This is a genomic window from Pseudomonas carassii, from assembly GCF_036324045.1.
Lineage (GTDB): Bacteria > Pseudomonadota > Gammaproteobacteria > Pseudomonadales > Pseudomonadaceae > Aquipseudomonas > Aquipseudomonas peradeniyensis.
The window spans coordinates 115,344-169,121 of record NZ_JAZDCT010000008.1; the positions used below are offsets into that span (position 1 = coordinate 115,344).

General features: G+C 65.7%; 47 protein-coding genes and 1 pseudogene (1 of these 48 cut by a window edge). 31 read left to right on the forward strand and 17 right to left on the reverse strand.

Going from position 1 to position 53,778, the window contains the following annotated elements:
- The 6 genes and pseudogenes from V0R62_RS08555 to V0R62_RS08580 all read left to right on the forward strand — a co-directional run.
- Positions 1-1,283, forward strand: the 3' portion of a protein-coding gene (locus V0R62_RS08555; RefSeq protein WP_330103414.1) for a M16 family metallopeptidase. It extends 73 nt beyond the left edge of the window; the window shows 1,283 of its 1,356 coding nt (coding positions 74-1,356); its start codon lies off the left edge, out of view; the stop codon is at positions 1,281-1,283.
- Entirely contained in the window at positions 1,276-2,769 is a 1,494-nt protein-coding gene (locus V0R62_RS08560) for a M16 family metallopeptidase (protein WP_330103415.1), read from the forward strand. The genes V0R62_RS08555 and V0R62_RS08560 overlap by 8 nt, the downstream gene beginning before the upstream one ends.
- Positions 2,769-3,371 (forward strand): 16S rRNA (guanine(966)-N(2))-methyltransferase RsmD, encoded by a 603-nt coding sequence (rsmD, locus tag V0R62_RS08565; protein WP_330103416.1) that lies wholly within the window; start codon positions 2,769-2,771, stop codon positions 3,369-3,371. The genes V0R62_RS08560 and rsmD overlap by 1 nt, the downstream gene beginning before the upstream one ends.
- Positions 3,372-3,455: 84 nt before the next feature.
- On the forward strand, positions 3,456-4,793 hold the full coding sequence (locus tag V0R62_RS08570; protein ID WP_330103417.1) for a M16 family metallopeptidase: 1,338 nt from the start codon (positions 3,456-3,458) through the stop codon (positions 4,791-4,793).
- Between the two features lie 71 nt (positions 4,794-4,864).
- A pseudogene (locus V0R62_RS08575) lies at positions 4,865-6,197 on the forward strand (M16 family metallopeptidase).
- A 60-nt stretch (positions 6,198-6,257) separates the two neighbouring features.
- On the forward strand, positions 6,258-7,250 hold the full coding sequence (locus V0R62_RS08580) for a hydrolase (protein WP_330103418.1): 993 nt from the start codon (positions 6,258-6,260) through the stop codon (positions 7,248-7,250).
- A gap of 49 nt (positions 7,251-7,299) precedes the next feature.
- Here V0R62_RS08580 and V0R62_RS08585 read toward each other — a convergent pair whose 3' ends face one another.
- Entirely contained in the window at positions 7,300-8,154 is an 855-nt protein-coding gene (locus tag V0R62_RS08585) for a sulfurtransferase (RefSeq protein WP_330103419.1), read from the reverse strand.
- 35 nt (positions 8,155-8,189) lie between these two features.
- Positions 8,190-8,855, reverse strand: a complete 666-nt coding sequence (locus V0R62_RS08590) for a TetR/AcrR family transcriptional regulator (RefSeq protein ID WP_050707373.1) — start codon at positions 8,853-8,855, stop codon at positions 8,190-8,192.
- A gap of 145 nt (positions 8,856-9,000) precedes the next feature.
- On the opposite strand from V0R62_RS08590, the gene V0R62_RS08595 reads away from it, so the two are divergent.
- The 6 genes from V0R62_RS08595 to ggt all read left to right on the forward strand — a co-directional run bounded on the left by V0R62_RS08595 (position 9,001) and on the right by ggt (position 15,200).
- Positions 9,001-10,431, forward strand: coding sequence for a coniferyl aldehyde dehydrogenase (locus V0R62_RS08595; RefSeq protein WP_330103420.1), 1,431 nt, complete (start codon positions 9,001-9,003; stop codon positions 10,429-10,431).
- Positions 10,432-10,443: 12 nt separating this feature from the next.
- Positions 10,444-10,929 (forward strand): twin-arginine translocation pathway signal protein, encoded by a 486-nt coding sequence (locus tag V0R62_RS08600; protein ID WP_330103421.1) that lies wholly within the window; start codon positions 10,444-10,446, stop codon positions 10,927-10,929.
- A gap of 23 nt (positions 10,930-10,952) precedes the next feature.
- Entirely contained in the window at positions 10,953-12,551 is a 1,599-nt protein-coding gene (locus V0R62_RS08605; protein WP_330103422.1) for a GMC family oxidoreductase, read from the forward strand.
- A 111-nt stretch (positions 12,552-12,662) separates the two neighbouring features.
- Positions 12,663-13,142 (forward strand): pantetheine-phosphate adenylyltransferase, encoded by a 480-nt coding sequence (gene coaD / locus V0R62_RS08610; RefSeq protein ID WP_262974140.1) that lies wholly within the window; start codon positions 12,663-12,665, stop codon positions 13,140-13,142.
- A 109-nt stretch (positions 13,143-13,251) separates the two neighbouring features.
- Positions 13,252-13,503 (forward strand): YfhL family 4Fe-4S dicluster ferredoxin, encoded by a 252-nt coding sequence (locus tag V0R62_RS08615; protein WP_011531711.1) that lies wholly within the window; start codon positions 13,252-13,254, stop codon positions 13,501-13,503.
- Entirely contained in the window at positions 13,503-15,200 is a 1,698-nt protein-coding gene (gene ggt / locus V0R62_RS08620; protein ID WP_330103423.1) for a gamma-glutamyltransferase, read from the forward strand. Before V0R62_RS08615 ends, ggt begins: the two co-directional genes overlap by 1 nt.
- A gap of 123 nt (positions 15,201-15,323) precedes the next feature.
- Here the strand turns inward: ggt and mutM are convergent, their stop codons facing one another.
- Both mutM and V0R62_RS08630 read right to left on the reverse strand, forming a co-directional pair.
- On the reverse strand, positions 15,324-16,136 hold the full coding sequence (gene mutM / locus V0R62_RS08625; protein ID WP_330103424.1) for a bifunctional DNA-formamidopyrimidine glycosylase/DNA-(apurinic or apyrimidinic site) lyase: 813 nt from the start codon (positions 16,134-16,136) through the stop codon (positions 15,324-15,326).
- 3 nt (positions 16,137-16,139) lie between these two features.
- On the reverse strand, positions 16,140-16,958 hold the full coding sequence (locus V0R62_RS08630) for an HDOD domain-containing protein (RefSeq protein WP_186712322.1): 819 nt from the start codon (positions 16,956-16,958) through the stop codon (positions 16,140-16,142).
- A gap of 252 nt (positions 16,959-17,210) precedes the next feature.
- Between V0R62_RS08630 and V0R62_RS08635 the strand changes: the two genes are divergently transcribed.
- Entirely contained in the window at positions 17,211-18,407 is a 1,197-nt protein-coding gene (locus V0R62_RS08635; protein ID WP_330103425.1) for a class I SAM-dependent rRNA methyltransferase, read from the forward strand.
- A gap of 172 nt (positions 18,408-18,579) precedes the next feature.
- On the opposite strand, the gene V0R62_RS08640 is transcribed toward V0R62_RS08635, so the two are convergent.
- Positions 18,580-20,256, reverse strand: coding sequence for a DUF4153 domain-containing protein (locus V0R62_RS08640; RefSeq protein WP_330103426.1), 1,677 nt, complete (start codon positions 20,254-20,256; stop codon positions 18,580-18,582).
- Positions 20,257-20,572: 316 nt separating this feature from the next.
- Here V0R62_RS08640 and ilvD point away from each other — a divergent pair, with 316 nt between their 5' ends.
- Entirely contained in the window at positions 20,573-22,414 is a 1,842-nt protein-coding gene (gene ilvD, locus V0R62_RS08645) for a dihydroxy-acid dehydratase (protein ID WP_330103427.1), read from the forward strand.
- 81 nt (positions 22,415-22,495) lie between these two features.
- Here ilvD and V0R62_RS08650 read toward each other — a convergent pair whose 3' ends face one another.
- The 4 genes from V0R62_RS08650 to serA form a co-directional block, all read right to left on the reverse strand.
- On the reverse strand, positions 22,496-23,518 hold the full coding sequence (locus V0R62_RS08650) for a putative 2-aminoethylphosphonate ABC transporter substrate-binding protein (RefSeq protein ID WP_330103428.1): 1,023 nt from the start codon (positions 23,516-23,518) through the stop codon (positions 22,496-22,498).
- Between the two features lie 30 nt (positions 23,519-23,548).
- On the reverse strand, positions 23,549-25,273 hold the full coding sequence (locus V0R62_RS08655) for a putative 2-aminoethylphosphonate ABC transporter permease subunit (RefSeq protein ID WP_330103429.1): 1,725 nt from the start codon (positions 25,271-25,273) through the stop codon (positions 23,549-23,551).
- 1 nt (position 25,274) lies between these two features.
- Complete coding sequence (locus V0R62_RS08660) at positions 25,275-26,333, reverse strand: putative 2-aminoethylphosphonate ABC transporter ATP-binding protein (protein ID WP_186732428.1); 1,059 nt, start codon at positions 26,331-26,333, stop codon at positions 25,275-25,277.
- 183 nt (positions 26,334-26,516) lie between these two features.
- Positions 26,517-27,746 (reverse strand): phosphoglycerate dehydrogenase, encoded by a 1,230-nt coding sequence (gene serA, locus V0R62_RS08665; protein ID WP_203648588.1) that lies wholly within the window; start codon positions 27,744-27,746, stop codon positions 26,517-26,519.
- A gap of 170 nt (positions 27,747-27,916) precedes the next feature.
- Here serA and V0R62_RS08670 point away from each other — a divergent pair, with 170 nt between their 5' ends.
- The 4 genes from V0R62_RS08670 (at position 27,917) to V0R62_RS08685 (ending at position 32,069) form a co-directional block, all read left to right on the forward strand.
- Positions 27,917-29,314 carry an FAD-binding oxidoreductase gene (locus tag V0R62_RS08670; protein WP_330103430.1) on the forward strand — a complete coding sequence of 466 codons (1,398 nt, stop codon included), beginning with the start codon at positions 27,917-27,919 and terminating at the stop codon, positions 29,312-29,314.
- Positions 29,315-29,339: 25 nt separating this feature from the next.
- Positions 29,340-30,005 (forward strand): fumarylacetoacetate hydrolase family protein, encoded by a 666-nt coding sequence (locus tag V0R62_RS08675; protein ID WP_330103431.1) that lies wholly within the window; start codon positions 29,340-29,342, stop codon positions 30,003-30,005.
- A gap of 151 nt (positions 30,006-30,156) precedes the next feature.
- Positions 30,157-31,077, forward strand: a complete 921-nt coding sequence (locus V0R62_RS08680) for an SdiA-regulated domain-containing protein (RefSeq protein ID WP_330103432.1) — start codon at positions 30,157-30,159, stop codon at positions 31,075-31,077.
- An 86-nt stretch (positions 31,078-31,163) separates the two neighbouring features.
- Positions 31,164-32,069, forward strand: coding sequence for an SdiA-regulated domain-containing protein (locus V0R62_RS08685; protein ID WP_330103433.1), 906 nt, complete (start codon positions 31,164-31,166; stop codon positions 32,067-32,069).
- Between the two features lie 199 nt (positions 32,070-32,268).
- On the opposite strand, the gene rpiA is transcribed toward V0R62_RS08685, so the two are convergent.
- Positions 32,269-32,943 carry a ribose-5-phosphate isomerase RpiA gene (rpiA, locus tag V0R62_RS08690; protein WP_011536226.1) on the reverse strand — a complete coding sequence of 225 codons (675 nt, stop codon included), beginning with the start codon at positions 32,941-32,943 and terminating at the stop codon, positions 32,269-32,271.
- Positions 32,944-33,070: 127 nt separating this feature from the next.
- Between rpiA and ilvA the strand changes: the two genes are divergently transcribed.
- Both ilvA and V0R62_RS08700 read left to right on the forward strand, forming a co-directional pair.
- A complete protein-coding gene (gene ilvA / locus V0R62_RS08695) occupies positions 33,071-34,585 on the forward strand; it encodes a threonine ammonia-lyase, biosynthetic (RefSeq protein ID WP_330103434.1) in 1,515 nt (504 codons plus the stop codon).
- Positions 34,586-34,657: 72 nt separating this feature from the next.
- Positions 34,658-35,083, forward strand: coding sequence for a DUF2269 family protein (locus V0R62_RS08700; RefSeq protein ID WP_330103435.1), 426 nt, complete (start codon positions 34,658-34,660; stop codon positions 35,081-35,083).
- A 129-nt stretch (positions 35,084-35,212) separates the two neighbouring features.
- On the opposite strand, the gene V0R62_RS08705 is transcribed toward V0R62_RS08700, so the two are convergent.
- Positions 35,213-35,869, reverse strand: coding sequence for a histidinol-phosphatase (locus V0R62_RS08705; RefSeq protein ID WP_330103436.1), 657 nt, complete (start codon positions 35,867-35,869; stop codon positions 35,213-35,215).
- A gap of 141 nt (positions 35,870-36,010) precedes the next feature.
- Between V0R62_RS08705 and V0R62_RS08710 the strand changes: the two genes are divergently transcribed.
- On the forward strand, positions 36,011-36,490 hold the full coding sequence (locus tag V0R62_RS08710; protein ID WP_330103437.1) for an RNA pyrophosphohydrolase: 480 nt from the start codon (positions 36,011-36,013) through the stop codon (positions 36,488-36,490).
- Between the two features lie 22 nt (positions 36,491-36,512).
- Positions 36,513-38,786: a phosphoenolpyruvate--protein phosphotransferase gene (gene ptsP, locus V0R62_RS08715; protein WP_330103438.1), complete on the forward strand. Its 2,274-nt coding sequence runs from the start codon at positions 36,513-36,515 to the stop codon at positions 38,784-38,786.
- Positions 38,787-38,901: 115 nt separating this feature from the next.
- On the opposite strand, the gene V0R62_RS08720 is transcribed toward ptsP, so the two are convergent.
- Positions 38,902-39,648, reverse strand: a complete 747-nt coding sequence (locus tag V0R62_RS08720; protein ID WP_330103439.1) for an NRDE family protein — start codon at positions 39,646-39,648, stop codon at positions 38,902-38,904.
- A gap of 131 nt (positions 39,649-39,779) precedes the next feature.
- Here V0R62_RS08720 and V0R62_RS08725 point away from each other — a divergent pair, with 131 nt between their 5' ends.
- Genes V0R62_RS08725 through V0R62_RS08735 form a run of 3 tightly spaced genes read left to right on the forward strand, consistent with a single transcriptional unit; the run spans position 39,780 to position 42,408 of the window.
- Complete coding sequence (locus tag V0R62_RS08725) at positions 39,780-40,562, forward strand: sulfite exporter TauE/SafE family protein (protein WP_050707397.1); 783 nt, start codon at positions 39,780-39,782, stop codon at positions 40,560-40,562.
- 16 nt (positions 40,563-40,578) lie between these two features.
- Entirely contained in the window at positions 40,579-41,388 is an 810-nt protein-coding gene (gene lgt / locus V0R62_RS08730) for a prolipoprotein diacylglyceryl transferase (RefSeq protein WP_186732418.1), read from the forward strand.
- Between the two features lie 48 nt (positions 41,389-41,436).
- Entirely contained in the window at positions 41,437-42,408 is a 972-nt protein-coding gene (locus tag V0R62_RS08735; protein ID WP_330103440.1) for a thymidylate synthase, read from the forward strand.
- 102 nt (positions 42,409-42,510) lie between these two features.
- On the opposite strand, the gene cadR is transcribed toward V0R62_RS08735, so the two are convergent.
- Positions 42,511-42,954: a cadmium resistance transcriptional regulator CadR gene (cadR, locus tag V0R62_RS08740; RefSeq protein ID WP_186712594.1), complete on the reverse strand. Its 444-nt coding sequence runs from the start codon at positions 42,952-42,954 to the stop codon at positions 42,511-42,513.
- 111 nt (positions 42,955-43,065) lie between these two features.
- On the opposite strand from cadR, the gene V0R62_RS08745 reads away from it, so the two are divergent.
- Positions 43,066-45,297: a heavy metal translocating P-type ATPase gene (locus V0R62_RS08745; RefSeq protein WP_330103441.1), complete on the forward strand. Its 2,232-nt coding sequence runs from the start codon at positions 43,066-43,068 to the stop codon at positions 45,295-45,297.
- Positions 45,298-45,329: 32 nt separating this feature from the next.
- Complete coding sequence (locus V0R62_RS08750) at positions 45,330-46,199, forward strand: LysR family transcriptional regulator (RefSeq protein WP_330103442.1); 870 nt, start codon at positions 45,330-45,332, stop codon at positions 46,197-46,199.
- A gap of 66 nt (positions 46,200-46,265) precedes the next feature.
- Here the strand turns inward: V0R62_RS08750 and V0R62_RS08755 are convergent, their stop codons facing one another.
- Complete coding sequence (locus tag V0R62_RS08755; protein ID WP_330103443.1) at positions 46,266-46,742, reverse strand: DUF4399 domain-containing protein; 477 nt, start codon at positions 46,740-46,742, stop codon at positions 46,266-46,268.
- Positions 46,743-46,971: 229 nt separating this feature from the next.
- Between V0R62_RS08755 and V0R62_RS08760 the strand changes: the two genes are divergently transcribed.
- Positions 46,972-47,454, forward strand: coding sequence for a transporter substrate-binding domain-containing protein (locus V0R62_RS08760; RefSeq protein WP_330103444.1), 483 nt, complete (start codon positions 46,972-46,974; stop codon positions 47,452-47,454).
- A 176-nt stretch (positions 47,455-47,630) separates the two neighbouring features.
- Here the strand turns inward: V0R62_RS08760 and V0R62_RS08765 are convergent, their stop codons facing one another.
- Together V0R62_RS08765 and V0R62_RS08770 are read right to left on the reverse strand one after the other, a co-directional pair.
- Positions 47,631-48,134 carry a DUF523 domain-containing protein gene (locus tag V0R62_RS08765; RefSeq protein ID WP_330103445.1) on the reverse strand — a complete coding sequence of 168 codons (504 nt, stop codon included), beginning with the start codon at positions 48,132-48,134 and terminating at the stop codon, positions 47,631-47,633.
- On the reverse strand, positions 48,121-48,744 hold the full coding sequence (locus V0R62_RS08770) for a 2OG-Fe(II) oxygenase (RefSeq protein ID WP_050707408.1): 624 nt from the start codon (positions 48,742-48,744) through the stop codon (positions 48,121-48,123). Before V0R62_RS08770 ends, V0R62_RS08765 begins: the two co-directional genes overlap by 14 nt.
- Positions 48,745-48,865: 121 nt before the next feature.
- On the opposite strand from V0R62_RS08770, the gene V0R62_RS08775 reads away from it, so the two are divergent.
- Complete coding sequence (locus tag V0R62_RS08775; RefSeq protein ID WP_186712587.1) at positions 48,866-49,618, forward strand: DUF2059 domain-containing protein; 753 nt, start codon at positions 48,866-48,868, stop codon at positions 49,616-49,618.
- Here the strand turns inward: V0R62_RS08775 and V0R62_RS08780 are convergent, their stop codons facing one another.
- Positions 49,619-50,545: a phospholipase BipL gene (locus tag V0R62_RS08780; protein ID WP_330103446.1), complete on the reverse strand. Its 927-nt coding sequence runs from the start codon at positions 50,543-50,545 to the stop codon at positions 49,619-49,621. It abuts the gene before it with no gap.
- 191 nt (positions 50,546-50,736) lie between these two features.
- Here V0R62_RS08780 and V0R62_RS08785 point away from each other — a divergent pair, with 191 nt between their 5' ends.
- Together V0R62_RS08785 and V0R62_RS08790 are read left to right on the forward strand one after the other, a co-directional pair.
- Positions 50,737-51,294: a DUF6436 domain-containing protein gene (locus V0R62_RS08785; protein WP_330103447.1), complete on the forward strand. Its 558-nt coding sequence runs from the start codon at positions 50,737-50,739 to the stop codon at positions 51,292-51,294.
- A 118-nt stretch (positions 51,295-51,412) separates the two neighbouring features.
- Positions 51,413-53,778, forward strand: a 2,366-nt coding sequence (locus V0R62_RS08790; protein ID WP_330103448.1) for a penicillin acylase family protein, incomplete at its 3' end; no start/stop codon positions are given.

The following is a 53,778-nucleotide window of genomic DNA, read 5'->3' on the forward strand; positions in this document are numbered from 1 at the left end:
CCGATGTGCAACCCACCCACGAATTCATCCTCGACAACGGCCTGAAGGTGGTCGTGCGCGAGGACCACCGGGCGCCGGTGGTGGTTTCGCAGATCTGGTACAAGGTCGGTTCCAGCTACGAGACGCCGGGCCAGACCGGCCTGTCCCACGCCCTGGAGCACATGATGTTCAAGGGCAGCGCCAAGCTCGGCCCCGGCGAAGCCTCGCGCATCCTGCGCGATCTCGGCGCCGAGGAGAACGCCTTCACCAGCGACGACTACACCGCCTATTACCAGGTGCTGGCCCGTGACCGCCTGCCGGTGGCCTTCGAGCTGGAAGCCGACCGCCTGGCCAGCCTGCGCCTGCCGGCCGACGAATTCAGCCGCGAAATCGAGGTAATCAAGGAAGAGCGCCGCCTGCGCACCGACGACCAGCCCAACGCCAAGGCCTTCGAGCTGTTCCGCGCCATGGCCTACCCGGCCAGCGGCTACCACACCCCGACCATCGGCTGGATGGCCGACCTCGAACGCATGAAGGTCGAGGAACTGCGCCACTGGTACGAATCCTGGTACGCGCCGAACAACGCTACCCTGGTGGTGGTCGGCGACGTCAAGCCCGACGAGGTGAAGGCCCTCGCGCAGAAGTACTTCGGCCCGATTCCCAAGCGCGCCGTGCCGCCGAGCAAGCTGCCGCTGGAGCTGGCCGAGCCGGGCCTGCGCCAGCTCACCCTGCACCTGCGCACGCAACTGCCCAGCCTGGTCTACGGCTTCAACGTGCCCGCCCTGGCCACGGCCAAGGACCCGCGCGGCGTCAACGCCCTGCGCCTGATCTCGGCCCTGCTCGACGGCGGCTACAGCGCCCGCATGCCGGCGCGCCTGGAGCGCGCCCAGGAACTGGTGGCCGGCGCCTCGTCCAGCTACAACGCCTTCACCCGCGGCGACAGCCTGTTCATGATCTCGGCCACGCCCAACGTGCAGAAGCACAAGACCCTGGCCGAAGTGGAAAAAGGCATCTGGCAGTTGCTCGACGAGCTCAAGACCACGCCGCCGACCGCCGAGGAACTCGAACGCGTGCGCGCCCAGGTGATTGCCGGCCTGGTCTACGACCGTGACTCCATCAGCAGCCAGGCCACCACCATCGGCCAGCTGGAGACCGTCGGCCTGTCCTGGAAGCTGATCGACAGCGAGCTCGACGACCTCAAGCGCGTGACCCCGGAGGACATCCAGGCCGCCGCCCGCACCTATTTCACCCGCGAACGCCTGAGCGTTGCCCATGTACTGCCCGAGGAGTCCGCTCATGAGTGATCGCAGCACACCGCGCTACACCCTGTTCGGCCTGGCGATCATCGTGCTGGTGGTGGCCGTCGCCGCGCTGCTGGCACGCCCGGCCCAGTCCGACAGCCAAGGCAAGGCAGACACTGCGGTCCGCCCGGCCAACACCCTGCAATCGCTGGCCGAACTGGACGGCAAGGCCCCCAGCCGGCGCCAGCTGAACATCCAGCACTGGTCCACCGCCGAAGGCGCCCGCGTGCTGTTCGTCGAGGCCCGCGAGCTGCCGATGTTCGACCTGCGCGTGACCTTCGCCGCCGGCAGCAGCCAGGACGGCGGCACCCCGGGCCTGGCCACCCTGACCAACGCCATGCTCAACGAGGGCGTGGCCGGCAAGGACGTTACCGCCATCGCCGAAGGCTTCGAGGGCCTGGGCGCCGACTTCGGCAACGGTTCGTACCGCGACATGGCCGTGGCGTCGCTGCGCAGCCTCAGCGCCAGCGACAAGCGCGAGCCGGCGCTGAAGCTGTTCACCGAGGTGGTGGGCCAGCCGACCTTCCCCGAGGATGCCCTCAAGCGCATCAAGAACCAGCTGCTGGCCGGTTTCGAGTACGAGAAGCAGAACCCGGGCAAGATCGCCGGCAAGACCCTGTTCGCCAACCTCTACGGCAAACACCCTTACGCCAGCCCCAGCGACGGCACCGCCGAAACCATCCCGGGCATTACCCTGGAACAGCTGCGCGGCTTCCACGCCAAGGCCTACGCGGCCGGCAACGCGGTGATCGCCCTGGTCGGCGACCTCAGCCGCGGCGAAGCCGAAGCCATTGCCGCCCAGGTCTCCACCGGCCTGCCCAAAGGCCCGGCCCTGGCCAAGCCCGAGCAGCCGGTCGAGCCCAAGCCGGGCGCGACCCATATCGACTTCCCGTCCAAGCAGACCCACCTGATGCTGGCCGAGCTGGGCATCGACCGTAACGATCCGGACTGGCCGGCCCTGTCGCTGGGCAACCAGATCCTCGGTGGCGGCGCCTTCGGTACTCGCCTGATGAGCGAAGTCCGCGAAAAACGCGGCCTGACCTACGGCGTGTACTCGGTGTTCAGCCCGATGCAGGTACGCGGCCCGTTCATGATCAACCTGCAGACCCGCGCCGAACTCAGCGAGGGCACGCTCAAGCTGGTCCGGGATATCCTCGCCGACTACCTCAAGAGCGGCCCGACCCAGCAGGAACTGGACGATGCCAAGCGCGAACTGGCCGGCAGCTTCCCGCTGTCCAACGCCAGCAATGCCAGCATCGTCGGCCAGCTGGGCGCGATCGGCTTCTACAACCTGCCGCTGAGCTGGCTGGAAGACTTCATGCAGCAGTCCCAGGGGCTGACCGTCGAGCAGGTCAAGGCCGCCATGAACAAGCATCTGGCGGCGGACAAGCTGGTGATCGTCACCGTCGGCCCGAAGGTGGCCCAGCAGCCCCTGCCGGCCCCCACTGACAAACCCGCCGAGCAGCCGCTCGGCGTACCGGAGCACTAATGGCAAGACCCAATACCCCAGCGCGCCCGGCACCGGGCGCCAGCAAGGGCCCCGGCCAACTGCGCATCATCGCCGGCGAGTGGCGCAGCCGCCGCCTGGCCGTGCCGGAAGGCGAAGGCCTGCGGCCGACGCCTGACCGCGTGCGCGAGACCCTGTTCAACTGGCTGGCGCCGCACATCGAAGGCGCACTGGTGCTCGATGCCTTCACCGGCAGCGGCGCGCTGGTGCTGGAGGCCTTGTCCCGCGGCGCCGAGAACGCGGTTGCACTGGACAGCAACCCGGCGGCCATCGCCAACCTCAAGAACAACCTCGAGCTGCTGCGCTGCCCGCGTGGGCAGATCCTCCAGACCGACGCTCTGCGCTACCTGCAAGGCCCGGCCAAACAGCAGTTCGACGTGGTCTTCCTCGACCCGCCGTTCCACCAGGACCTGCTGGCCAACACCTGCAACCTGCTGGAGCAGGGCCAGTGGCTGCGCGAGCAGGCGTGGATCTACACCGAAAGCGAAGCCGTACCCTCCTCGCTGCCGATGCCGGGCAACTGGCGCCTGCACCGCGAGAAGAAGACCGGACAGGTGCACTACGCGTTGTGGCAGCGCAGTTGAGAAAACCCTAACTATGTAGTGCTGGCAGACGCGCATTTTTGCTGAAGCTGCTCCGGTTCACCATCAACCAGGAGCACTTCGGCCATGTCATCGCCTCCCCTTCTCGACGACGCATTGGTCTCTGCCGGCCTAGCGGCCATCGCAACCGCCCCATCGGCAGAGTTACAGCACTTCACGCTGGACAACGGTTTGACCGTCTACCTGCGAGAGGACCACCACACTCCACTGGCAGCGGTTCAACTCTGGTACCACGTGGGTGCCAGCGATGAACCGGAGGGCCAAACCAACCTTTCGCACCTTCTGGAACACCTGATCTTCGATGGCAGCAGCAAACTCGCCAAAGGTCAGTACCTACAAGTGATCGCGCGCCTGGGTGGCAAAGCCAATGGCACCACCACAGACGACGCGACGGCTTTCGATATTCAACTACCCGCGATACGCCTGCCGATCGCCCTCGAGATCATGGCTGATGCCATGACCACTGCAACCTTCGGCCAGCCTGAAATGGACCTGGCGATAAAAACGGTCGAAGACGAGCGCCGGCTGAAAATCGATAACGCACCCTTGCAGCAAGCAAGTCATCAGCACTTGAAGCTCGCACATGCGGGCAGTCCTTACGGCAACCCCACCTTCGGCCTCGCCAGTGACCTGAACAACCTGACGCTCGACACGCTGCGCAGTTGGTACGACCAATGGTACGCACCAGGTAACGCCACGCTCGTGGTAGTAGGCGCCGTCGACCTCACAACGCTCAAGCAGCACGTGGCCCGGTATTTTGCAGACCTGCCTGTAGCAGCCACAACGCCGCGCCCCGTCCCACGCCACGAAATACCGTTAAAGGCGCGAAGCCAGGCTGTAAGCCTGCCTATGGGACGTGAGGGGTTGTTCATGTCATTCAACGTGCCAAGCCTGGCAACTGCGCCCCAGGCAACCACAGGCCCAGCACTGAAACTGCTCGGCGAGCTGCTTGGCAAAGGCTTCAGCTCAAGGCTGTACAGCCGTTTGGTGCGCGACAGGAACGTACTGAAGGGGGTTGTGCTCTCCTACGATCCGTTGCTTCGCGGCGACACCCTGCTGACGATTTCTGCGTACGTGAATACCGACAACTGCACCCCTAACGACGCTGCCGAAGAAATCTACAGATTGGTAGATGAACTGCGCCACACACCGCTCACTCAGGAAGAACTGGATCGCACAAAACTGCGCCTGCTTGCCCGCTACCTGTTCAACCAGGAAAGCATCACCTGGCAAGCCAGACTTATTGGACAAGCAGCCGCCTCAGGCCTGGGGCCTTCCCTGATCGACCAGCAGGCCAACATTGTCCGACACCTCGACAGTGCAACCGTACGCCAAGTCGCATTCGACTACCTGAGCCGCGAGCGGCTGACTGTTACCTACCTGCAGCTCGGAGATCCAGCATGAATCAAGCAGCCAGTACCACCTCCACGCCGCTGATCTGCAGCGGCCCGGCCACCGATGCAGCGGTCGCCGCCATGGCCGGTTTGAACGCTGCCCAAGACATTGATCTGGCGCAACTGCAACCGTTGGCGGTCAAGGTCCAGCAGTGGGTCACTCCCGAAGGTGCCCGGGTCAGTTTCACGCAGGTCCATGAACGGCCGATATTCAACCTGGCACTTCGCTTCCGTGCCGGTAGCGTGCTCGATGGCGACAACCCAGGCCTAGCCGCCCTTGTCTTGTACAGCCTCGACCAAGGCACCGGACAGCTCGATAGCGCTCGGTTTGCCCAGTTTCTCGAAGGCCATGGCGCAATCATGAACAGAAGCATCAACCACGATGAAGCCGTGGTTACCCTGCGCTGCCTGAGCCTGCCCGCACTGCGGGCCAGTGTTCTGTCGCTGTTCACGCAAATGCTCGCCCAACCGGCATTGCGCCCGGACGACGTTGCGCGCATTCGCGAGCGACTGGCCATCGCCCAGCGAGCACGAGCATGGTACACCTCGACAAGAAAGTCGGACGCCACCATGGCCCACGTGTTCGCCGATCACCCCTATGCCATCCCTGTGACAGGCACGGCCGAAGGGCTTGATGGCATTACGGACCCACAGCTGCGGGCCTTTCACCAGCGCGCCTACTCGGCCAACAACGTCGATATCGGCCTGGTGGGCGACCTGTCACCTGCAGAGGCGCATCAACTGGTTGCCGACCTCGTTCAGGCTCTACCGCAAAACTGGGCAGCACGGCTGCCAGCCCCCCCCTCCAGCGCCGAACGCACATACACAACGTCTTGAAAGGACAGGAACCTCGACCTCGGTCATGCTCACAGTGCCGGTCAACGTATCGCCAAGGAGCCCATGGTATCCCGCACTGGTCATGCTGGATGAAATCCTCGGGGGCGGCTTCGAATCGAGGCTGGTACAGGAGCTGCGGGTCAAGCGCGCCCTGACCTACAGCGCCAGCTCATCCCTGCAACCGTTCGATGCGGCCAACCTGTTGCAAATCGAGTGGGATATTACCCCTGAGTATCGTGACGCCTCATGCATGCTGGTCGCAAACATGCTGGCATGCCTGGGTACGCATGGACCGACCCAGGTTGAATGCGACGTGGCTTTGAGCCAACTGGTCGGCAAGCTCCAGCATACACTGGCAAGCAATGAGGACCTGGCCAAGTGCCTGGCGACGCTCAGCCATCAGAAGCTGCCTGCGGACCACCTGGTGAGCTACTCCGACAAACTGGCAGCGTTGACCCCGCCAGACATCCGCGAGGCCGCAAGGGCCCTGCTGGCCGAAGCCCCACAAGTTGTCATAAGCCTGGGCCCGGACGTAGAACAGTTGCCCTTGCCACCTCCGCCGGATGCCGACCAATAGCGCAGATACAGCGGCGGTGTTTCATGGCACTCTAGGCTGGCACATCACGAGTCGCCCAGCATGCCCAGCCTCACCGCCGCCTTCCGCCCGGCCACCGGCCTGTCCAACCCGCACCTGCAAACATTGTGGGGCCCCCTCTGGCGCAAGCTCCCGGACTTGCCGCGCAGCCGCGAGCGTCTGTGGCTGGCCGACGGCGACTTCCTCGACCTCGACTGGCACGGGCCGCACCAACCCGACGCGCCGTTGGTGCTGGTGCTTCACGGTCTGACCGGCTCGTCCAATTCGCCCTACGTCAAAGGCCTGCAACTGGCCTTGCAGGGGCGTGGCTGGGCCAGCGTCGCGGTGAACTGGCGCGGCTGCTCGGGCGAGCCCAACCTGCTGGCGCGCAGCTACCACTCCGGGGCCAGCGAAGACCTGGCCGAGACCATCCGCCACCTGCGGGCGCAGCGGCCCCTGGCGCCGCTGTATGCCGTGGGCTATTCGCTGGGCGGTAATGTGCTACTCAAATACCTGGGGGAAAGTGGCTCGGCCAGCCAACTGGAAGCGGCAGTGGCGGTGTCGGTGCCATTTCGCCTGGACCAATGCGCCGACCGCATCGGCCTGGGCTTCTCGAAGATCTACCAGGCGCATTTCATGCGCGCGATGCTGGCGTACGTGCAGGACAAGCAGCGGCACTTCCGCAACCAAGGTCACCATGAAGGGCTGGCAACCCTCGAGCGCCTTGGCCCATTGCGCAACCTGCGCACCTTCTGGGACTTCGATGGCAAGGTGACCGCTCCGCTCAATGGCTTCAGCGATGCCCATGACTACTACCGCCGGGCGTCCAGCCGCTACTACCTGGGGAAAAACCGCACACCGACGCTGATCATCCATGCCAGCGATGATCCGTTCGTGTTCGGTCACAGCCTGCCGACTGCCGACGAACTGGCGCCACTGACGCAGTTCGAACTGCACAATCGCGGTGGCCATGTCGGGTTCGTCGAGGGCAGCCTGCGCAATCCGGGGTATTACCTGGAACGGCGGATTCCGCAATGGCTGATGGACGGGCGCTAGCCCTCATCCAGGAAAATGGCTGAGGGCAAGCCCGCTCCAACGCTACGAATTACTCGCCAGTGGCCACGCCGCGCTGCGGATCGTTGATCCACTCACTCCACGACCCGGCATACAGCCGCCCCAGCGGATACCCCGCCAGCGCCAGGGCAAACAGGTTGTGGCAGGCGGTCACGCCAGAACCGCAATAGGCCACCAGGTCCTCCGGCGAGCGGCCGGCCAGCTTTTCGGCAAAACGCTGCTTCAATGTGTCGGCCGGCAGGAAACGCCCGTCGGCGCCAAGGTTATCGGTGAACGCCGCGCACTGGGCACCTGGAATGTGCCCGGCCACCGGGTCGATCGGCTCCATCTCGCCACGAAAACGCGGCAGCCCGCGGGCATCGATCAGCGTCAGCGCCGGATCGTCCAGGCGCTTGCCCAGGTGCGTGGCGTCGATCTGCAGCTTCATGTCTGGCTCGCCGCTGAACGTCCCCTCGCGACGCACGGGCGGGTCCAGGCTCAATGGCAAGTGGGCGGCGTGCCAGGCCTTCAGGCCGCCGTCGAGGATGAACACCGCCTCGCGCTTGCCCAGCCAGGCCAGCAGCCACCAGGCGCGCGCGGCATAGGCGCCGGGACCGTCGTCGTAGAGCACCACCTGGCTGTCGTTGTCCACGCCCCACTCGCGCAGGCGCTCCACCAGCCGCTGCGGATCGGGCAGCGGATGACGACCCGTGCGGCCCTTGACCACCGGCCCGCTCAGGTCACGCTCGAGGTCGGCGAAATGCGCCCCGGCGATATGCCCCTCGGCATAGCTGCGTTGGCCGTAATCGACGTCCTCCAGGGCAAAGCGGCAATCGAGGATCACCAGGCCGGGCGCGTCCAGGCGTTCGGCCAGCTGTTGCGGGGTGATCAGTTGCGCAAGGGGCATGACAATCTCCTGATGAATGGCTCGAAGACCCCGGATCACTGCTCCAGGGCCTGGTTGAACGGGACGTGGAACTCATCGCACAACGCCTGCACCGCGGCACGCGAGCCCGGGGTGACATACCCCAGTTCCAGTACCACCACCTGATAGACGCCGCGCATGAACGCTTCTTCACCCAGGTGCGCGCAATGCTCGCGGGTGGTGCTGAGAAAACGCACCCAGGAGGTCAGCACGATCCACGCGTTGATGGTCAGCGACTCGATCTGCGGGCCGTCCATGCTCAGGATGCCGGCCTCGACGAAGCCCCGGTAGATCGCCTGCCCCTGCAGCAGGCAGCGCCGCGAGAAACGCCGGTAACGGGCGGCCAGTTCCGGGTCGCTGTCGAGCAGGTGTTCCAGGTCGCGGTGCAGGAAACGGTAGTTCCACATCGCCGCCAGCAGCGCCTTGAGGTAGAAGCGCTTGTCCTCGACGGTGGCGATGCGGCCCTGGGGCGGACGCAGGAAGCTGTCGACCAGCTCTTCGTACTGGTTGAACAGCACGGCGATGATCGCCTGCTTGTTGGGGAAGTGGTAGTACAGGTTGCCGGGTGAGATCTCCATGTGCGCGGCAATATGGTTGGTGCTGACGCAACGCTCGCCCTGCTGGTTGAACAGCTCCAGGCTGCTCTGCACGATGCGCTCTCGGGTCTTCATGCGCGGGGCCATGCTCAGCTCCAGTCTCCAGCTTGATTGATCGGGCCCATCTTACGGCTTCCCGCAGGTCGGGTGCACCGCCGGCCAGGTGAAAAATAGTGCACCATCGTACCAATTAGAGTATATGCTCTATTCACTTATCACCCCCGGAGCCGCCATGACCTCGCCTGCCGTCCTCCCCCCTGTGCAATCCGACCTCGACCTGCAAGCGACGTTCGACGCCCTGCGTCGGGCCTTTGCCGAAAACCCGATGCCCCCGGCCGCGCAACGTCGGCAGTGGCTGAAAAGCCTGCGCGAGGCGCTGCTGGCCGAGCAGGAGACGCTGATCGCGACCATCGACGCCGACTTCAGCGGCCGCAGCCGCGACGAGACCCTGATCGCCGAGCTGATGCCGTCGGTCCTCGGCCTGCGCGACGCGGAAAAACAGCTGGGGCGCTGGATGCGCGCCTCGCGGCGCAAGGTTGGCCTGGCCTTCCAGCCCGCCAGCGCGCGGGTTGAGTACCAACCACTGGGGGTGGTGGGGATCATCGTGCCGTGGAACTACCCGCTGTTCCTCGCCATCGGCCCGCTGACCGGCGCCCTGGCCGCCGGCAACCGGGTGATGCTCAAGCTCAGCGAGTCCACGCCCGCCAGCGGGCAGGCCATCAAGGAGTTGCTCGGGCGTGTATTCCCCAGCGACCTGGTCAGTGTAGTACTGGGCGAGGTGGAGGTCGGCCAGGCCTTCGCCCGCCTGCCGTTCGACCACCTGCTGTTCACCGGGGCCACCAGCGTCGGCCGCCATGTGATGCTGGCCGCCGCGCAGAACCTCACCCCGGTGACCCTGGAGCTGGGCGGCAAGTCGCCGGCCATCGTCTCGGCCAATGTGCCGCTGGACACCGCCGCCGAACGCATCGCCTTCGGCAAGACCCTCAATGCCGGGCAGACCTGCGTCGCCCCCGACTACGTGCTGGTGCCCCGCGAGCGCCTGGACGCCTTCGCCGAAGCCTACCGGCGCGCCGTGCACCGCTTCTATCCGCGCCTGACCGACAACCCCGACTACAGCGCGATCATCAACGAGCGCCAGCTCGCTCGCCTCAATCGCCTGCTGGACGATGCCCGCGAGCAAGGCGCCCAGGTGGTCGACCTCTACCCCGACGAACCCCGCCAGGGCCGCCATCTACCGCCACACCTGCTGCTGCAGGTGCACGACGGCATGCAGGTGATGCAGGACGAGATCTTCGGCCCGTTGCTGCCCCTGGTGCCCTACGACCGCCTGGACGACGCTCTGGCCTACATCAACCAGCGTCCCCGGCCCCTGGCGCTCTACTATTTCGGCTACGACAAGGGCGAGCAGGCACGGGTACTGCGCGACACCCACTCCGGCGGGGTCTGCCTCAACGACACCCTGCTGCATGTGGCCCAGGACGACCTGCCGTTCGGCGGCGTCGGCCCGTCCGGCATGGGCCACTACCATGGCCACGAGGGCTTCCTGACCTTCAGCAAGGCCAAGGCCGTGCTGGCCAAGCAGCGCATCAATGCCGCCAAGACGATCTATCCGCCCTATGGCAAAGCCTTGCAGCGCCTGGTCTACAAGCTGTTCATCCGCTGAGCGCCGGCGCGTATGCATCGCCGCGACCTGCTCAGGTTCAGCTTCGGCGCCAGCCTGTTCCTGGGCGCCACCAGCCTGGTCGGCTGCTCGCCGCAGACGGCCTCGCCCGGTTATCAGGTCCTGCGCGATGACGACCTGCCTCTGTTGCAGGCCCTGGTACCCGTCGTGCTGGCGGGTACCAGCGCTTCCACCGAATTGGTGCTGCACAGCCTCGACCACAAGCTGGCGGCGCTGTCGCCCGCCATGCTCAAGCTGACCCGGCAACTGTTCGACGTGCTCACCCTGCCGCTTACCCGAGGGCCGCTGACCGGTATCTGGGGCGGCTGGGCCGACGCCACGCAGAGCGAGCTGGAGCGCTTTCTCGAACGCTGGCGGGACAGTTCGCTGAACCTGCTGCGCCAGGGTCATGCCTCGCTGCTGCAACTGCTGCTCATGGCCTGGTACGAACGCCCCGAGGCCTGGGCGGCCTGCGGCTATCCAGGACCGCCGAAGATCTGACCCACTGACAAGAGCATCGCCAAATGCCCGTCCCCGACCCGTTTCGCCAAGGCCTCGCTCGAGGCTGGATCACCCACGATGGCTCGCGCCTGGAGCAGGACCTGAGCCTTGAAGCCGACATCGCCGTGATCGGCAGTGGTGCGGGCGGCGCCACAACCGCCGAGCGGCTGAGCGCGGCCGGCCTGAAGGTGCTGCTGATCGAGGAAGGCCCGCTGAAGACCAGCAGCGACTTCCACCTGCTGGAGCACGAGGCCTATGCCGACCTCTACCAGGAGGGCCTGGGCCGCCTGAGCAAGGATGGCGCCATCACCATCCTGCAGGGCCGGGCGGTGGGCGGCACCACCCTGGTCAACTGGACCTCGAGCTTCCGCACGCCGCCACAGACCCTGGAGCACTGGGCCCGCGAACATGGGGTCAAGGGCCTGGACAGCGACAGCCTCAAGCCCTGGTTCGAACGCATGGAGCAGCACCTGGGCATCAGCCCCTGGATGATGCCGCCCAATGCCAACAACGACGTGTTGCGTCGCGGCTGCGAGGCGCTCGGCCTGCGCTGGGCGGTGATCCCGCGCAACGTGCGCGGCTGCTGGAACCTGGGCTACTGCGGCATGGGCTGCCCGGTCAACGCCAAACAGTCGATGCTGGTCACCAGCATTCCGGCCACCCTCGAGCAAGGCGGCGAATTGCTTTACCTGGCCCGTGCCGAGCGCTTCAGCCACGACGGCCAACGCATCGACTACCTGCAATGCCAGGCCCTGGACGCTCAGGGGATCCAGCCCACCGGCCGCCAGGTGCGGGTGCGCGCCCGCCATTACGTACTGGCCGGCGGCGGCATCAACAGCCCGGCGCTGCTGCTGCGCTCCGATGCGCCCGATCCTCACCAGCGCCTGGGCAAGCGCACCTTCCTGCACCTGGTCAACTTCAGCGCCGCGCAGTTCGAGACGAAGATCGACCCGTACTATGGCGCGCCGCAGTCAATCTACAGCGACCAGTTCCAGTGGCAGGACGGCGTCGCCGGCCCGGTCGGCTACAAGCTCGAAGTCCCGCCGCTGCACCCGGCCCTGGCCAGCACCCTGCTCGGCGGCCATGGCCGGGACAATGCCCTGCGCATGGCCGAATTGCCCTATACCCACGTGATGCTGGCGCTGCTGCGCGATGGTTTCCACCCGGACAGCCCCGGCGGCCAGGTGGAGTTGCGTGGTGATGGTTCGCCGGTGCTCGACTACCCGGTCACCGACTACCTGCGCGACGGGCTGCGCCGGGCCTGGCACAGCATGGCGCAGATCCAGTTCGCCGCCGGTGCTCGCCGGGTGCTGCCGGTGCATGGCGATGCCCGGTATGCCGACAACCCGGAACAGGCCAAGGCATTGATCGACAACCTGCCCCTGGAACTGTTTCGCATGCGCCTGGGCAGCGCCCACGTCATGGGCGGCTGCGCCCTGGGCGAGGATCCGCGCCAGGCGGTGTGCGACAGCCTGGGCCGGCATCACCAGCTGGAAAACCTGTCGGTCCACGACGGTTCGCTGTTCCCCACCAGCATCGGCGCCAACCCGCAGCTGTCGGTCTATGCCCTGACCGCCCTGCTCAGCGAGGCGCTGGTCGGCCGCCTGGCATCCGGCGCATGACAGCCAATAGCCATGCTGTCTATAGTGCCATCGACCAGCCACGCGACTTGGCCGGGCGCAATCGCTGCGCTACCATCCGACTCCCCAACGCACTCCAGCCAGGATGACGCGATGAACCGAGTGTTGTACCCGGGTACTTTCGACCCCATTACCAAAGGCCATGGCGACCTGGTCGAGCGCGCCTCGCGCCTGTTCGACCATGTGATCATCGCCGTGGCGGCCAGCCCCAAGAAAAACCCCCTGTTCCCCCTGGAACAACGGGTCGAGCTGGCCCGCGAGGTCACCAAGCACCTGCCCAATGTCGAAGTCATCGGCTTCTCCTCGCTGCTGGCGCATTTCGCCAAGGAGCAGAACGCCAATGTGTTCCTGCGCGGCCTGCGCGCGGTATCCGACTTCGAGTACGAGTTCCAGTTGGCCAACATGAACCGCCAGCTGGCGCCGGACGTCGAGAGCCTGTTCCTCACGCCGTCCGAGCGCTATTCGTTCATTTCCTCGACGTTGGTCCGGGAAATCGCCGCGTTGGGCGGCGATATCAGCAAGTTCGTCCACCCTGCCGTGGCCGACGCGCTGACTGAGCGCTTCCGCAAGTAAGCCTCGCGGTCACGATGTCGCGCCCGCGTGCACTGCGGGCGCGAATCCGGCACAATTGTGCCCATCGCTTTGAAACATGCCCGGGCCCAACGCCCCGGCCGGAGTCCCCATGTCCCTGATCATCACCGACGATTGCATCAACTGCGACGTCTGCGAACCCGAGTGCCCGAACGCCGCCATCTCGCAAGGCGAAGAGATCTACGTGATCGACCCGAACCTGTGCACCCAGTGCGTCGGCCACTACGACGAGCCCCAGTGCCAGCAGGTCTGCCCGGTGGACTGCATCCCCCTGGATGAAGCCCACCCGGAAACCGAAGACGAACTGATGGCCAAGTACCGCCGGATCACCGGCAAGGCCTGATGCCGTTCGTCGCCGCGCTTCGCCACGCAGCCCTCGGCGCCCTCCTGGCGCTGCTGGCCCATGGCGCCCTGGCCGCCGGGCCAGGTCAGGCGGCGATCGCCAGCCCGCACGGCGAAGCCACCGCGGCGGCAAGGCAGATCCTGCAGCAGGGCGGCAACGCTTTCGATGCCGCCGTGGCCATTGGCGCCACGCTGGCCGTTGTCGAGCCCTATGGCTCCGGCCTTGGCGGTGGCGGGTTCTTCCTGCTGCGCGAGAGTGCTGACAGCCCACGCTATGCCTTCCTCGACGCCCGCGAACGCGCCCCGGCCGCCGCCCGGGCCGACATGTACCTCAAGGACGGCCAGGTGCAGCCGGGCCTGTCGGTCAATGGCCCACTGGCCGCGGCTATCCCCGGCCTGCCCCAGGCGCTGGCCGACCTGGCCGCGACCCACGGCAGGCTGCCGCTCAAGGACAGCCTGGCCCCGGCCATTCGCCTGGCCAACCAGGGCTTTGCCGTCGACCGCATCTACCGCGACCGCGCGACCATGCGCCTGAGCGCCCTGCGCGACAATGCCGAAAGCGCCCGGTTGTTCCTCGCCGGCAACGATGTACCGGCACTCGGCACGGTGATTCGCCAGCCGGAACTGGCCGCGACCCTGCTGGCGTTGGCCGAGCATGGGCGCGACGGTTTCTACCGTGGCCCGACGGCCCACCGGCTGGTCGATGGCGTGCGTCAGGCCGGCGGTATCTGGACCCTCGATGACCTCGCCGGCTACCACACCGCCTGGCGCGAGCCGCTGCGTTATCCACTGGCCGACCAGCGCGAGCTGATCAGCAGTCCACCGCCCTCGGCCGGTGGCGTGGCCCTGGCCCAGAGCCTGGCCATGCTCCAGCGCCTGCCCTGGCAGAGCGCCGAACCCGTGCAGCGCAGCCACTATGTGATCGAAGTGCTGCGCCGGGCCTACCGCGACCGCGGGCTGCTGGGCGACCCGGACTACGTGGCCAACCCCATCAACCGCCTGCTGGCGCGCCAGTACCTGACCGGCCTGGCCGACAGCATCGACGTGCGCCAGGCCACCCCCAGCAGCGCCCTGCCCCCGTCACCCGCCTGGCGCGAAGGCGATCACACCACCCACTTCACGGTGATCGACACCGACGGCAATGCGGTGTCCGCCACGCTGTCGGTCAACCTGCCGTTCGGCGCGGCGTTCAGCGTGCCCGGCACCGGCGTTGTGCTGAACAACGAGATGGACGACTTTGCCGCCGATCCCACCGGCAGCAACAGCTATGGCCTGGCCGGCAGCAAGGCCAACGCGGTGGCGGCGGGCAAGCGACCCTTGTCGAGCATGAGCCCGACCTTCATCGAAAGCCCAAGCCAGTTCGCCAGCTTTGGCACACCAGGCGGAAGCCGGATTCCGAGCATGGTGCTGCTGTCGGTGCTGGGGTTCCTCGAAGGCAAGCCGGTGGCCGAGTGGCCGGCGACGCCGCGTTACCACCATCAGTACCTGCCGGATGTGGTGGAGCATGAGCCGGGGACGTTCAGTGCTGGGCAGAAAGCCGAGCTTGAAGGGCGTGGGTATCGGCTGAAGGATGTCGGGCGCCAATACGGGAACCAGCAGGTGCTGTATTGGGACAAGGCTGGCGGGACTGTCGAGGCGGCCAGTGATCCGCGGGGTGTGGGCGAGGCGGTGATTCTCGGCAAGGCAACACGGCCCTGAGGGCTGCTGCGCAGCCCATCGCGGCGCAAGGCCGCTCCTACAGGGAATCGCGTTCCGTCTGTAGGAGCGACCTTGCCGGGGCGCCGGACCGGCCGAACAGGGCCGCAAAGCGGCCCCAGTGGATCAGCGCTGGCATTTCGGGCAGAAAACGCTCGCCCGCTGTCCCAGCTTCACTTCACGCAACTCGGTGCCACACACCTTGCACGGCTGGCCACCGCGTCCATAGACGAACAGTTCCTGCTGGAAGTATCCCGGCTGGCCATCGCCACCAATAAAGTCACGCAAGGTCGTGCCGCCCTGCTCGATGGCCGCCGCCAGCACCCGCTTGATCTCGATAGCCAGCTTCAGGTAACGCGCCCGGGAGATCCCGCCCGCCTCGCGGCGCGGGTCGATCCCGGCGGCGAACAGCGCTTCGGTGGCGTAGATGTTACCCACCCCCACCACCACCGCGTTGTCCATGATGAACGGCTTGACCGCCATCGACCGGCCACGGGACAGCTGGAACAACCGTTCGCCGTCGAACAGGTCGGTCAGCGGCTCCGGCCCCAGCCGGATCAGCAGTTCGTGGTTGAGCGGATCGAGGCTCCAGAGCATGGCGCCGAAGCGGCGCGGGTCGGTGTAGCGCAGCATCAGCCCCGACTCGAGTTCGATATCCACATGTTCGTGCTTGGCCGCCGGCAAGCCCAGTTCGACCAGGCGCAGGTTGCCCGACATGCCCAGGTGGCTGATCAAGGTGCCGACCTCGGCGTTGATCAGCAGGTACTTGGCGCGGCGCTCGACGCTGACGATGCGCTGCCCCGACAGGCGCACGTCGAGGTCTTCCGGGATCGGCCAGCGCAGGCGCCGGTCGCGCACCACCACGCGGCTGACCCGCAGCCCTTCCAGGTGGGGCGCGATGCCGCGCCGCGTCGTCTCGACCTCTGGCAGTTCCGGCATGGCTCAGTGCCCGCCCAATTCGCGGATATTCTGCTTGAGCTGCTCGAAGTCGTATTCGGTCAGGCCGATGTAGTCCAGCACCAGCGGGCCAACCATGTTCCACTCGTGGTCGACGCTCTGGTTGCCCAGCACACGGTAGGAGGCGCAGATGTGCTCGGACATCTTCAACACCGCCAACAGGTTCTTCAGCTGGGTCTGGGTATTGCGCGAGGACTCGTCGCGGAACACCGCCAGGGCGTTGTGGTGGTTGGCGATGGCGGCGCTGATGTGCTCCGGCAGGCGCCAGGACTTGGCGGTGAAGTAGCCGACCACCGAGTGGTTGGTGTTGAACACGCGGTTCTCGGTGTCCACCACGCGGACCTCGTCATTGGCCTTGGCGTAGGACTCTTCCAGCACTTCCATGTAGTTGGGGAAGCGCTTGTGCATCAGCGGCACGCCGCAGTCGTGGAACAGGCCCAGGGTGTAGGCCTCGTCCACCGCCTGGATGCCGGTGCGCTTGGCCAGGGTCAGGCAGGTCATGGCCACGTCCTGGGCGGTGTCCCAGAACGGGTTGAGGGTGACGATGGTCTCGTCGGTCATTTCACCCCTGATCGACTGAGCGTTGATCAGGTTGATGATCGAACGGCTGCCCAACAGGTTCACGGCGCGCTGGATCGAACCGATCTTGTTCGCCAGGCCGAACTGCGCCGAGTTGACCAGCTTCAGCAGGGCACCGGACAGACCCGGGTCCTGGCTGATCAGCTTGGCGATGGTCTCAAGGTCCGGGTCGGGCATGTACTGCTCGAACTGCAGGTCGACCATGATCTGCGGCTGCGGCGGGATGGTGATGCCCTGCAGGGCTTGCTGGATCTGTTCGGCGGTAAGTTCCTGGGACATTCGTGCATTCTCGCTGGGGACGGGGGATTCTAACCCTGTACGCCGGCAGGGTAACTATCAGTGGATCGTTGGATCCAAGAATTTCTTTAGCCTGCCGGAGCCGGCCAGCCCCAAGACGAGGCTCGCGCTTGGTCGCGCCCACCAGCGAAGCCGAGGCCAACACGGTATACTCCCGCTCTTTTTTCCCGGAGCGACGTCATGTCCCTGCCCAGCCTTCGCCTCAAAGCCAATGCCGACCGCCGCCTGCGCGCCGGCCACCTGTGGGTCTACAGCAATGAAGTCGACGTCGCCGCGACCCCGCTGCAAGGCCTGAAGGCCGGCCAGCAGGCCATCCTCGAAGCCGCCAACGGCAAGCCCCTGGGCGTGGTGGCCATGAGCCCGAACAACCTGATCTGCGCCCGCCTCCTGTCGCGCGACGTCAAGCTGCCGCTGGACAAGTCGCTGCTGGTGCACCGCCTGAACGTGGCCCTGTCGCTGCGCGAGCGCCTGTTCGACAAGCCGTGCTACCGCCTGGTCTACGGCGACTCCGACCTGCTGCCGGGCCTGGTGGTCGACCGCTTCTTCGACATCCTCGTGGTGCAACTGGCCTCGGCCACCATGGAAGCGCACAAGGACGACGTCATCGCCGCCCTGGCCCAGGTCCTCAAGCCGAGTGGCATCCTGTTCAAGAACGACTCCGCCGCCCGTGACGCCGAAGGCCTCGGCCGCTATGTCGAGACCGTCTACGGCGAAGTGCCGGACTGGGTCGCGCTGGAAGAGAACGGCGTGAAGTTCGAGGCCCCCGTGCGCGAGGGCCAGAAGACCGGCTGGTTCTACGACCACCGCATGAACCGCGCCCGCCTGGCCCCCTACGTCAAGGGCAAGCGCGTGCTCGACCTGTTCAGCTACATCGGCGGCTGGGGCGTGCAGGCCGGCGCATTCGGCGCCAGCGAAGTATTCTGCGTGGACGCCTCGGGCTTCGCCCTCGACGGTGTCGAGCGCAACGCCGCGCTGAACGGCATCAGCGAGAAGCTGACCTGCATCGAAGGCGACGTGTTCGAGGCCCTGCGCGAGCTGAAGGCCGCCGAAGAGCGTTTCGACGTGATCATTGCCGACCCGCCCGCCTTCATCAAGCGCAAGAAGGACCTGAAGAACGGCGAGGCCGCCTACCGCCGCCTCAACGAACAGGCCATGCGCATGCTCACCAAGGACGGCATCCTGGTCAGCGCCTCGTGCTCGATGCACCTGCCCGAGGACGACCTGAACAACATCCTGCTGACCAGCGCCCGCCACCTGGACCGCAACCTGCAAATGCTCGAGCGCGGCGGCCAGGGCCCGGACCACCCGGTACACCCGGCAATCGCCGAGACCCGCTACATCAAGAGCATCACCTGCCGGTTGCTGCCCAACAGCTAAGCGGCGTTTGTTTGAGGCTGCCGCGCAGCCTTTCGCGGCACGAGGCCGCTCCTACAGTGGTTGATTACGCGGTCACTGTAGGAGCGGCCTTGCCAAGGCGTCGGACCGGCCGGAAAGGGCCGCAAGGCGGCCCCGGCTACCTTGAACGATCACGCTTGACGCACGCCAACCGCTACCGCCTGAAGTCCGGCACAAGTTCCTGCCCATCGATACTGAGCGTCTTGTAACGCGGCGCCACCAGTTTCACCGCGCCCTCGCGAATGCCCTTGGCCAGGCCCTCGAGGTTTTCCATCTTGCCGCTCAGGCTGCCCACCTCACGCCACTCCCGCTCTTCCCAGGTGAACACGAACACACTCGATGCATAGGTGTGCCGTGGGATCATCAACACTTCATTGTGCCCATCACCATCCAGATCGACTGCCCACAGGTAGCATCCCTTGCCACCGCACTGGCTTTGAGCAAGCGTCGAATCGGCCAGTGACTCGCTGGTGGACTGCTCCGGCCCCAGCCACTCGAACTTCGGACCATACGTTTCGACCACCTCCGGCCGACGTACCTGCGCCATCAACGCCAGCAATTGCTCGCGGCGACCCGCATCGAACAGTTCATCCGTTTCCAGCCGCTTCTCCAATTGCTCGAAGGCTGCACGCCCAGGCTGACCGAGGTCGCGGTACAAGGTCCCGGCATCGAACTCGGTAATCGGCGTGCGTCCACCGAGCAGGCGCTCGACCTGACTCTTCGCACTCAACACCTGCGGGTCGAGCAACGGTGTATAGAACAGCACTATCAACACCGCGCTGAGCAAGGCGATCAACGGGTTGCTCAGCCGCAGGCTATTCAGCCAGGCCTGCCGTGAGCTTGCCACCGCCCACACCGCCGCCAGACTGTGCGCCAGCATCACACCCACCAACAGCATGGCCATGATGCGCGATGGGGTCAGGCCGTACTGGTCGATGCGCATCCAGCTGGCATAAGCCGCCAGGCCCACCAGTACCGGCAGGCAGAGCAGGCTGGCTTCAACCAAGCGTTTGAGCGGCGCAGGATAGGCATTGCCCTGATGGCCGTCCTGAAACACGCCATTGGCCAGGAACAGGTTGATACCTGCCAGCACCAACAGCAGAGCGGTCGAATAGCCCGTGTCCCACACGGGCTGCAGGCCGCTGAAGGGCAGTGTCAGGGTGAACACCACGGCGATCAGCGCACTCAACGGCAACAGGAAGCGACAGAGTGTCAACAGGATGCCGCGCAACAACCCAATGACCTTCTCGTTGTCCCGCCCCATGCGCATCCCCAGGGAGAACACCACCGGCAGCACCAGCCAGAGAAACACCGGGGACTCCACCACATCCGTGACCTGCGGTATGCCGAGCATGCCGAACAGCAACGCACACAACCACAGCAACTGCCAGAACAGGCCAGTCAACAGTTGCGCCAGGAAAAGGATGAACACGTTGTTCCAGGCATGCCGGAACAGGTCCTCATAGCGCGGCCGCCCATTTTCGCGGGTCGGCCAGGCAAGAATGAACGCGGTGCCGATATAGCCCAGCACAACGGCGGCCAGAAACCAGGTCTGCTGCAGCCAGCCCATGCGCTCGCTATCCAGGACCCAGGCACTGATCCCGCTGATCAGCAGGGTCAGGCCCAGCACCAGCCAGCCGGTGCCACGCTGGCGCACCGCGTTGCCGAGCAGTTGCAGGTTCACGCCGGCCACGACCACCGCGGCGCACAGGGCTACCGACAGGTTGAAGCCAAGCAGCTCGCCTTGCCCCTTCACGGTGGTGAGCAGCACCAGGCCCTGGATCAGGCCGATGACGACGTAGAACAACAAGGAGCGACTTGGCGCTGGCATTGCAAATCCTTTTGGCCAGTAGAACAGGAAGCGCGCAAGTCTACCCAAACCCGCCCGGACCACGCCAAGGCCTTTACCTTGCGGGGTGGCGACAGCCAATTATCACAACGCCATTCCCTCGCGGGCGCGGCGGTGTAGAATCGAGCCATTCATCGCCAGACATCCCCGGCGGGTTTATGAGCTCTGGTCGAGCCTGCGGTGATCCCGCGCGGTCCTTCGACCCCCATCCGTGCCAGTGGCAACCGGCCCAGGCGTTCAGGACAAGAGAAGCTCACTCCCCTAGTTAGAGACCTGATTTAGCCGCCAGGAGCGCTCCATGCCTGATTATCGTTCCAAGACTTCCACCCAAGGCCGCAACATGGCCGGTGCCCGTGCCCTGTGGCGCGCCACCGGGATGAAGGACGAAGACTTCAAGAAACCGATCATCGCCATCGCCAACTCGTTCACCCAGTTCGTCCCGGGGCATGTGCACCTGAAGGACCTGGGCCAGCTGGTCGCCCGCGAGATCGAACGCGCCGGTGGCGTGGCGAAAGAGTTCAACACCATCGCCGTGGACGACGGCATCGCCATGGGCCACGACGGCATGCTGTACTCGCTGCCCAGCCGCGAGATCATCGCCGACGCCGTCGAGTACATGGTCAACGCCCACTGCGCCGACGCCATCGTCTGCATCTCCAACTGCGACAAGATCACCCCCGGCATGCTGATGGCCGCCCTGCGCCTGAACATCCCGGTGATCTTCGTCTCCGGCGGCCCGATGGAAGCCGGCAAGACCAAGCTGGCCAGCCACGGCCTGGACCTGGTCGACGCCATGGTCATCGCCGCCGACTCCTCGGCCTCGGACGAAAAAGTCGCCGAGTACGAGCGCAGCGCCTGCCCGACCTGCGGTTCGTGCTCCGGCATGTTCACCGCCAACTCGATGAACTGCCTGACCGAGGCCTTAGGTCTCGCCCTGCCGGGCAACGGCTCGACCCTGGCCACCCACTCGGACCGCGAGCAGCTGTTCCTTACCGCCGGGCGCACCATCGTCGAGCTGTGCAAGCGCTACTACGGCGAGAACGATGCGTCGGTACTGCCGCGCAGCATCGCCAACTTCAAGGCGTTCGAGAACGCCATGATGCTCGACATCGCCATGGGCGGCTCGACCAACACCATCCTGCACCTGCTGGCCGCAGCCCAGGAAGGCGAGGTGGACTTCGACCTGCGCGACATCGATCGCCTGTCGCGCAAGGTGCCGCAACTGTGCAAGGTGGCGCCGAACATCCAGAAGTACCACATGGAAGACGTGCACCGCGCCGGCGGCATCTTCAGCATCCTCGGCTCGCTGGCCCGTGGCGGCCTGCTGCACACCGACCTGCCGACCGTGCACAGCCCAAGCATGGAAGAAGCCATCGCCAAGTGGGACATCACCCAGACCGATGACGAAGCCGTGCACACCTTCTTCAAGGCAGGCCCGGCCGGCATCCCGACGCAGACCGCGTTCAGCCAGTCGACCCGCTGGGAAACCCTGGACGACGACCGCGAGAACGGCTGCATCCGCAGCTTCGAGCACGCCTACTCGCAGGAAGGCGGCCTGGCCGTGCTGTACGGCAACATCGCCCTGGACGGCTGCGTGGTGAAGACCGCCGGTGTCGATGAGTCGATCCACGTGTTCGAAGGCACCGCGAAGATCTTCGAAAGTCAGGACAGCGCGGTGCGCGGCATCCTCGCCGACGAAGTGCAGGCCGGCGACATCGTCATCATCCGCTACGAAGGCCCGAAAGGCGGCCCGGGCATGCAGGAAATGCTCTACCCGACCTCGTACCTGAAATCCAAAGGCCTGGGCAAGGCCTGCGCCCTGCTCACCGACGGTCGTTTCTCCGGCGGCACCTCGGGCCTGTCGATCGGCCACGCCTCGCCGGAAGCGGCAGCGGGCGGCGCCATCGGCCTGGTGCGCGATGGCGACAAGGTGCTGATCGACATCCCCAACCGTTCGATCAACCTGCTGGTCAGCGACGAAGAGCTGGCCGAGCGTCGCGTCGAGCAGGACAAGAAGGGCTGGAAGCCGGCCGAGGTGCGTCCACGCAAGGTGACCACCGCGCTCAAGGCCTATGCCCTGCTGGCCACCAGCGCCGACAAGGGCGCAGTGCGCAACAAGGCAATGCTCGAAGGGCTGTGAGGCTCTGACGGCATAAAAAAACCGGCGCCTGGTGCGCCGGTTTTTATATGCCCGTGAACGAAGCCGCAGGCCTTGCCTGACTTACTGTTGCGCGACCTTTTCCGACTTGCCGTCATAGCGCTTGCGCCACTCGCTGAGGATCTCGTCGCGTTTCTTCGAGGCCCAGGCGAAGTCGTTCTTGATCAGGCGCTGCTCGTAGTCCGCCGGCAACTCGGTCTGCGGCTTGGCGATGCCCGGCGCGGCGAGCACGGCAAAGTTCTCCTTGTACAGCTCCATGGCCGCGGGGCTGGCGGAGAAGTCGGCCAGGCGCTTGGCGGCATCGGCCTTCGGCGAGCCCTTGATCACCGCAGTGGCTTCGATCTCCCAACCCAGGCCTTCTTTCGGCAGCACGATATCCAGTGGCGCGCCCTGGCGCTTGAGCTGCACGGCCGGGTACTCGAACGAGATGCCGATCGGGAACTCACCGGCGGCGGCCAGCTTGCACGGTTTGGAGCCGGAATGAACGTACTGGCCGATGTTCTGGTGCAGCGCATCCATGTAGGCCCAGCCCTGCGGCTCGCCGAAGGTCTGCAGCCAGGCGCTCACATCCAGGAAGCCGGTGCCGGACGAGGCCGGGTTGGGCATGACGATCTTGCCCTTGTATTCAGGCTTGGTCAGGTCCTGCCAGCTCACCGGCTTGCTCAGGCCCTGCTTCTCGGCCTCGACGGTATTGAAGCAGATGGTCGCGGCCCACACGTCCATGCCCACCCAGGCCGGCGGGTTGGCGGCGTCGCGGTAGTTGGCCGAGATCTTGCCCAGGTCCTTCGGCGCATAGGCTTCGAGCATGCCGTTCTGGTCGAGGATAGCCAGGCTGGAAGCGGCCAGGCCCCACACCGCGTCGGCCTGCGGACGCTCCTTCTCGGCCAGCAGCTTGGCGGTGATGATGCCGGTGGAGTCGCGTACCCACTTGATCTCGATGTCGGGGTTGGCCTTTTCGAAAGCCTGCTTGTAGCTCTTGAGCTGCTCGGCCTCGAGGGCGGTGTAGACGGTCAGCTGGGTCGCGGCCGAGGCCTGCAGGCTGAAGACGGCGGATACGGCAGCGGCAAGTGCGAGGGGCTTGAACATGATGCGGTTCCTATCAGTGTGGGCAGTCGGTCAATGGCCTGGCGCGCGCTGGCGCCAGGCCTGGGAGCGGCGCAGCAGGCCGCGTGAAGCACCGGCCAGCAACAGGGAGGCGGCGGCGCTGGTAAGCAGGATCAGGGTCGACATGGCGGCGGCGCCGCCGACATTGCCGGCGTCGTCCATGTTCAGCACGGCGACGGCGGCGAGGATGGTGTCGGGGCTGTACAGGAAGATCGCCGCCGACACGGTGGTCATCGCCGAGACGAACAGGTAGCGGATGATGTCCAGCAGCGCCGGCAGGCAGATCGGCACGGTGACCCGCATGAAATGCTTGTACAGCGGCGCCTTGAGCGACAGCGCGGCGGCCTCGAACTCGCCATCGAGCTGGCGCAGGGCGGTGGTGGCTGTCATCTGCGCGGTGGTCAGGTAGTGGGCGATGGTGCACACCATCAGCAGCGCCATGCTGCCGTAGAACACATGCAGCGGGTTGCCGTTGAGGTTGAAGAAGAACACGTAGCCCAGGCCCAGCACCAGGCCAGGCACCGCCATCGGGATGAAGCTCAGCAAGCGCAGCAGCTGGTTGAGCAGGCGCTGCCCCTGGGTCTTCTCCATCAGGTAGGCGCCGGTGAAGATCACCACGCTGCCGATCAGCGCAGTGCCGATGGCCATGGTCACGCTGTTGCGGTAGGCCAGCCAGCCGCCACCAGCGGTGTCCTCGAACATGTAGTGCTTGAGCGACAGCGACAGGTTGTACGGCCAGAACTTGACCAGTGACGAGTACACCGCCATGCCGATCACCGCCAGCAGTGCCGCGCACACCAGCAGCACGATGGCCAGGAAGCAGCCATCGCGCAGCCGCGACGGCTTGGGCTCGAACACCTGGGCGCGGCCGCTCATGGCCTCGCCCTGGCGACGGCGCAACCAGGCATCGACGGTGAAGCTGAGCAGTGCCGGCACCAGCAGCACCATGCCGATCAGCGCGCCGCGACCGAACTGTTGCTGGCCGACCACGGCCTTGTAGGCTTCCAGGGCCAGCACCTGGTAATCCCCGCCCACCACGACCGGCACGCCGAAGTCGGTGATGGTCAGGGTGAACACCAGGCAGAACGCGGCGAACACCGCCTGGCGCGTGGCCGGCCAGGTAATGCTGAAGAATGCCCGGGCCGGCCCCGCCCCCATGCTCGAGGCGGCGTCGAACAGCCGTGCGTCAGCCAGCGACAGCGCCGAGAGCAGGATCATCAGGGCGTGGGGGAAGGTGTAGATGGCTTCGCCGAGGACGATGCCCCAGAAGCCGTAGATATTGCCGCTGAGCAGCCCGCGCAGCAGGCCCTGGTTGCCGAACAGGTACACCAGGGCGATGGCCGGCAGCATCGACGGCGCCAGCAGCGGCAGCAGCGAGATGCCGCGCCACAGGCCCTTGGCCGGGATCAGCGTGCGTTGCAGGGCATAGGCGAACAGGTAGGCCAACGGCACGACGATGGCGGCGACAGTGAAGGCCACCGACAGGCTGTTGCCGAGCAGCCAGTGGAAGTTCTCGCTGGCGAACAACTCACGGGCAGCCGGCAGGCCACCGCCCTGCCCGGCGTCAGCGCTGAAGCCGCGCCAGAAGATCGCCAGCAGCGGCATCAGCACCGCCAGCACCAGCAGGATCAGCAACAGGCTCTTGCCACCGATCACGAACAGACGGTCCCCCAGGGCGACACCGCTGCGAGGGGCGACCTTGGCGGAGGTGAACGGCAGGGTCATCGGCGCGGCCATCTCAGGCGAACACCTGCAGGCTCTGCGGCGGCAGCGCCACCCAGATGTCCTGCGAGCCCAGCCGCGGCATCGCCTCCGGCGCCAGCTCCGCGAGCAACGCGTGGCCCGGCAGGGCCTTGAACTCGAAGCTCATGCGGCAGCGATTGCCAAGGAAGGTGATCTCGCGGACCTTGGCCGGGAACAGGTTTTCCTCGTGTACCACCGGGTTGACGGTGATCGCCTCGGGCCGGCAGAACAGCCGGCCACTGCTGGCGCCGGCGGCGTTGGCCGCCAGGCGCATGTGCAGGCCGCCGACCTGGGCATGGCTGTCGCCGCTGCGCTGGAACGGCAGCCAGTTGCCCTGGCCGACGAATTCGGCGACGAACGGCGTGGCCGGCTGGTCGTAGATTTCCTGGGGCGTGGCGTACTGCTCGACCTGGCCGTTGTTCATCACCGCGATGCGGTCGGCCATCAACATGGCCTCGTCCTGGTTGTGGGTGACCATCAGCGTGGTGATGCCCAGCTGGCGCTGCAACTGGCGCAGTTCGGTACACAGGTGCTCGCGCACACGGGCGTCCAGCGCCGACATCGGCTCGTCGAGCAGCAACAGCGACGGCGAAGGCGCCAGGGCGCGGGCCAGGGCCACGCGCTGCTGCTGGCCGCCGGACAGCTGGCCGGGGTATTTCTTCTCGCTGCCGGCAAGGCCGACCAGTTCGAGCATTTCACCGACCCGCTGGCGCGAGGCCTCGCGGTTGCTGCCGGTCAGGCCGTAGGCGATGTTGGCTTCGACGGTGAGGTTGGGGAACAGGGCGTAAGACTGGAACAGGATGCCGTAGTCGCGGGCCTGGGGTGGCAGCTCGGAGATGTCGCGGTCGCCGATGTACAGCGTCCCGCGGTCCTGGCGCTCGAGCCCGGCGATGCAGCGCAGCAGCGTGGTCTTGCCACAGCCCGACGGGCCGAGCAGGCACACCAGCTCGCCGGCGGCGATGTCGAGGGAGACGTCGTTGAGTGCGGTGAAGGCGCCGAAGCGCTTGTGGATACCGCGCACTTTCATCTGTGCGCCTGGAGTGGCGTTGTTCATGGCAAGGCCTCATCGAAGAGATGGGGCCATGCTAGGAAGGCTGTGAGACGGTTGTGTGGCGAGGGGGCAAAAACGAGTGATAGTGGTATTGGTGGATTTTTGTAGCGACCATCCGGTTTTCAGGCGTTAGCCGAATAAAAAAGGGAGGCCACCAGGGCCTCCCTTTTCATGACGCAGTGAAACTCAGAACAGTACGCGCGAGCGGATAGTGCCCTTCACGTGCTGCAGTTTCTCCTGGGCCAGGTCCGAGTACTCGGCATCGACGTCGATGACCACGTAACCCACTTTCTCGTTGGTCTGCAGGAACTGACCGGAGATGTTGATGGCGTTTTCCGCGAACACCTTGTTGATCTCGCTGAGCACGCCCGGGATGTTTTCGTGGATGTGCAGCAGGCGGTGCTTGCCAGGGTGGGCTGGCAGGGCCACTTCCGGGAAGTTGACCGACGATACGGAAGTACCGTTATCGCTGTACTTGACCAGTTTCTCGGCCACTTCCAGGCCGATGTTGGCCTGGGCCTCGGCGGTGGAACCACCGATGTGCGGGGTCAGGATCACGTTGTCCAGGCCGCGCAGCGGGCTTTCGAACTCTTCGTCGTTGGAGCGCGGCTCGACCGGGAACACATCGATGGCGGCGCCGATCAGGTGCTTGTCCTTGATCGCGGCGGCCAGGTGGTCCAGCTCGACCACGGTGCCACGGGCGGCGTTGATCAGGATCGAGCCCTTCTTCATCGCGCGGATTTCCTTCTCGCCGATCATCCACTGGGTGGATGGCAGCTCAGGCACGTGCAGCGAGACGATGTCGGCCAGGCCCAGTAGCTCGTGCAGGCTGGTGACCTGTACCGCGTTGCCCAGCGGCAGCTTGGTCAGCGGGTCGAAGAAGTACACCTGCATGCCCAGGCTCTCGGCCAGGACCGACAGCTGGGTGCCGATCGAGCCGTAGCCGACGATGCCCAGCTTCTTGCCACGGATTTCGAAGGAGTTGGCCGCGCTCTTGATCCAGCCGCCACGGTGGCAGGAAGCGTTCTTCTCGGGGATGCCGCGCAGCAGCAGGATGGCTTCGGCCAGCACCAGCTCGGCCACCGAGCGGGTGTTCGAGTAGGGGGCGTTGAACACGGCGATACCGCGCTCGCGGGCCGCTGCCAGGTCGACCTGGTTGGTGCCGATGCAGAAACAGCCAACCGCGACCAGTTTCTTCGCGCAGTCGAAGATCTCTTCGGTCAGTTGGGTGCGCGAACGGATGCCGATGAAGTGGGCATCGGCGATCTTTTCCTTCAGCTCGGCTTCCGGCAGCGAACCAGTGAGGTATTCGATGTTGGTGTAGCCGGCGGCCTTGAGGGTATCGACCGCGTTCTGGTGCACACCTTCAAGAAGAAGGAACCTGATCTTGCTCTTGTCGAGAGAAGTCTTGCTCATCTGCGTAAACCTGTATCCCGGAGAAAAATGGCGAGGAGGGTGAAGCGGCGCGGCGTCGGCCTTAGCACGAACAGCGGGAGGGCTATGCTAGCATACGCGACACAACCTGAGCTTATCCCGACAGGTGAAGCGTGCTCAGGGTGACTATGAATAAGTCGAGAGTTCCGGCGATGACCCAGTCCGCAGTAATTGATGAGCTGATGACCCTGGTCGACCCTGGCAAGGTCCTCACCGACCCAGCCTCGCTCGAGGCCTACGGCAAGGACTGGACCAAGCACTACCCGCCGGCGCCAAGCGCCATCGTCTTCCCCAAGTCCGTCGAGCAGGTTCAGGCCATCGTGCGCTGGGCCAACCGGCACAGGGTCGCCCTGGTGCCGTCGGGCGGGCGTACCGGGCTGTCGGGCGCCGCCGTGGCCGCCCATGGCGAGGTGGTGGTGGCCTTCGACTACATGAACCAGATTCTCGCCTTCAACGAATTCGACCGTACCGTGGCCTGCCAGCCAGGGGTCGTCACCCGCCAGTTGCAGCAATTCGCCGAAGACCAGGGCCTTTATTACCCAGTGGACTTCGCCTCGAGCGGGTCCAGCCAGATCGGCGGCAATATCGGTACCAACGCCGGCGGCATCAAGGTGATTCGCTATGGCATGACCCGCAACTGGGTAGCCGGGCTGAAGGTGGTCACCGGCAAGGGCGAACTGCTCGAGCTGAACAAGGACCTGATCAAGAACGCCACCGGCTACGACCTGCGCCAGCTGTTCATCGGCGCCGAAGGCACCCTGGGCTTCGTGGTCGAGGCGACCATGCGCCTGGACCGCACGCCGCGCAACCTTACCGCCATGGTGCTGGGCACGCCCGACTTCGACGCGATCATGCCGGTGCTGCATGCCTTCCAGGGCAAGCTCGACCTGACGGCCTTCGAGTTCTTTTCTGACAAGGGCCTGGCCAAGATCCTCGCCCGGGGCGATGTGCCCGCGCCGTTCGAAACCGACTGCCCGTTCTATGCCCTGCTGGAGTTCGAAGCCAGCACCGAGGAGGTGGCCAACGAGGCACTGGCCACCTTCGAGCACTGCGTCGAGCAGGGCTGGGTGCTCGATGGCGTGATGAGCCAGAGCGAGACCCAGCTGAAGAACCTGTGGAAGCTGCGCGAGTACCTGTCCGAGACCATCTCCCACTGGACACCGTACAAGAACGACATCTCTGTCACCGTGTCCAAGGTGCCGGCCTTCCTGCGCGACATCGACGCCATCGTCGGCGAGCACTACCCGGACTACGAAGTGGTCTGGTACGGCCATATCGGCGACGGCAACCTGCACCTGAACATCCTCAAACCCGACCACATGAGCAAGGACGACTTCTTCGCCTCCTGCGCCAAGGTCAACAAGTGGGTGTTCGAGATTGTCGAGCGCTACAACGGCTCGATCTCCGCCGAGCATGGCGTGGGCATGACCAAGCGTGACTACCTGGGCTACAGCCGCTCGCCGGAGGAGATCGCCTGCATGAAGGCGATCAAGGCGGTGTTCGACCCGAACGGCATCATGAATCCGGGTAAGATCTTCGCTCCCGAATAAAAAGCAGTATTCACAGGAGTCGGCCATGAGTTACCAGCACCAGTACGTAGACGGCACGCGCATCCACTTCCCGCTGGGCAAGGTGGTGTGCATCGGCCGAAACTACGCCGAGCATGCCAAGGAACTGGACAACCCCATCCCAAGCGAGCCGTTGCTGTTCATCAAGCCCGGCAGCTGCGTGGTGCCCCTGGAAGGCGGCTTCAAGATCCCGACCGAGCGCGGTTCGGTGCACTACGAGGCAGAAATCGCCGTGCTGCTGGGCAAGCCCCTGTCCACCCACCCGTCCGAGGAAGAGGTGCTCGACGCCATCTCCGGCTTCGCCCCGGCGCTGGACCTGACCCTGCGCGATGTGCAGGCGAAACTTAAGGAAAAGGGCCTGCCCTGGGAACTGGCCAAGTGCTTCGACGGCGCCTGCGTGCTGCCGCCGTTCGTGTCGGCCGGCACCTTCGAGGACCTGACCGACATCGGCATCCGCCTGACCATCAACGGCGAGGTGCGCCAGGACGGCAACAGCGCGCTGATGCTCAACCCGATCGTGCCGATGATCCAGCACATGGCCGCGCACTTCTCCCTGCAGGCCGGCGATGTCATCCTTACCGGCACCCCGGCGGGCGTCGGGCCGTTCAATGTCGGCGATGAGCTGGTGCTGGAACTTCCCGGTGCCAGCCGATTCGAAGGCCGGGTGCTTTGACGCCGGGCGACGACGGTGCAATGCCGTCGTCGCGGACTCTGCCGGTGGGAATTGTCGTTTTTTTCACAATTGATCCGGATAATCCGTCCATCAACCTTCATTTGCCGACAATGGCGAGCACGCTGCCGCCTACTTTCAGGATCTCCATTCGATGACCAACCCTTCCAGTGCATCCCTTCCGCCAAAGCGACGCCTGATCACCCGCTGGTCGCTGTGGCTGCTTGCGCTGGCGATCATCGTCTATGGCCTGGTGGTGGCCATGCACTGGGATGACCGTGGCCTGTTGTGGATAAAGGAAGGCTTCGAAAGCCAGGCCGAGCGCCAGGAAAGCATCTGGCTGCCGGACTACGTAGCCGACATCGATGCCAAGCCGCTGCCGGGCATGGAACGGGACGAGGCGTCGGACCTGGCGTTCAATCCGCACACCCGCACCTTGTTCGCGGTCATGGGCAAGCACCCGTTCCTGGTCGAGCTCAACCTCGACGGTGACGTGCTGCGCAAGATCCCCCTGGTGGGCTGGTCCAATCCGGAAGGCGTGGCGGTGCTCGAGAATGGCCAGATCGCCATTGTCGACGAGCGCAACCATGACCTGACGCTGGTCAAGGTGGATGCCGCCACGACGTCGCTGAACCGCGCCGACTACCAGCCCTATGACCTGGGCGATACCGAGGATGGCAACAAGGGCTTCGAAGCCATTGCCTGGGACCAAATCCGCCAGCGACTGATCATCGGCGCCGAGCGGCCACCGAAGCTATTCATCTGGAGCACCGATGGCCACGGCCCGCTCAAGGGCGAAAAGCAGCCGCTACCCAGCGACGAGCTGGACCTGCGCAACCTGTCCGCGCTGGGCATCGACCCGCGCACCGGGCACCTGCTGGCACTGTCGGCGGACTCCAACATGCTGCTCGAGCTGGATGAGAAAGGTGAGCAGGTCAGCTTCATGACCTTGTTGGGCGGCTTCAATGGCTTGGCTGACACCATCCCCCGGGCCGAAGGCGTGGCGATGGATGACCAGGGCAACCTGTACATCGTCAGCGAGCCCAACCTGTTCTATCGCTTCAGGAAGCCCTGATCTTTCAGATTGGTCTGATGATGGCATTAAGCTTTACTTCAGTTGATAGTGGTTAGATACGTGCTCCTTTCGCCGAGTCCGACCGCATGCGCCGCCACCTTCGCCTGATCTTCGCCTTCATCGTGCTTGTTGCCCTGCTCGTCCTGGGCGCCGCCGGGCATGAGTTCCGCCTGTTCGAGCGGGGCTGGTTCAACCTCAAGACCTGGTGGCAGCCGGCCGAGCAGAGCATCGGCCTGGACCGCTACCAGGTGGCGATCGAAGCGCAGCCCATCGTCGGGCTGGACGACGACATTTCAGCGCTGACCTACGACCCCGACCGCAAGAGCCTGTTCACCGTCACCAACGCCCGCTCGGAGCTGATCGAGCTGTCGCTGGACGGCCGCATCCTGCGCCGCGTGCCGTTGACCGGCTTCGGCGACCCCGAGGCGGTGGAGTATGTGGGGCCCAACAGCTACGTGATCACCGACGAGCGCCAGCAGCGGCTGATTCGCGTGCGCCTGGACGACGACACCCTGTTCCTCGACGCCAGCGATGCCGAGCAGTTGTCCCTGGGCATCGGCCTCAATGGCAACAAGGGTTTCGAGGGGCTGGCCTACGACTCGGCGGGCAAGCGCCTGTTCGTGGCCAAGGAGCGGGACCCGATGATGATCTACGAAGTGCATGGCTTTCCCCATGACAACCCCGACAAACCCTATGCCGTGCATGTGGTGCAGGATCGCAAGCGTGACCGGCGGCTGTTCGTGAGGGACTTGTCGAGCCTGCAGTTCGACGAGCGCAGCGGGCACCTGCTGGCGCTGTCGGACGAGTCGCGGCTGGTGCTGGAACTGGATGTGAAGGGCAGGCCGTTGAGCACGCTGTCACTGCGCAAGGGGTTCCAAGGCTTGAAACAGACGGTGCCGCAGGCGGAGGGGATTGCGATGGACGACGCCGGGACCATCTACTTGGTCAGTGAACCGAACCTGTTCTATGTGTTCAAGCAGCCGGCTGATTGATTGCCTGGGCTGACGCTATCGCGTTTACGTCTACCCCTGTAGGAGCGGCCTTGCCGAGGCGTCGGACCGGCCGGAAAGGGCCGCAAGGCGGCCCCGACAATCTTTGTTCAACGCGGAAATCTGGGGCAGCTACGCAGCCCTTTCCGGCCGGTCCGACGCCTCGGCAAGGCCGCTCCTACAGGGATCGCTCAAGGCTTGTTTACTCGGCCTTGAGGGTCTTCACGCCTTCAGCGGTCCCCAGCAACAGCACATCCGCCGGACGCGCCGCGAACAGGCCATTGGTGACCACGCCGACGATGGCGTTGATCTGGCTTTCCAGCTCCACCGGGTTGGTGATTTGCAGGTTGTGCACATCCAGGATGACGTTGCCGTTGTCGGTCACCACGCCTTCACGGTAGACCGGGTCGCCGCCCAGCTTGACCAGCTGGCGCGCCACATGGCTGCGGGCCATCGGAATCACCTCGACCGGCAGCGGGAAGGCGCCAAGCACCGGCACCAGCTTGCTGGCGTCGGCGATGCAGATGAAGGTCTTGGCCACCGCCGCGACGATCTTCTCGCGGGTCAGGGCCGCGCCGCCGCCCTTGATCAGGTTCAGGTGGGCGTCGCTCTCGTCGGCGCCGTCGACGTAGAACTCCAGCTCGCTGACGCTGTTCAGCTCGTAGACCGGAATGCCATGGCCCTTCAGGCGCTGGGCGGTGGCCTCGGAGCTGGCGACGGCGCCGTCGAAGGCGGTCTTGTGCTGGGCCAGGGCGTCGATGAAGAAGTTGGCGGTCGAACCGGTACCGACGCCGACGACGCTTTTCTCATCCAGTTTCGGCAGGATGAGATCGACGGCGGCCTGGGCGACGGCCTGTTTGAGTTGGTCCTGGGTCATGCGGGCTCCGGGAGGGGCTGGGCGGAAATTGCCTAGTATAACGGCTCCCGCGGCTTTGCTGTGGTCGCCCGACGTGGCGCTGCGGTAGACTCCCAGCCCTTGTCCCGCGGCCCAGTGATGCTTTCCGATGCTCGAACAGTACGTCAAGAAGATCCTCACCTCGCGCGTCTACGACGTTGCCGTCGAAACCCCGCTGCACAGTGCCGGGCAGTTGAGCAAGCGCCTGGGCAACACGGTGCTGCTCAAGCGCGAGGACCTGCAGCCGGTGTTCTCGTTCAAGATCCGCGGGGCCTACAATAAACTCGCGCAACTGAGCGCCGAGGAACTGGCCCGCGGCGTGGTCACAGCCTCCGCCGGCAACCACGCCCAGGGCCTGGCCCTGGCGGCGCGGGAGCTGGGGATCAAGGCGACCATCGTCATGCCCAAGACCACCCCGGAGATCAAGATCGAAGGCGTGCGCTCCCGGGGCGGCAAGGTGGTGCTGCACGGTGACACCTTCCCCGAGGCGCTGGCCTACTCGCTGAAGCTGGTGGAGGAGAAGGGCTTCGTCTACATCCACCCCTACGACGATCCGCACACCATTGCCGGGCAAGGCACGGTGGCCATGGAAATCCTGCGCCAGCACCCGGGCCAGCTGGACGCGATCTTCGTGCCGGTCGGCGGCGGCGGGCTGATCGCCGGCATCGCCGCCTACGTGAAGTACCTGCGCCCCGAGATCAAGGTGATCGGCGTCGAGCCGGACGACTCCAACTGCCTGCAGGCGGCCATGGCCGCGGGCGAGCGCGTGGTGCTGCCGCAGGTCGGGCTGTTCGCCGACGGCGTGGCGGTGGCGCAGATCGGCCAGCACACCTTCGACATCTGCCGTCACCATGTGGACGAGGTGATCACCGTCAGCACCGACGAGATCTGCGCGGCGATCAAGGATATCTACGACGATACCCGCTCGATCACCGAACCTGCTGGCGCATTGGGCGTGGCCGGCATCAAGAAGTACGTCGAACTCAAGGGCGTTGCCGGGCAGACCCTGGTGGCCATCGACTCGGGCGCCAACGTGAATTTCGACCGCCTGCGCCATGTGGCCGAGCGCGCCGAGCTTGGCGAGAAGCGCGAGGCGATCATCGCCGTGACCATTCCCGAGCGCCCGGGGAGCTTCAAGGCCTTCTGCGAAGCCATCGGCAAGCGCCAGATCACCGAGTTCAACTACCGCAAGCACACCTCAGATGAAGCGCATATCTTCGTCGGTGTGCAGACCCACCCGGAAACCGACCCGCGCGCGGTGTTGGTCCAGCAGTTGACCGAGCAAGGCTTCCCGGTTACCGACCTGACCGACAATGAACTGGCCAAGCTGCACATCCGCCACATGGTCGGTGGCCACTCGGCCGGGGCCAGCGACGAGATGGTGCTGCGCTTCGAGTTCCCCGAGCGCCCGGGCGCGCTGTTCAACTTCCTCAACAAGCTGGGTGGGCGCTGGAACATCTCGATGTTCCACTACCGCAACCACGGCGCCGCCGATGGCCGCGTGGTCGCGGGCCTGCAGGTGCCGGAGGACGAACGCCACCTGGTGCCAGCGGCGCTGGCCAAGATCGGCTACCCGTACTGGGACGAGACCGAGAACCCGGCTTACCGGCTATTCTTGGGCTGAACACGCCAAACGGACCTCGTGGGAGCGGGCTAGCCCCGCGATGAAGCCGCCAGCAAGAAGGACGATCACGAAATGGAACACCTGACCACCCTCAAGACCCTGCATATCCTCGCCACCGCCCTGTTGCTGCTGGGCGGCCTGGGCCTGGCGATCTGGACTGTCCGCGCCCGCCGCCAGGGCGACGCCGAGGCCTACGGCAAGCTGTTGCGCCGACCGCTGGTGTTCGCCTGGCTGCTGATGGGGCTGTGCCTGGTGAGCATGCCGTTCACCGGCTGGTGGCTGGTGCACCTGGTCGGCTGGCCGCTGGGGCAGACCTGGGTGCTGGCTTCCAGCGTCATCTATACGCTGGGTGCGTTTGCCGTGTGGTGGCTGGTGGTGCGGCTGAACCGGCTGCGCAAGGCTGAAACCGTGGGTTTGAAGTTCACCTTGGCGTTGGCGCTGTTCAGCGGCGTCTGCTTCCTGTCCATCGCAGGCCTGATGGGCGCCAAGCCGGTCTGAGGCAACGGGAGGGCTTCGCCCTCCATCGCGGCACAAGGCCGCTCCTACAAGTGATCGCGGTCCCTGTAGGAGCGGCCTTGCCGGGGCGCCGGACCGGTCGGAAAGGGCCGCAAAGCGGCCCCGGCGATCTCAATCCCGAAGAGAAATAACCTGCCACCCCCGCCGCTCGGCCTCAGCCCGCAGCTTAGGATCCGGATCCACCGCCACCGGGTTCGCCACCACCTCCAGCAACGGCACATCGTTCATCGAGTCGCTGTAGAAGTAGCTGTCCTCCAGGTCAAAGCCGTTCTCCAGCATCCAGCGGTTCAGCCGCGTCACCTTGCCTTCACGGAAACAGGGTATATCGGTACTGCGCCCGGTATAGCGCCCGTCCTGCGCTTCGCATTCGGTCGCCAGCAGCACGCGCACGCCCAGGCGGCGGGCGATCGGCGCGGTGACGAAGCGGTTGGTGGCGGTGATGATCACCAGCTGGTCGCCAGCCTCGCGGTGCTGGCGCAGCAGGGCCTCGGCCCTGGGCAGGATGATCGGCTCGATGCAGTCGCGCATGAACTCGCGGTGCCACTGCTCCAGCTGCGCGGGTTCGCTGGCCGCGAGGATTTCCATGGAGAAGGCCAGGTAGGCCTGCATGTCCAGGGTGCCGTTGAGGTAGTCCTGGTAGAAGGCATCGTTGCGTTGCTTGTAGGCGACCGGGTCGAGAATGCCCCGCTCGCACAGGTAGTCACCCCAGGCGTGGTCGCTGTCGCCACCGAGGAGGGTATTGTCCAGGTCGAATAAAGCCAGGCGCATCGCGGTCACTCGCATCAGCCACGGAAGAGTCCCGCAGAATACGGAGTTTTCACCTCGCTGCACATAAGCTTGGCGGGCGCGTTGCTGCGCGCTCAGGCTTTGTGGAACAATGCGGTGACATGCGTTTGCGAGGTTGCTGCCGTGATCGACCCGGATGGTTTTCGCCCCAATGTCGGGATCATTCTCACGAATGATTCCGGGCAGGTGCTATGGGCTCGGCGGATCAACCAGGATGCCTGGCAGTTTCCCCAGGGTGGCATCAACCCTGATGAGACGCCGGAAGATGCCCTGTACCGCGAGCTGAACGAAGAAGTGGGCCTGGAACGCCAGGACGTGGAAATTCTTGCCTGCACCCGTGGCTGGTTGCGTTATCGTTTACCCCAGCGCCTGGTGCGCACCCACAGCCAGCCGCTGTGTATCGGCCAGAAACAGAAGTGGTTCCTGCTGCGCCTTGTGAGCAACGAGCAACGGGTGCGCATGGACCTCACCGGCAAACCGGAATTCGATGGCTGGCGCTGGGTCAGCTACTGGTATCCGCTGGGCCAGGTGGTGACATTCAAGCGCGAGGTATACCGCCGCGCCCTGAAAGAGCTAGCCCCGCGCCTGCTGACGCGCGACTGACGACGGAGTCCGACCCCGAGCCATGCTCAATACGCTGCGCAAGATCGTCCAGGAAGTGAACTCCGCCAAAGATCTCAAGACGGCGTTGGGTATCATTGTCTTGCGCGTCAAGGAGGCGATGGGCAGCCAGGTCTGCTCGGTCTACCTGCTCGACCCGGACAGCAACCGCTTCGTGCTGATGGCCACCGAGGGGCTGAACAAGCGCTCCATCGGCAAGGTCAGCATGGCCCCCAACGAAGGCCTGGTCGGCCTGGTCGGCACCCGCGAGGAGCCGCTGAACCTCGAGAACGCCGCCGACCACCCCCGCTACCGCTACTTCGCCGAGACCGGCGAAGAGAAATTCGCCTCCTTCCTCGGCGCGCCGATCATCCACCACCGCCGCGTGGTGGGGGTACTGGTCATCCAACAGAAGGAGCGCCGCCAGTTCGACGAAGGCGAAGAGGCCTTCCTGGTCACCATGAGCGCCCAGCTTGCCGGGGTTATCGCCCACGCCGAGGCGACCGGCTCCATTCGTGGCCTGGGCCGCCAGGGCAAGGGTATCCAGGAGGCCCGCTTCGTCGGCGTGCCGGGCTCACCGGGCGCCGCCGTCGGCCGCTCGGTGGTGATGCTGCCGCCCGCCGACCTCGAGGTGGTGCCGGACCGCACCGTCGAGGACATCGACAACGAACTCAAGCTGTTCAACAACGCCCTCGAAGGCGTGCGCGAGGACATGCGCAAGTTGTCTGCCAAGCTCGCCACCCAGTTGCGCCCCGAAGAGCGCGCGTTGTTCGACGTGTACCTGATGATGCTCGAGGACGCCGCCCTCGGTGGCGAAGTGGTCGAGGTCATCAAGACCGGCCAGTGGGCCCAGGGCGCCCTGCGCCAGGTAGTCGGCGAGCACGTCAACCGCTTCGAACTGATGGACGACGACTACCTGCGCGAACGTGCCTCGGACGTCAAGGACCTGGGCCGACGCCTGCTGGCGTACCTGCAGGAAGCCCGTTCACAGTCGCTGGTCTACCAGGACAACACCATCCTGGTCAGCGAGGAGCTGACCCCCGCCATGCTCGGCGAGGTGCCGGAAGGCAAGCTGGTGGGCCTGGTCTCGGTGCTGGGCTCGGGCAACTCCCACGTGGCGATCCTCGCCCGGGCCATGGGCATCCCCACGGTCATGGGCGTGGTCGACCTGCCGTATTCGAAGGCCGACGGCATCGAGATGATCGTCGACGGCTACAAGGGCGAGGTCTTCACCAACCCGGGTGAAGTGCTGCGCAAGCAATACAGCGATGTGGTCGAGGAGGAGCGCGAGCTGGCCAAGGGCCTCGACGCCCTGCGCGAGCTGCCGTGCATCACCCCGGACGGCCATCGCATGCCGCTGTGGGTCAATACCGGCCTGCTCGCCGACGTGGCTCGCGCCCAGCAGCGCGGCGCCGAGGGCGTCGGCCTGTACCGCACCGAAGTGCCGTTCATGATCAACCAGCGCTTCCCCAGCGAGAAGGAACAGCTGGCGATCTACCGCGAGCAGCTGCAGGCGTTCCACCCGCTGCCGGTGACCATGCGCAGCCTCGACATCGGCGGCGACAAGTCGCTGTCGTACTTCCCGATCAAGGAAGAAAACCCGTTCCTCGGCTGGCGCGGCATCCGCGTCACCCTCGATCACCCGGAAATCTTCCTGGTGCAGACCCGCGCCATGCTCAAGGCCAGCGAGGGCCTGAACAACCTGCGCATCCTGCTGCCGATGATTTCCGGCATCCACGAGCTGGAAGAAGCCCAGCACCTGATCCACCGTGCCTGGGGCGAGGTGCGCGACGAAGGTACCGACGTGCCGATGCCACCGGTGGGGGTGATGGTGGAGATTCCCGCCGCCGTGTACCAGACCCGCGAACTGGCGCGTCAGGTCGACTTCCTTTCGGTCGGTTCCAACGACCTGACCCAATACCTGCTGGCGGTCGATCGCAATAACCCGCGGGTCGCCGACCTGTACGACTACCTGCACCCGGCGGTGCTGCAGGCGTTGCAGACCGTAGTCAGCGTCGCCCATGAGGAAGGCAAGCCGGTGAGCATCTGCGGCGAGATGGCCGGTGACCCGGCCGCGGCGATCCTGCTGATGGCCATGGGCTTCGACAGCCTGTCGATGAACGCCACCAACCTGCCGAAGGTGAAGTGGATGCTGCGCCAGATCAACCTGGGCAAAGCCAAGGAACTGCTGGCCGACGCCATGAGCCATGACAACCCGCAGGTTATCCACAGCTCGCTGCAACTGGCGCTGAAGAACCTTGGCCTGGCGCGGATGATCGGGCCGAACAAGACCCTTTGACGTCTTGGGCCCGCTTTGCGGGCCTTTCGTGGCACAAGGCCGCTCCTACCAGAGCACGCAGAACCCTGTAGGAGCGGCCTTGTGCCGCGAAAGGGGCGCAAAGCGCCCCCTGCTTTCAAACGTCTATATCCACCTCGCCCAGGTGCCCACCAAACGGCCCGAAACTGCGCTCGACCATCCGCCGCCGCCCCTGGTCATCGACGATCAGCACCGTGCTCGCACGCGTCCCGTAGTTCTGGCTGGCGATAAACACGCTCGACAGTAGCCTCTCGGTGGCCAGCCCCACGCCGGTATCCGGCAGCTCGCCATCCGGCGCGGGCTGTGTATCGCCCAGCAGGGCCAACAGCCGCTGCGGATCGGCGACCTCGAGCAACGCCTCAAGCCCGCTACGCGCCTTCACCAGCTTCGGCCACGGCGTATCCAGCCCGGCATTTGACAGCCCGTAGACCCCGGGTTCCAGCAAGCGCGGCGCGGCCTCGCGGGCATGCAGGTAGCCCAACTGCCCGCCATCGCCCACCAGCAGATTGAACCCCGAGTACTGCCCGCTGCGGCTGGCCACCTGGTCCAGATAGGCCTCGATACCCAGCTCGCCCTGCAGGTACGCCGCCACCAGCTCGCCCCGTGAGCGCGGCCCCAGCGGCTGGCGCGGGTCGCGGATGTTGGTCAGCGCGGCGAAACGCCCGTTCGGCCCTACCCCCAGCCAGGTTCCGCCTGCCTCCAGGTCACGCCCGGCATGTACCCCCGGGGCATCCTCCCAGGCGGCCAGGGCCTGGGTCGGTCGGGCATAGAACTCGTCGCGGTTGGCCGCGACGATCAGCGGCCGGGCTGTCCCCGGCCGCCAGGCGAATACGATCAGGCACATAGGTTGTCCCCTGTGTTTTCGGCCACTCTACCCGCGCCGCCGACCGCTAGCCATCATCTGACACAGAGTTCACTAGAGCGCCGGGCTTGGCTTCCGTTACCATGCCGGATTGTTTTCCACTGGGGCCACGAATGGAATTCGCTCTCTATCTGCTGTTGGGCGCCTGCGCCGGCGTGCTGGCCGGGCTGTTCGGCGTCGGTGGCGGCATCATCATCGTGCCGGTGCTGGTGTTCAGCTTCACCCTGCAGGGCTTCGACCCTTCGGTGCTGACCCACCTGGCGGTCGGCACGTCGCTGGCGACCATCGTCTTCACCTCGATCAATGCCGTGCGCGAGCACCAGCGCAAGGGCGCGGTGCAATGGCCGATCTTCGCCTGGATGACAGTGGGCATCCTGCTCGGCGCGCTGGTCGGGGCCAAGACCGCCTCGCTGATCCAGGGCCCGATGCTGCAGAAGATCATCGGCGTGTTCGCCCTGGTGATTGCCGCGCAGATGGCCCTGGACCTCAAGCCCAAGGCCAGCCGCGGCATCCCCGGCAAGCCCGGATTGACCGCCGCCGGCGGGGTGATCGGCTGGGCCTCGGCCATCTTCGGTATCGGCGGCGGCTCGCTGACCGTGCCGTTCCTCACCTGGCGCAGCCTGCCCATGCAGCAAGCCGTGGCGACTTCGTCGGCCTGCGGCCTGCCGATCGCCCTGGCCAGTGCCCTGGGCTTCATCTGGCTGGGCTGGCACGAGGAACACCTGCCGGCCCACAGCCTGGGCTACGTCTACCTTCCGGCGCTGGTCGGCATCGCCGCCACCAGCATGTTCTTCGCCCGCTACGGCGCGCGTCTGGCGCACAAGCTGTCGCCGCGCGTGCTCAAGCGCCTGTTCGCCGCGCTGCTGTTCTGCGTCGGACTGAGCTTCCTTATCTGAACCTAGAGGAAAGACAATGCTGCCTTACCCGCAGATCGACCCGGTGGCCGTGGCCCTCGGTCCACTGAAAATCCACTGGTACGGCCTGATGTACCTGATCGGCATCGGCGGCGCCTGGCTGCTGGCCTCGCGCCGGTTGAACCGCTTCGACCCGACCTGGAGCCGCGAGAAACTCTCCGACCTGGTGTTCTGGCTGTCGATGGGGGTAATCGTCGGCGGGCGCCTGGGCTACGTGCTGTTCTACGACCTGCACCAGTACCTGGCCAATCCGACGCTGATCTTCGAGGTGTGGAAAGGCGGCATGTCGTTCCACGGCGGTTTCATCGGCGTGATGCTGGCCGCGCTGTGGTTCGGCAAGCGCAACAACAAGTCGTTCTTCGAGCTGATGGACTTCGTCGCGCCGCTGGTGCCGATCGGCCTGGGCGCCGGGCGCATCGGCAACTTCATCAACGCCGAGCTGTGGGGCAAGGCCACCGACGTGCCGTGGGCGATGGTGTTCCCGCCGTTCAGCGACCCGGCCCAGCTGCCGCGTCACCCGTCGCAGCTGTATCAGTTCGCCCTCGAAGGTGTGGCATTATTCGTCATCCTTTGGCTGTACTCGCGCAAGCCGCGCCCGACCATGGCCGTTTCCGGCATGTTCGCGCTGTTCTACGGCATCTTCCGCTTCATCGTGGAATTCGTGCGGGTACCCGACGCCCAGCTGGGCTACATCGCCTTCGGCTGGTTGACCATGGGTCAGTTGCTCTGCGTGCCGATGGTCGTCGGCGGCATCTTCCTGATCTGGTGGGCCTACAACCGTAAACCGTCGGCCAAGGCCACCGTCTGATTTTCACGGCAGGGGCGATCCCCCTGCCGTTCTTGCTACAGGTAAGCCATGAAACAGTATCTAGATCTGGTCCGTGACGTCATCGAGAACGGCACGCTGCAGGAAAACCGCACCGGCATCCGCACCATCAGCCTGCCGGGCGCCATGCTCAAGTTCGACCTGCAGAAAGGCTTCCCGGCCATCACCACGCGCAAGCTGGCGTTCAAGTCGGCGATCGGCGAGATGGTGGGCTTTTTGCGCGGCGTGAAGAACGCCGGCGAGTTCCGCGAGCTGGGCTGCAAGGTCTGGGACCAGAACGCCAACGAGAACGCCCAGTGGCTGGCCAACCCGTTCCGCCAGGGCCACGACGACCTTGGCGAGATCTACGGCGTGCAATGGCGTCAGTGGCCGGGCTACAAGCGCATCCCGCTGAGCAACCCGGCGGCCATCGAGATGGCCGAGCAAGCCGGTTTCCGTCGCATCGCCCAGGACGAGGAAGACGGCCAGGCGTTCGTCATCCTGTACAAGGCCATCGACCAGGTACGCCAGTGCCTGGACACCATCGCCAACGACCCGGGCAGCCGGCGCATCCTGTTCCACGGCTGGAACTGCGCCCAGCTGGATGAAATGGCCCTGCCGCCGTGCCACCTGCTGTACCAGTTCCACCCGAATGTCGAGACCAAGGAAATCTCCCTGACCCTCTACATCCGCTCCAACGACCTGGGCCTGGGCACGCCGTTCAACCTCACCGAGGGCGCGGCGCTGCTGTCGCTGTTCGGCCGCCTGACCGGCTACACCCCGCGCTGGTTCACCTACTTCATCGGCGATGCCCATGTATACGAGAACCACCTGGACATGCTGGGCGAGCAGATGAAGCGCGAGCCGCTGGCAGCGCCGAAGCTGGTGATCAGCGACCGCGTGCCGGAGTTTGCCAAGACCGGCAAGTATGAGCCGGAGTGGCTGGAGAAGATCGAACCGAGCGACTTCTGGCTGGAAGGCTATGAGCACCATGCGCCGATGACGGCGCCGATGGCGGTCTGACAGATCTTCATCTGTCTGAGCTGACGCAATCGCGGGGCAAGCCCGCTCCCACGTATGCATTGAGTCACGTGGGAGCGGGCTTGCCCCGCGATGCTTTTGGCATCAATGCCCGTGACTGCGCCCCACATGGGAATGCTCGGTCTCCGGCACCGACACGGCCCCATTGGTCTCCAACTGCTGCAAGATCGCGCACTCCGCCCCCTGCGCATTGCATTGCTGCCTCAACTCCACCAGCTGCGCCTGCAGCGCCACCAGCCCGTCGATCCTCGCCTGCACATGTTCGATATGCTCGTCGATCAGCGCGTTGACGCTGCCGCATGAGCCGTCGGGGCTGTCGCGCAGGCTCAACAGGCTACGGATCTCATCGAGGGTCATGTCCAGGGTGCGGCAGTTGCGGATGAAAGTCAGCCGCTCGACATGAGCCTGGGTGTAGAGCCGATAGTTGCCATCGCTGCGGGCAGGCTCAGGCAGCAGCTGCTCGCGTTCGTAGTAACGGATGGTCTCCACGGCGCAGTCGGTGGCCTTGGCCAGTTCTCCGATCTTCATGGCAAATCTCCAGCAGAGGGCTTGACCCTATAGTGGCTACAGGGTGTTCACTTGGCAACAACCCACTCTGTGGATATCCGCAGAGGCCAGTGCTCAGTTAAGGATGATTCCATGAACCAGCCTGTCAGCCCCGACCACAAGCATGACCACGCGCATGGCCATGAGCCCCACGCCCACAGCTGCTGCGCCAGCAAGGCGGCACCGGCCCTGGTGCAGCTGACCGAGAAGGCCAGCGCCCAGGCGCAGCTCAGCCGTTTCCGCATCGAGGCCATGGACTGCCCCACCGAACAGACGCTGATCCAGGACAAGCTGGGCAAGCTGGCCGGCATCGAGCAGCTGGAGTTCAACCTGATCAACCGTGTGCTCGGCGTGCGCCACACGCTGGACGATACCGCCGAGATCGAGCGGGCCATCGACAGCCTGGGGATGAAGGCCGAACCGCTGGCTGCCGAGGACGACGGCAGCGCCAATGCGTCCCAGGCGAGCAAGACCCGCTGGTGGCCGCTGGCTTTGTCGGGAGTTGCCGCGATCGCCGCCGAAGTCGTGCACTTCTCCGGCAAGGCGCCGGAGTGGGTGGTCGCCGCGCTGGCCCTGGCGGCGATCCTCGGCTGCGGCCTGGGCACCTACAAGAAGGGCTGGATCGCCCTGAAGAACCGCAACCTCAACATCAATGCCCTGATGAGCATCGCCGTGACCGGCGCCGTGCTGATCGGCCAATGGCCGGAAGCGGCCATGGTCATGGTGCTGTTCACCATCGCCGAGCTGATCGAGGCACGCTCGCTGGATCGCGCGCGCAATGCCATTGGCGGCCTGATGCAACTGGCGCCGGACCTGGCCACCGTGCAGCAGGCTGACGGCCAGTGGCGCGAGCTCGACGTGCGCGAGGTGCCGATCGGCGCCCTGGTGCGGGTACGTCCGGGCGAGCGTATCGGCCTGGATGGCGAGGTGGTCAGTGGCCAGTCCAGCGTCGACCAGGCGCCGATCACCGGCGAGAGCCTGCCGGTCGAGAAGGCCGTGGGCGACAAGCTGTTCGCCGGCACCATCAACCAGGCCGGCGCCCTGGAGTACCGCGTCACCGCCGCCGCCGGCCAGTCGACCCTGGCGCGGATCATCAAGGCCGTCGAGGAAGCCCAGGGCGCCCGCGCGCCGACCCAGCGCTTCGTCGACCAGTTCTCGCGCATCTACACCCCGGTGGTGTTCGCCGTGGCCCTGGCCGTGGCAGTGATCCCACCGCTGTTCATGGCCGGCGCCTGGTTCGACTGGATCTACCGTGCCCTGGTGCTGCTGGTGGTGGCCTGCCCGTGCGCGCTGGTGATCTCGACCCCGGTGACCATCGTCAGCGGCCTGGCGGCAGCGGCGCGCAAGGGCATCCTGATCAAGGGCGGCGTGTACCTCGAAGGCGGGCGCAAGCTGGACTTCCTCGCCCTGGACAAGACCGGCACCATCACCCACGGCAAGCCGGTGCAGACCGACAGCAAGGTCCTCGACCCGCTGTTCGAAGACCGAGCCCAAGCCCTGGCCGCCAGTCTGGCCGCCCGCTCCGACCACCCGGTGTCCGGTGCCATTGCCCTGTTCGCCAGGGAACAGGACCTGGCCTTGAGCGAGGTCAGCGAATTCGCCGCCCTGGCCGGTCGCGGTGTGCGCGGTGATATCGAGGGCCAGACCTACCACCTGGGCAACCATCGCCTGGTCGAAGAGCTCGGCCTGTGCTCCCCGGAGCTTGAAGCGCAGCTCGATGTGCTGGAGCGCCAGGGCAAGACCGTGGTGCTGTTGCTCGACCGCTCCGGCCCGCTGGCGCTGTTCGCCGTGGCCGACACGGTCAAGGACAGCAGCCGCCAGGCCATCGCCGAACTGCACGAGCTGGGCATCAAGACTGTCATGCTGACCGGCGACAATCCCCACACCGCCCAGGCCATCGCCGCCCAGGTGGGGATCGATCGCGCCGAGGGCAACCTGCTGCCGGCGGACAAGCTGGCCAGCATCGAGCGCCTGTACGGCGAGGGCCATCGGGTCGGCATGGTCGGTGACGGCATCAACGACACACCGGCCCTGGCCCGTGCCGAGATCGGCTTCGCCATGGCCGCCGCCGGCACCGACACGGCCATCGAGACCGCCGACGTGGCGCTGATGGACGACGACTTGCGCAAAATCCCGGCGTTCGTCAGGCTGTCGCGCCAAAGCGCAGCGATCCTCACCCAGAACATCGTGCTGGCCCTGGGGATCAAGGCGATCTTCCTGGCAATCACCTTTGCCGGCATGGCCACCATGTGGATGGCGGTGTTCGCCGATATGGGCGTGAGCCTGCTGGTGGTGTTCAACGGCTTGCGCCTGCTGCGCAAATAGGCGCCCGCAGCGCAGAACAGAGGTTATCCACAATGCTGAGCGCCGAGCTCAAAGCCTTCTACATGGTGGCCCGCCTGGGCAGCATCACCCTGGCGGCGAAGAAGCTCGGGCTCAGCCAGCCGACGGTGACCACGCAGATCCGCAATCTCGAGGGCCAGTACAACGTCGAGCTGTTCTACCGCGGTGGCCGGCGCCTGGTGCTGAGCGAGGAAGGCGTGCGCCTGCTGCCGATGGTCAAGGCACTGTTGCAGCAGGAGGCCGACATCGAGTTCGAGCTGCGCAACAGCGGTCAGGCCCAGGGCAGCCTGCGCATCGCCGCCACGGCGCCCTACTACATCCTCGACCTGGTGAAGATCTTCCGCGAGCGCCTGCCCCAGGTGGAAGTGGCAGTGGAAATCGGCAACTCGCAGCAGGTGCTGGAGATGCTCGAGGATTACCGGGTGGATATCGCCGCGTCCTCGCAACTGCTCGAGGATGCGCGCCTGGTGCGCCGGGTGCTGGGCACCGACCCGCTGGTGGTGGCGGTGCACCGCAATCATCCGCTGGCCCAGCGTCAGGTGGTGTCCATCGACGTGGTGGCCGGGCATTGCCTGCTGATGCGCGAGCAGGGCTCGACCACGCGCAAGCTGACCGAGCAGATGATGCAAGAAGCCAATGTGAAGGCCGGGGCCTTGCTGGAGATCGGCAGCCGCGAGTCGATCCGCGAGGCGGTGCTGCGCAATATCGGCATCAGCATCATTGCCCGCCACGAGGTGCCGCATAACCCGGAGCTACGGGTGCTGGCGCTGGAGGAGGCGCCGGTGATGCACGAGTACCTGTACTGCCTGAAGGAACGGCGCCAGGCGCGACTGCCGGCGGCATTTCTGGGCGTGGCGCAGGAAGTGGTCGGCTCGCAGTTCTGAAACGGTTGCCCAGTCTGCAATGAACTCATCGCCGGCAAGCGGGCCGGCCGGCGATGGCGCGGCGGGTCACTTCACGTTGACGGTGATCTTCTGCGACTCGACGCTTGGTTTGAACGGCACGTGGTACTTGTCGCCCAGCACCAGCTGCAGGGTGTGCTTGCCCGGCGTGAGGGTGATGGTCGCCTCGGTTTGCGCCTTGCCGAAGTGCAGCACCTGCGGACCTGCCGGCAGCGGCGCGTTGTTCTCCGGCATCAGGCTGGTGGGCAACGGCTGGTCGGCCAAGGGGGCCTTGTCCACGTCCACCAGCAGGTGGTGATGGCCGGTGTGCGGGGTCTGGTCACCCGCGGGCTTGAGGCCCATGCCTTCGATGCCGAACTGGACGGTGAAGGTCTTGTCGACCGTGGCCCCATCGGCGGGCGAAACGATGAAGACCTTGGCGCCTTCCGGTGGCTGCTCGCTCTTCAGGGCATCCGCGGCACTGGCGAACACCGACGCTCCCATCAGCAGACCGGCGACGGCAGCACGCGAAAATAGGCTTTTCATTCACTTCTCCTGTGATTCACTTCAATTGACCGCTATCACTTAAACGAAGTGTGGCGGTACTTCACCATAGTCCAACGCGACCGGCAGAGGTTCAAAAACAGGGACAGAAATATTTCAGGGCAGAAGAAAACCTTGCCGCGACCTGGAGGTCTTAGGCTGCGTTCGACCGGGGCAGACGAAGAAAGCCACGGCGAATGCACTTCATCTGCCGAACAAGAAAGGGGCACTCATGCGTTTGACCATTGGCATTCTGCTGGCGGCACTGTTCAGCCCACTGGCCCAGGCCGAGCTGATCGACGAAATCAATGACCGTGGCGAACTGCGCATCGCCGTGCTTGGCGACGCGCCACCCTATGCGTTCAAGGAGAACGAACACCTGACCGGCTTCGAAATCGAGTTGGGTCAGGCCCTGGCCAAGGAGCTGGATGTGCGGGCCGAGTTCGTCGAGACCGCCGCCGAAGAGGTATTGCCTGGGGTGGAGAGTGGCAGGTTCGACATGACCTTCAACCAGCAGGACACCGAACTGAGCGACAAGCTTGACGCCATTCGGGCCCTGGCCAACCAGAAACTGGTGATCCCTTACCAGAAGGGCAATCCAGCCTTCGAGACGGCGGTGAACAATGCCCTGCAGCGGATCGAGGATGATGGCCGCCTGGCAGCGCTGGAGAAGAAATGGCTTACGGCTGCGCGCGAGACCAGCGCCGGACAGTAGTCATGCTACCAATGCAAGTCCGCACCGACCTGCAGGAGCGGCCTTGTGCCGCGAAAGGGCTGCGTAGCAGCCCCAGGTGACGCAGAGATAGCCGGGGCCGCTTTGCGGCCCTTTCGCGGCACGAGGCCGCTCCTACAGGGATTGCGCATGGTCTGAAGATTTGGGTTTACCCGCGACTACAGATGGGTACCCAACAACGCTCGCTGCGCGTCTTCCAGCTCCAGCTCGCTGAACACGAGCACCCCTTCGCGACGCAGCAAGGCCGTGGTCACCCCTTCCCCCGCCACCTTCACACCGCTGAAGCTGCCGTCATAGGTCTGCAGGTTTCCACACGACGGGCTGCCGGACTTGAGCACCGCCACACGGATGCCATGCCGACGCACCAGCTCCAGCGCCAGTCGGGCCCCGGCCAGAAACGCCTCGCTGACATCGTCGCCGGAGACCGTCACTACCCGCGCCTGCCCATCCAGTACCTGCCCGCCCTGCCCGCCCGGAATTTCCGCAGGCGGGCGCGGCGTCGGCAAGCCACCGGCCACCTCCGGGCACAGCGGCACCACCCGGCCTTCGGCCTGCCAGCGCTGCAAGACGTCGGGATGGCCGCTGGCACGCCCGTCATAGCGCACCGGCTGGCCCAGCAGGCAGGCGCTGACCAGCACCTTCGGCCGCTCAGAACGGATCATTGCCACGGCGCCGGAACCAGCCGGTCAACGACAGGCGCTCACGCCCGGCCGGGAGCACTTCGTGCGGCACTTCACCCGACAGGAACACCACCAGGCTGCCCGCCACCGGTTGCACGTCGTGCTCGACACCGTCCTGCAGGAACATCCGCAACTGCCCGCCATCCTCCGGCTGCCAGCCCTCATTGAGGTAGAGCACGGCCGAAACCATGCGCCGGTCGTCGTCACGGAAACGGTCGAGATGGCGCTTGTAGAACGCACCCGGCGGATAAAGGGCAAAATGGCACTCGAAGTCCTCCAGCCCCAGGAACAAGCCCTGGTTGATGGCCTGGCGCAGGCTGTCCATCGCGCCCAGGTAGCGGTCGCAGACCTCCGACTCGCCGGGGTCAAGCCACTGGATCTGGTCGCCACGGATCGCCTCGCGGATCTCCTGCGCGGCACCGCGACCGACGCTGGCCGGGTTGAGTTCGCCCTCGGCGTGACGGCGACGGCATTCGGCCGCCAGCGCGCGCGACAGCGCGTCGGGCAGGAAGAGAGGTTGCTGCGACCAGCCACGGGTGGCCAGGTCGTCGACGATCGTCGACAGCAGAGGATGTTCGAAAGGAGTGTGCATGGCGCATCATAGCCATTCGCTAATCGCTCGCACAGCGCCACTTGGTCAGGAAGCGCCGATGGCGACTCGACAAAGCCCCGCCACGCCTAGGACAATAGCGGCCTGCCGACAGGAGTCCTGAATGCGCCGTCTGTTTTCCCTGCTTCTGCTGATGATCTGCACCATGCCTGTCTGGGCAGACAGCCTCGATCAGCTGTACAAGGCCGCCGGCTGGCCCGACCAGCGCGCCCATTTCAACGATGCCGTGAGCGCCGCCCAGCAGCGCTACCGCAACAGCCTGCCGCCTGCCGTCTACCAGGCGCTGGTCAACAACAGCAACCAGCGCTTCCAGGCCCAGGCCATGGACCGCCGGGCCCAGGCGCAGTTGCGCGCCAACCTGGCGAATCCCTCGCCGGCCCTGGCGTTCTTCCAGTCGCCGCTGGGGCGCAAGGTGGTGGCCGCCGAGCTGCTGGCCACGCGCAAGGACCAGCTGGCGAAGAACGCCAAGGGCCTGCCGAAGGTCCAGGCCAGCGACAACCGCCTGCTGATCGTCGGCCACCTGGCCCAGGCCCTGCCGGCCCGCGAAGCCGGCGCCGAGGTCAGCCTGGCGATTGCTGGGGTGGCGGCCGACAGCCTGAGCTCGATGCTGCCCGGCCTGTTCGGTGGCGGCCAGGCGCAGAACCTGCTTGATGGCCAGCGCCAACGCCTGATGAACCAGGTCGGAGAAGACCTTAACAACACCCTGCTGTACGTCTATCGCGACCTGTCGGACGCCGAGCTGGAGGAATTCGCCACCTTCGCCGAATCCGCCGACGGCCAGGCCTACTACAAGGCAGCGGTGGCCGCGGTGCGCGCCGCCCTGGCCGTGGGCCAGAACGCCACCGAGCTGAAGTGATCAGCCCAGGCGCTGGCCGATGAAGTCGAAGTAGCGCTGGCGAATGCCGGGCAGCTCGTTGGCCAGGTGATGCCGCGCCTCGGGCAGCATGAGGATCTGCGGCTCGGCGAACTTGGCCTTGAGCACCTTGAGGTTGTAGGGCCAGTCCACCGTGCCGTCCGCCTCGCCCTGCACGATCAGGGGCTGGCGTGTGCTGCGCGGCGCGGCTTCGATACGCCGGACCCATTTCATCAGCGCACCGACCCAGGCGGTCGGCAGACGCCGTGGCTGCAGCGGGTCGGCCTCGAGGAAGGGCAGGAAGGCCGGGTCGTTGGTGTTCTCGCTGAAGCGCCGCTCGATGCCGTTGACGAAGTGCCGCAGCACCCGATAGCTCAGTTTCGACCAGTGCCAGGCACGCGGGCGCACGAGGGGCGCCAGCAGGATCACCTGGCCGTCGGCCGGGCTGCGTTCGCCCTGGTGCAGCAGGTGATCGACCACGATCGCCCCGCCGGTGCTCTGTCCACATAGATGCCAGGGTCGCGGCAGTTCCAGCAGGCGGGCCTGTTCGAACAGTGCATCGAGCACCTGCTGGTAGATGCCGAAGTCATCGATGCTGGCCCGCTCGCCGCTGGACAGGCCATGACCGGGCAGGTCGCAGCCGATCACCGCGTAGCCCTGGCCCAATGCCCATGCGATCACATGCCGGTACAGGCCCATGTGATCGTAGTAGCCGTGCAGCAGGAACACCGTCGCCACCGGTTGCTCCGGCAGCCAGAGCTGGCCGACCAGGTCGAAGCCCGCCACCCGGAAGCCGCCCAGCCAACTGCGCGCGGTCAGATCCAGGCCGTAGAAGCGCTGGTAGGCCTGGCCCTGGGCGGACAACGGCTGACGATCAACGAGGGGCGACAGGCTGGTACGCAGCTGGTCGGGATTGAAGCTGGCGGGCATCAGTAGATCCACAGTGAAGCAAGTATTGATCTGCGATATTCAGCTCTGGGCCGCGTCATGGCAAGCTTGGCTCCTTTTCCAACGAAACACGCGACCCTGTAGGAGCGGGCTTGTCCCGCGAAAGCGATTTTGGCTTCACCGCAGCCATCGCGGGGCAAGCCCGCTCCTACAGGCACTGCACCAAGGCCCCCATGGCGAAGCGATTTCTCACATTACTTGCACTGCTGCTCTGCGCCACCGCCCTCTGGTGGGCCTACGACAGCTTCCAGTCCCGCTACCTGCGCACCTTCGACAACCAGACCACCTTCTTCGACGGCAGCCAGCTGCGCCTGCCCCCCGAACTGGCAGGTCCAGGCCCGATCCGCGTGGTGCACTTCTGGGACCCGGCCTGCCCCTGCAACGTCGGCAACCAGCAGCACCTGGGAGAACTGGTCGAGCACTTCGCGCCGCAGGGCGTCAGCTTCCATGTCGTGCAGCGCCCCGGCAGCCACGGCCAGTTGCCGGCCAACCTCGCCGCGCTCAAGCCCCTGGCCAGCCTGCCCGGCAGCGAGCAACTGCCGGCCACCCCCGCCGTGGCGATCTGGGACCGCGACGGCAACCTCGCCTACTTCGGCCCCTACAGCGAAGGCGCGGTGTGCAACTCCAGCAACAGCTTCATCGAACCGATCCTCACGGCGCTGAATGAAGGCCGCCGGGTGCAGGCATCCAATACCCTGGCAGTCGGCTGCTATTGCCCCTGGACCGAATGAAGCGCCCGCGCGCTGTTTTTCGCCGAGGGACATGAAAGTGCCTTCCAGGGCTATGCTCAGTTCGCGCATCCGCCGATGATCGGCGCACATTTCTCGCTCGAACGTACAAGGAGTCTCGATGAAGCGCAGCCTGACCTTGCTGGCGGTGGTAATCGCCGTGGCCGCCGCAGGCACCGGTTACTGGTACGTGCGGGACAAGCAGCCGCAACGTCACGGCGAGGTAACCGTCGGCGGGTTGCAGGCGCCGGTCAGCGTGCGTTTCGATGCCCGCGGCGTGCCGCACCTGCAGGCGCAGAACGAGCAGGATCTGTACCGCGCCCTGGGCTACGTGCATGCCCAGGACCGCCTGTTCCAGATGGAGATCATGCGCCGCCTGGCCCGTGGCGAGCTGGCCGAGGTGCTGGGCGAGAAGCTGCTGCCCACCGACACCCTGTTCCGCAGCCTGCGCATCCGTGACCAGGCAGCCCTGATGGCGCAGCGCCAGGACCGCCAGTCGCCGGCCTGGCAGGCGCTGCAGGCTTACCTGGACGGCATCAACCAGTGGCAGGCCAGTCATCCCAAACCCATGGAGTTCGACCTGCTCGGCATCCCGCCACGCCCCTTCACCGCCGAGGACACCCTGAGCATCGCCGGCTACCTCGCCTACAGCTTCGCCGCGGCGTTTCGTACCGACCCCGCGCTGACCTACATCCGCGACCAGCTCGGCCCCGACTACCTGAAGATCTTCGACCTCGACTGGCATCCCGACGGCGCCGTGGCCACGCCCCTGGCCGCCGCCGACTGGCGCAGCCTGGAGCAGCTGGCGCGGCTGAGCCACGACGCCCTGGGCGACGCCGGCATCCCGCAGTTCGAGGGCAGCAACGCCTGGGCCGTGGCCGGCAGCCGCACCCGCAGTGGCCGGCCACTGCTGGCGGGCGACCCGCATATCAGCTTCGCCGTGCCGGCAATCTGGTACGAGGCGGAACTGTCGGCGCCGGGTTTCAACCTGTATGGCTACTTCCAGGCGCTCAACCCGTTCGCCCTGCTCGGCCACAACCGCGACTTCGGCTGGAGCCTGACCATGTTCCAGAACGACGACGTCGACCTGATAGCGGAGCGGACCAATCCGCAGGACCCCGAGCAGGTGATGGTCGATGGCCGCTGGCAGCCACTGGAAAAGACCGAGCAGAAGATCGCGGTCAAGGGCGCGGAACCTGCCAGCATCACCCTGCGCCGCTCGCCCCACGGGCCGATCGTCAACAGCGTGCTCGGCGATACCGCCGGCCCGACGCCCATCGCCATGTGGTGGGCGTTCCTGGAAACCGACAACCCGATCCTCGAAGGCTTCTACCAGATCAACCGCGCCGACACCCTGGTCAAGATGCGCGAGGCGGCCGCCAAGGTCCAGGCGCCGGGGCTGAACCTGGTATGGGCCAATGCCCGGGGCGATATCGGCTGGTGGGCGGCGGCGCGCCTGCCGATCCGCCCGGACGGCGTCAACCCGGCGTTCATTCTCGATGGTGCCAGCGGCCAGGCCGCCAAGCCGGGCTTCTACCCGTTCAGCGCCAATCCGCAGCAGGAGAACCCGGCGAGCGGCTACATCGTCTCGGCCAACTACCAGCCGCCCGGCGCAATCCCCGTGCCCGGCTACTACAACCTGGCTGACCGCGGTCGTCAGCTCGATCGCCAGTTGAGCGACCCGGACATCAAGTGGGACACCCAGAACAGCCAGGCCCTACAACTGGACACCAGCACCGACTACGGCCCGCGTACCCTGGCGCCGCTGCTCGGCACCTTGCGCAATATCGCCCAGGGCGACGAGGAGAAAGAGCTGGTCGAACAACTGGCCGCCTGGCGCGGCGACTATCCGCTGGACTCCACCAGTGCCACGCTGTTCAACCAGTTCCTCTATGAACTGGCGTTCGCCGCCCTGCACGACGAACTGGGCGACACCTGGTTCCCGGTGCTGATCAGCACCCGCGCCATCGACGCCGCCCTGCCCCGCCTGGCCGCGGACCCGACATCGCCCTGGTGGAACCTGCGCGGCGCCAGCGAACGTACCGACCGCGGCGCCATCGTGCGCCTGGCCTGGCAACGCAGCCTCAAGCACCTGCGCGAGACATTCGGCAAGGATCCGGCCAGCTGGCAGTGGGGCAAGGCCCACACCCTCACCCACAACCATCCGCTGGGGGTGAAGAAGCCGCTCAACCTGCTGTTCAATGTCGGCCCGTTTGCCGCGCCCGGCTCCCACGAGGTGCCGAACAACCTGTCGGCGAAGATCGGCCCGGCGCCCTGGCCGGTGACCTATGGCCCTTCCACCCGCCGGTTGATCGACTTTGCCGACGCAGGCGCCGCGCTGACCATCAACCCGGTCGGGCAGAGTGGCGTACCGTTCGACCGGCATTACGGCGACCAGGCCGAGGACTATATCGAAGGGCGCTATCACAAGGCGCGGATGGGGGTGATTCCGGCGCAGAGCACGCTGCGGCTGGTGCCTGGTCCTTA

Excerpts from the sequence above, each read along its gene's own strand:
- V0R62_RS08560 (WP_330103415.1), top strand. The coding sequence starts at position 1,276 with ATGAGTGATCGCAGCACACCGCGCTACACCCTGTTCGGCCTGGCGATC.
- rsmD (WP_330103416.1), top strand. The coding sequence starts at position 2,769 with ATGGCAAGACCCAATACCCCAGCGCGCCCGGCACCGGGCGCCAGCAAG.
- V0R62_RS08570 (WP_330103417.1), top strand. The coding sequence starts at position 3,456 with ATGTCATCGCCTCCCCTTCTCGACGACGCATTGGTCTCTGCCGGCCTA.
- V0R62_RS08580 (WP_330103418.1), top strand. The coding sequence starts at position 6,258 with ATGCCCAGCCTCACCGCCGCCTTCCGCCCGGCCACCGGCCTGTCCAAC.
- V0R62_RS08585 (WP_330103419.1), bottom strand. The coding sequence starts at position 8,154 with ATGCCCCTTGCGCAACTGATCACCCCGCAACAGCTGGCCGAACGCCTG.
- V0R62_RS08590 (WP_050707373.1), bottom strand. The coding sequence starts at position 8,855 with ATGGCCCCGCGCATGAAGACCCGAGAGCGCATCGTGCAGAGCAGCCTG.
- V0R62_RS08595 (WP_330103420.1), top strand. The coding sequence starts at position 9,001 with ATGACCTCGCCTGCCGTCCTCCCCCCTGTGCAATCCGACCTCGACCTG.
- V0R62_RS08600 (WP_330103421.1), top strand. The coding sequence starts at position 10,444 with ATGCATCGCCGCGACCTGCTCAGGTTCAGCTTCGGCGCCAGCCTGTTC.
- V0R62_RS08605 (WP_330103422.1), top strand. The coding sequence starts at position 10,953 with ATGCCCGTCCCCGACCCGTTTCGCCAAGGCCTCGCTCGAGGCTGGATC.
- coaD (WP_262974140.1), top strand. The coding sequence starts at position 12,663 with ATGAACCGAGTGTTGTACCCGGGTACTTTCGACCCCATTACCAAAGGC.
- V0R62_RS08615 (WP_011531711.1), top strand. The coding sequence starts at position 13,252 with ATGTCCCTGATCATCACCGACGATTGCATCAACTGCGACGTCTGCGAA.
- ggt (WP_330103423.1), top strand. The coding sequence starts at position 13,503 with ATGCCGTTCGTCGCCGCGCTTCGCCACGCAGCCCTCGGCGCCCTCCTG.
- mutM (WP_330103424.1), bottom strand. The coding sequence starts at position 16,136 with ATGCCGGAACTGCCAGAGGTCGAGACGACGCGGCGCGGCATCGCGCCC.
- V0R62_RS08635 (WP_330103425.1), top strand. The coding sequence starts at position 17,211 with ATGTCCCTGCCCAGCCTTCGCCTCAAAGCCAATGCCGACCGCCGCCTG.
- V0R62_RS08640 (WP_330103426.1), bottom strand. The coding sequence starts at position 20,256 with ATGCCAGCGCCAAGTCGCTCCTTGTTGTTCTACGTCGTCATCGGCCTG.
- ilvD (WP_330103427.1), top strand. The coding sequence starts at position 20,573 with ATGCCTGATTATCGTTCCAAGACTTCCACCCAAGGCCGCAACATGGCC.
- V0R62_RS08650 (WP_330103428.1), bottom strand. The coding sequence starts at position 23,518 with ATGTTCAAGCCCCTCGCACTTGCCGCTGCCGTATCCGCCGTCTTCAGC.
- V0R62_RS08655 (WP_330103429.1), bottom strand. The coding sequence starts at position 25,273 with ATGGCCGCGCCGATGACCCTGCCGTTCACCTCCGCCAAGGTCGCCCCT.
- V0R62_RS08660 (WP_186732428.1), bottom strand. The coding sequence starts at position 26,333 with ATGAACAACGCCACTCCAGGCGCACAGATGAAAGTGCGCGGTATCCAC.
- serA (WP_203648588.1), bottom strand. The coding sequence starts at position 27,746 with ATGAGCAAGACTTCTCTCGACAAGAGCAAGATCAGGTTCCTTCTTCTT.
- V0R62_RS08670 (WP_330103430.1), top strand. The coding sequence starts at position 27,917 with ATGACCCAGTCCGCAGTAATTGATGAGCTGATGACCCTGGTCGACCCT.
- V0R62_RS08675 (WP_330103431.1), top strand. The coding sequence starts at position 29,340 with ATGAGTTACCAGCACCAGTACGTAGACGGCACGCGCATCCACTTCCCG.
- V0R62_RS08680 (WP_330103432.1), top strand. The coding sequence starts at position 30,157 with ATGACCAACCCTTCCAGTGCATCCCTTCCGCCAAAGCGACGCCTGATC.
- V0R62_RS08685 (WP_330103433.1), top strand. The coding sequence starts at position 31,164 with ATGCGCCGCCACCTTCGCCTGATCTTCGCCTTCATCGTGCTTGTTGCC.
- rpiA (WP_011536226.1), bottom strand. The coding sequence starts at position 32,943 with ATGACCCAGGACCAACTCAAACAGGCCGTCGCCCAGGCCGCCGTCGAT.
- ilvA (WP_330103434.1), top strand. The coding sequence starts at position 33,071 with ATGCTCGAACAGTACGTCAAGAAGATCCTCACCTCGCGCGTCTACGAC.
- V0R62_RS08700 (WP_330103435.1), top strand. The coding sequence starts at position 34,658 with ATGGAACACCTGACCACCCTCAAGACCCTGCATATCCTCGCCACCGCC.
- V0R62_RS08705 (WP_330103436.1), bottom strand. The coding sequence starts at position 35,869 with ATGCGCCTGGCTTTATTCGACCTGGACAATACCCTCCTCGGTGGCGAC.
- ptsP (WP_330103438.1), top strand. The coding sequence starts at position 36,513 with ATGCTCAATACGCTGCGCAAGATCGTCCAGGAAGTGAACTCCGCCAAA.
- V0R62_RS08720 (WP_330103439.1), bottom strand. The coding sequence starts at position 39,648 with ATGTGCCTGATCGTATTCGCCTGGCGGCCGGGGACAGCCCGGCCGCTG.
- V0R62_RS08725 (WP_050707397.1), top strand. The coding sequence starts at position 39,780 with ATGGAATTCGCTCTCTATCTGCTGTTGGGCGCCTGCGCCGGCGTGCTG.
- lgt (WP_186732418.1), top strand. The coding sequence starts at position 40,579 with ATGCTGCCTTACCCGCAGATCGACCCGGTGGCCGTGGCCCTCGGTCCA.
- V0R62_RS08735 (WP_330103440.1), top strand. The coding sequence starts at position 41,437 with ATGAAACAGTATCTAGATCTGGTCCGTGACGTCATCGAGAACGGCACG.
- cadR (WP_186712594.1), bottom strand. The coding sequence starts at position 42,954 with ATGAAGATCGGAGAACTGGCCAAGGCCACCGACTGCGCCGTGGAGACC.
- V0R62_RS08745 (WP_330103441.1), top strand. The coding sequence starts at position 43,066 with ATGAACCAGCCTGTCAGCCCCGACCACAAGCATGACCACGCGCATGGC.
- V0R62_RS08750 (WP_330103442.1), top strand. The coding sequence starts at position 45,330 with ATGCTGAGCGCCGAGCTCAAAGCCTTCTACATGGTGGCCCGCCTGGGC.
- V0R62_RS08755 (WP_330103443.1), bottom strand. The coding sequence starts at position 46,742 with ATGAAAAGCCTATTTTCGCGTGCTGCCGTCGCCGGTCTGCTGATGGGA.
- V0R62_RS08760 (WP_330103444.1), top strand. The coding sequence starts at position 46,972 with ATGCGTTTGACCATTGGCATTCTGCTGGCGGCACTGTTCAGCCCACTG.
- V0R62_RS08765 (WP_330103445.1), bottom strand. The coding sequence starts at position 48,134 with ATGATCCGTTCTGAGCGGCCGAAGGTGCTGGTCAGCGCCTGCCTGCTG.
- V0R62_RS08770 (WP_050707408.1), bottom strand. The coding sequence starts at position 48,744 with ATGCACACTCCTTTCGAACATCCTCTGCTGTCGACGATCGTCGACGAC.
- V0R62_RS08775 (WP_186712587.1), top strand. The coding sequence starts at position 48,866 with ATGCGCCGTCTGTTTTCCCTGCTTCTGCTGATGATCTGCACCATGCCT.
- V0R62_RS08780 (WP_330103446.1), bottom strand. The coding sequence starts at position 50,545 with ATGCCCGCCAGCTTCAATCCCGACCAGCTGCGTACCAGCCTGTCGCCC.
- V0R62_RS08785 (WP_330103447.1), top strand. The coding sequence starts at position 50,737 with ATGGCGAAGCGATTTCTCACATTACTTGCACTGCTGCTCTGCGCCACC.